Raw genomic sequence first — 57,049 nt, forward strand, 5'->3', positions numbered from 1 at the left:
ATTAGTGCCAGAATAGCAGGCATAGCAGCCAGCCAGCCCATTCCTGTCATCAATATGAGCATCGCTACACCTATAAATGCACCCGTCATGAAAATTTCACCATGAGCAAAGTTGATAAGCTCCAATATTCCATAAACCATCGTGTATCCAAGCGCGATAACTGCATAAATTGCACCAAGAGCTAAACCATCGACAAGAACTTGAGGCAAGGATTGTAAAATTTCAGCTAACATAAATATTCCTCTCTTTCACAACTAGGGAGTTTATGTAAAAAAGAAGAGGGATATGGCCTATAGGGTCATTCCCTCTCATGTAAACGTTGGTTTACTTACTGATTTCGCCTTCTTGAACTCCAGGATATTTAGCTTCACTGAATTTATAGATATATACTTTAGCGAACTTGTTATCACCTTTGTCATCGAATCCGACTTTTGTTACTACACCTTGGAAATCTTGAATTTTACGGATTGCTTCTGCAACTTTCTCACGGGAAGGAAGATCTCCATCATTGCCTTCAATTGCAGCTTCAAGTCCTTTTAGTAAAACACTCATAGAATCATAGCCATATGCAGAATAAGATTCTACGTTCTTGTTAAATTTCTCTTTGTATTTTGAAGAGAAATTTTTGCCTTCATCAGTTTTGCTCGCATCAGCCGCAACAGATGTGTAGTATACGTTTTCTACAGCATCGCCTGCGATCTCAACAAGTGTAGAAGAGTCCATTCCGTCTCCGCCCATGAAAGGAATCTTGATCCCTTTGTCACGTGCCTGACGGATCAGCTGGCCGCCTTCTGTATAAAGTCCGCCGAAGAATACTAAGTCAGGTTTCTTTGAAAGAACCTGTGTAAGTACACCATTGAAATCTTTCTCTCCAACAGTAATTCCTTCATATCCAAGAATTTCAGCCCCAGCGTCTTCAGCTGCTTTTTTGAACGCGTCAGCAAGACCTGTTCCGTAAGCTGTTTTATCTTGGATAACGAAAATCTTTTTAGCTCCTAATTTATTTATCGCAAAGTCTGCGCCCGCAGGACCTTGGAAATCGTCACGTGCAACGATACGGTTTACTGTCTTAAGTCCGCGATCTGTTACTTCCGTAGCTGTATTAGCTGGAGATACCATCGGAACTTTGTATTTTTCATAGACTTCAGATGACGGGATAGAAACACCTGAGTTCAAGTGGCCGACTACCCCTAGGATGGATTTATCAGAACCAATAAGCTGGGCATTAGCTACACCTTTTTTAGGGTCAGCTTGATCATCATATGGCTGAAGTTGAAGCTTGTACCCTAAGTCTTCGAACTTCTTCTTGTTTTCTTCAAGAGCAAGCTGTGCACCAAGTTTAATAGATTCTCCAAGTGTTGCACTTCCTCCTGATAATGGAGTCTGTGTTGCTATTTTAATAACCTTTCCGCTTCCTCCACCACTGCCTCCTGATCCTCCTGAAGCATTACAGCCTGCTAAAAGTCCTAAAGACAATGCAGAAGCTGCTAATACTTTTAACCCTTTTTTAATCCCCACCTAAAATCCCCCTCGTAAAATATTTTGATAATTGCAACTATTTAAAAAAATAGTACATGAATCTGCGGCAGTAGACAACTAAAATTTTGAAAAAATAGATATTTTATTTTAAATTTAAAAGTTTTCCCTAATGTTCAACAAAATCCCTTACATTCCGCAGCTAGAACTTTAGTAGGAAAATAGAAAAAATCCGCTGACATGTACTCAGCGGATTTCATGAATTAATTTTGATTTGTTATTATTTTCACGTGATACTTTCTTGTCCTCGGTCCATCGAATTCACAAAAATAAACGCCTTGCCATGTTCCAAGCAGCAATTCACCATTTTGGATTAGTACGACCTGTGAAGATCCAACCGTGCTGGCTTTTAAATGAGAAGCTGAATTGCCCTCAGCATGCCGATACTTCGGATGTTCCCACGGATACACTTCATCAAGCCTCATTAACATGTCTTTCACAACATCAGGATCTGCGTTTTCATTAATCGTAATGCCAGCAGTGGTATGCGGACAGTACACATACATTACCCCGTCTTTTACTCGCTGTTCCTCCAGATAAGCTTGCAGTGAACTCGTAATCTCATACATTTCGTCGCGCTGGTGTGTTTGAATCGTAAACGTTTGAGCCACTTCCTATCCCTCCTCTACACTACTTAATTTGATGATTCCCTATAAAAAACCTTTTTATATCGGAAATTGTATAGAGCAATGATTAAAACAGCTGTTTTATTTATGATAGCTTGTGAACTTTCGGTATCGCTCGTAAAGTTCAAGAACCGCTCGTAAATCTCAAAAAAACACTCACAAAAATAAGAAATCCCCAAAAGGACATTTCCTTTTAGGGATGATTGGAATATGTTATTTTCTATGAACTCTCGTACGGTCACCCGCAAGCTTTTTCCAGCGTGCTTTTTCTGCAAGAGCCAGTTTTTGATCTTCTTTTCTGGCAAAATAAGCGAGTTCACGCTGAAGCTTTAAAAAGCTGTTATAACGTTCTTCATCCAATTCACCGGTTTCAATAGCAGTCTGGACGCCGCATCCCGGTTCATTATTATGTGTACAGTCACGGAACCGGCATCCTTCTGCAAATGCCTCAATATCCTGGAAACTTTGGCTCAAACTGTTGTCACCTTCCCAAAGCTGCAGCTCGCGCATTCCTGGTGTGTCGATCAGTATTCCTCCGTTTTCAAGTACGAGCAGCTCCCGATGAGTCGTCGTATGCTTTCCTTTTCCATCTTCTTCACGAATATCGTTCGTCTTCAATACTTCCTGCCCAAAAAGCTTATTGGCTAGCGTTGACTTTCCAACCCCAGAGGATCCTAATAGCGCGACTGTTTCTCCTTCTTTTATAAATGAAGATAGTGCATCAAGACCCGTTCCATTTTCCGCACTGACTGCGAAAGTGGGTACTCCAAAGGCAATTGTCTCCACTTCATCTATATACTTTTGTACATCCTCGCAAAGATCCGCTTTACTTAAAACGATAACTGGAGTTGCACCGCTCTCCCATGCCATCAATAAATAGCGCTCTAATCTGCGCAGATTAAAATCCTGATTTAATGCATTCACTAAAAACACAGTGTCTACGTTAGTCGCTACAATTTGCTCTTCTGTCGTTAGACCTGCTGCTTTCCTTGAAAACTTGCTCTTTCGAGGCAAGATCCCGTGAATATAAGCTTTTCCTTCTTGAGGAACAGCTGAAACAGCAACCCAATCACCTACTGCAGGATAATCGTGTCTTCCCGCAGCGTTGTATCGGATTTTCCCCGTAATTTCGCCAAGCAGTTCACCGTGTTCAGTAAGCACGTCATAAAGACCTTTATGCTCAACGCTGATCCTGCCTGGGACAAGTGATTGATTTTCATATGCTTTAAAAGCTTCTTCAAATGTTTGATTCCAACCTAGTGATTTTAAATTTAAATTCAATGTAATACCCTCCGAATAAATATTGTCTAATTTTTTTTGCAATAAAAAAGAACCGCAGAATACGGTTCTTTAAAGAAAGAGAGGTGCACAAACAACCTCTTTTTCATATAAAAAACCATGAACTGAATGCACAGCCCATGGTTAAAATGACAAATTTAATCGCAGAAATTACAAATCAAATAAACGTTATCTGCTATCCTTCATTGTCCCAATAGGCTGTACAAGAAACAATACACTCTCTGAAGTCAATCCTTTAAGTTGTCTCATCATACATCCCTCCTTGGGTTTTGTTAGAATAATTTACTTCTCCACTATACCAGTATATGCATATTTTGTAAATAGATGCATTCAGATTATTTTGTTATTGAAGAACTATCATGATAGCCTTTAATAATTCTTTTGATCATCTCTTCATCCATTTGAAGTGGTTTTTTATCTAATGTTTGGAGCAGCTCTTGCGTATTTGAGTCATCAAACACTATGTTTCGGTTCAAATAATTCTTATACACATCAACAACATTGTTCAACAGCTGTTCTTCTTCATTAAGATTTGGCTCATAATCATAAGGAGCAAGTTTGAACAAATCCAGGTCAGCCTTGTCTCTCATGATTTGAAATACATCAGCACTTAACGGCGGTTTGCTGTTAGTAATGTGATATATGTTATCTTCTCTGTCTTTTTGCAGTACATCTGATAAGACATCTGCTACATAATCTACAGGAACGAGATTCTGCGTGCTTCCTTCCTCACACAATAAATGAAAAACGCGGTCACCCAACCCTTTACGCTGAAATCTCCTTTTGAAAACTTCCAGACTTCTCATTAATCCATAAAGAGTAAACTTTGAATCAGCTTCCCCTGTTTTCGAATCGCCGATAATGATGGCAGGTCTCAGGATGGTAACGTTGAAAAATTCCTTATAATCCATACAGAGGTGTTCAGCTTTACACTTGCTTTCCTCATAAGGATTATTAAACGAACGGTCTAGTGAATGAAGCTCTTCTTTTGCAAATTCATCTTTTCCTAATGTGTAAGCCGTACTCACATAATAAAAATGCGACACACCCATTTTTTCTGCTGCCTCTAAAGCATATTTAGTACCCGAAAAATTTATTTGGAAAAGTTCTTCTTTAAGATCAAGATCAAACTTCACAAGAGCGGCCATATGATAAAAAACATCAATCTTATTTGCAAGATCCTGTTGAATCTCTTTGTTCATACCCAGATCAGGAACTGTAATATCTCCTTGAATAATATGAATGTTGCCTTTAAGATCTGCTGTCTTTAAAAGAAGCTGCTCCGCTTTTTTTATATTACGCGCTAATACAAATAATGTATGTCCTTCACGCGCTAAATTTTGAATTAAGCGTCCACCTAAAAAACCGGTAGCTCCGGTAAGAAATATATTCATTAAGCCGGTTCCTTCCTATTCCTATATCAGCATATTTTCTCTTCTATAGTAACACATCATCTTAAAGATGGCGCCGTATTCATGGTGGTTTGTACAAGCTGCCTCAAAAAAATAAAGCCGCATATGCAGCTTTATTTTTCATCATCAGGTTTCGCAATATTTATCGCTGGCATCTCATTGTTCATATAGTCAGTAGGATGACCATCATCTTCACGATTTTCATCATAAAAAAATTCATTAATTTCCTTTTCAGCATGTGCTGTCGGATCTTCATGTTGATTTTTGGATTTGTGTTCCTTGTCCATTGCTATTCTTCCTTTCCACAGTTTTCACAAGCTTTAAATACTTCCTCATATTGAAGCCTTTCGTTAGCATCAAACTTATGATTGCAATAGCGAATGATCCCGTCTTGGTCGATCACAAAACAAGAACGAATTGCGGTACCATTTTCTTCGTTTAATACGCCAAAAGCTTTTGTCACTTTTTTATGCCAATCGGCTAAAAGCGGATAAGGAAGCGTTCCAAGGCTAGCAGAGAAAACATTATGGGAATAAATATGATCCACACTTATCGCAAGCACTTCTGTATTCGCATCTTTAAAACGCTGATAATCCTCTTTCCAAGAGGTGATTTCCTTTATTCAGCCAGGTGTGAAGTCCAGTGGATAGAACGCTACAAGTACATTCTTATTGCCTCTGAAATCTGCTAAAGAAATATCTTTTTGAAGCGTGGATGGCAACGTAAAATCTGGTGCTCGATCGCCCGTATTTAACAACTAACCCACCTCCTTAGTTCTCTTGAATATAGTTCCCTGTTCCTTTAAAAGAAAACGTTGGAATATATAGTTATTCTTTAACATATGTGGTAGTGGATGAGCTTGTCTCCATAAGTGCTGAGATTTACAAATAAAAGTGGCGGATATGAAGTGTGTGTGGATGCTGTATGTATGGATAAAGATGGAGATACCGAGTGGATGTTGAAGAAAACAGGTGAAAAAACATCAATTCAGAGTGGATCCACATCGAAATCGAACATATTAGGTAGCTTGGCGGACGCCAAGCACCAGATTACAATTCCAAAGGGTATAAGAGAAAGCGAAACGAAGGCTAGTTAACTGTAATTCCACAAAAAACACCCATGAATCAACAAGATTCGGTTGTGAATCCAAAACTTTTGGTGTTGAATCCAAAAGTTTTGGCCATTTATCCACGAGTCTACAATCCTCGACAAACTTCACCTTCTCTTGCCGCTCAAAAACAAGAACAACAATAAAAAAGCCAGGGGAAAATACCCCTGGCATTCAAAAATATTATTGTACTTCTACTACAGTTGTTTCTTCTGTAGTTTCTTCTTCAGCTGGTACTTCAACAACTTCAGGAGCATTTTCTTCTAATACATCTTCAACTGCTAAAATTGCTGCATTGATAGCCGCATAAAGCTTTGCATTTTCACTAGCATGCTCTGCTGCTAAAGAATGGATTTTGTTTAAAAGAGCAGTAACTTCTTCAGTTGCTTCTTCTTCCGTTGTAGTTTCTTCTGTTGCTGGTGCTTCTTCAGTCACTTCTACTTCAGTTGTTGTTTCCTCAGTTGCTGGTGCTTCCTCAGTCACTTCTTCTTCAGTTGTAGTTTCTTCTGTTGCTGGTGCTTCCTCAGTCACTTCTTCTTCAGTCGTAGTTTCTTCTGTTGCTGGTGCTTCTTCAGTTACTTCTTCTTCAGTTGTAGTTTCCTCAGTTGCTGGCACTTCTTCAGCATCTACAGCGTGAACTGCAGCGTTTGGTGCAGCATGTTCCTTCGCGTTTTCACTTGAACGCTCATATGCATTAGAGTTGATTTTGTTTTGAAGAGATTTGTTTTCTTTTGCTTCTTCATCTTCTTCAGTTGTTTCTTCTTCTGTTGTTTCTTCGTCAGTTGTAGTTTCCTCAGTTGCCGGAGCTTCCTCAGTCACTTCTTCTTCAGTCGTAGTTTCTTCAGTTGCTGGTGTTTCTTCAGTTACTTCTTCTTCAGTCGTAGTTTCCTCAGTCGCCGGAGCTTCTTCAGTCACTTCTTCTTCTGCTGGTACTTCTTCAGCATCTACTGCGTGAACAGCAGCGTTTGGTGCAGCATGATCTTTCGCGTTTTCACTTGAACGCTCATATGCATTAGAGTTGATTTTATTTTGAAGAGCTTTGTTTTCTTTAACTTCTTCTGTATCTTCAGATTCTTCTTTGTCAGAATCATCTTCTTTTACATCATCAGCATCTTCAGAATCATCTTCGTCTTCTTTCACTGCATCTTCGTCAGCGATTACATCTGTGCCTTCTTCTTCTTTTACCGGATTATCTTCATTTTCCTCTTGGATCTCTTCAGAGTCAGAGTCATCATCATCTTCTTTCACAGCTTCTTCATCAGAGTCTACATCAGTATCTTCTTCGTTGCGAGTTGCATCCTCTTCTTCAGTTACAGTTTCATCCGTTTTACCTTCATCACTGTCTGCTTCAGGGATTTCGATTTCGATTACTTCAGTTTCCTCTTCCTCAACTGGAACTGTAACCTCAGTTGGTTCCTCTGTTACAGGCTCAGTTATTACTGGCTCTTCTTTTTCAGTAGGTACGGCATAAATAGCTGAGTTAGTAGCAGCATGCCCCTTTGCATTATCACTCGCATGCTCTGCACCTTGAGAGTGACTCTTATCTTTAACAGGCTTTTCAGCTTTTGCAGGTTTTGCTGCTTTTTCAGCCTTAACCGGCTTTTCAGCTTTAACTGGTTTTTGAACTTTTACAGTAACTTTAGATGGCTTTGCATACTTCTCATCCTTAGCTTGTACTTGCCCTTGAGATGCTTTTGAGCTTTGAGCTTTAATCGCATGCTCTGTTTTATGACCAGCCGCTTCAGCAGCACCTGTTCCTACAACTGCCGCAAGAGTTAATGTTCCAGCAAATACTAAAGATTTTACAAATGTACGGTTGACTTTTTTCATTATAATTCGCTCCTTAATTTTCAAATGGTTGATTTAAATACATCACAATATCTCCATGAAAAATTAAAGAGCACTTTCCGGTGGCATTGATGGCGGTGCGTTCACCCATTGACTTCTCAAGAGGTCCATTCTGCTAAAATACACAGAAACTTTTTCACTATCAGCAAAGATCAGCGGCAGGACAAAATTAGCCTTAACATTGGCTAATGGCGCTCCCCCATTTCCAGTGTCCTTAGAGGATGATGAATGAGAAGAGCTTTGTCCTGCAGTTAATGGTATTGCCTTAGAATCCGGCTGTTGAGGAAGTTCATTAGAAGGAAACTTAATCGGAAGCTTTGATACAGCTTTTTCCCGCTTCTGTTCGTTAATCTTCCTTTTTGATAAAAAGAGCTTCTTCTTTTGCCCATCCTCTGCCATTACTTCAGGCAGCACTGATTGATTTTTAGGTGTTTCTGTATGTACGTACTTTGATGTTTCAATCCTTTTCTTCTCAGGCTGATTTATTGGAACATTCTTTTTGAGTTGTCCTTGAGGAACTGATTTTTTTAGTCCATTCGAGTATTTTGTTTGCTGAGAAGATTTACTTTTTTCAGCAGCAGCATTCTTTTCTCTGGCTTCATACCTTTTCTCCGAACCATTAGAGTTAGATGTATCCCCTTTCATTTTCTTCGGCGTTCCTTCAGAAACTTCGGGTTTTGACACATTTTCCTTTTGAGATTCGCGTTCAGGAATATCAGCTTTTGCATTTTCCTGTTTGAGGTCTGATTGATTCTGAGTTTTTTGTTCAGCTGCTGAATTTTGTTTCTCTTCATTATTTTTCTCGGCAAATACTTCACCAGGAATAAAAAGGATGGCACCTGCGATCAAACCTTGCATAATGATGCTTGGAATTCGCACAAATTCACCTCCCTTCTTTCATCTATATAATACATCCATTTTATGTGTTATTTGTCGGTCTTTGTCCAAAATAGTCATAACTTCCTAAAAAACCATAATTCCAAAAAATATCAAGAGGACTTGTGTCTTAAATTGGAGAGAAGTAAGTGGCTTAAACATGAAACTTTACAATTGAAAAATCGTATAGTTATATGGAGGAAAGGTAAGGAGGTAGTTTTATGAGAAGTGCTAACCCTGCTTTAAAGAGTACAACCTTTAATAAATTTGGTGGAACATCTTTCAGTAAACAGATGACATTATCTGGAACAGTTTATAAAACATTTATTTTACTAGTCATTTTAATGGCTTCTTCCTTTTATACTTGGCATCAATATAATTTAGGGGAACCTGTAGGACATTTAATTATGATTGGTGTGATCGGGGGACTCATTTCAGCATTAATCATTGCCTTTGTTCCTAGAACTGCCCCGTTGCTTGCGCCGGTCTATGCAGCTCTTGAAGGTTTAGCAGTAGGCGGAATATCAGCAAACTTTGAATCTCAGTTTAATGGAATCACAATGCAGGCCGCGGCATTAACGTTCGGTACGCTATTTGCTCTGCTGCTTGCTTATATGCTCCGAATTATTAAAGTTACACATAACTTCAGATTGATTGTCTTCTCGGCAACAGCTGGAATTATGCTTGTTTATCTTACAAGTTTCATATTAGGTTTCTTCGGGATCGATATTCCCTACCTTCATAGTTCAGGACCAATAGGTATTGGTATCAGTCTATTTATTGTAGTCATAGCAGCACTTAATTTGGTTCTTGATTTTGACTTTATCGAATATGGAGCAAGCCAGCGTGTTCCCAAATACATGGAATGGTATGGCGCATTTGGCTTGATGGTAACATTAGTCTGGTTATACTTTGAGATTCTTCATCTATTGGCAAAAATCAGACGAAATTAATAAAGAGAAGCCCGCGGGCTTCTCTTTTCTTATGAAAAAATCATTATCCACCTGTTAATCGTCCACCATCCTATGCCGATGTTAACGGCAAATAAACCAATTCTCATAACTTTACTCTCATGAGTTATAAGCTGAACAGTATATAAAATCCCCCATAGAACAAGGATGAGAACCGACCAGACCACTCCGCTTATATCACCTTGCATAAATGCTCCATAGCTATAGATCAATGTATAGGGCATCAACAGGATAGCAGTCAGATAATACATCCCATGAACAATATGTCTGCTTACTGGATTAGAGAGCGGGGCTGATTTAACAGCTAAACTATATAATAGAGCTATTCCAATTCCAGACCCAAGGAAAAATAAAGCCTGGAAGATTTCATAAAAAAATACCGGCAAAACTTGAAGAGCATCAATCCAAAGAATTCTGCTATAAAACAGCAGCCATAGCATAGAAATTACTCCAGCGGTCGAAAAAAGTGTTTTGATCCCTTTCCAAACCGTTGAACCTAACAAAATTACACCAAAGATAAAAAACAGAGAACCTAGCAGTTTGCTTGCGAATAGTAAAAGAAAACTATATAAACAGAGAAGAACGGCAAACGCAATATGAAGAATATAATCATATTTTGAATGCTCAGCTTGTTTAAATGTATTGTATATTGGAATCATGATGCACCTGCCAAGTCTAGTCGTGTTTATACATTTATCGACATGTATCTTTAATTACTTAAATTATTCTTTTGGCACTTTAACAACACCGCGAATGTGCCACATGTTTATAAGCTCGATTCTTTTGCGGTATTGCTTTGCCTGCAGCCTTCCTTTTTTGTACCTTCTTTTTAAAAGCTGCAAGTAATCTTCAATCTTAAGATGATAATCATTCATGCTTTATACCCACCCTCGCCATTTTTCTCACTGTCATATTCCCGAAAATAGTCGATTTGTAACATAAAAAGCTCTTTTTCTAAAAGATTGCTACTTTTGAACAGTTGAGTAGGCTTCTTTGACTAGTTGATTGGAGAGCAAGGTGCGTGCCTACCACATGAGAAGCTTCTCGCGAGGCATGCGACGAGGAAGCTTACGTCGGTAGCAATTACTTGGAGACGCAGGAGCAAGAATACTTCCCTGAAGCGGTCAGGTGAGACTCCTAAGGGCGCAAAGCGGCAGGAGGCTCACCGCACGCCCCGCGGAAAGCGAGCATCCTGGAACGGAAATCAACATCTACAAAAGCAACATTGCTTAAGAAAAACAGGAATAGTTAGGAAAAAACAGCTACAAGATTGCAGCTGTTTTAAAATTATTCGCCGAGTTTTTTAATTTGTGATAACAGATCATTGTAAACAGCGATGTCATCCAACAAACCGCTTTGTTGGAGCAGATCAGCATTCAGTTTCCCATCTTTTATAACTGTTAAATAGTTATCAATTCCCTCTTGAAGCTTATTATTGTGTTCAATCACCTGATTGTGAACATCTTCAAACACAGAAGGCGGTGTTAAATCGCCAAACTCACTAATGTCTGATTTCATATCTCCCAGCAACTGTTCAAGTTCTTCTCTCGCCTTTGGGTCGTTTACTGCCGTTTCTGCAATTGCAGAAATCTCTTTTGAAAATTGTTGTACATCATTAATATATTCCGTAGCTTCAGGCACATAGTTCAGACCATTTGTTACTTCATTCACTGCAGAACAACCCGTTAATACGGTTATTGATAATAAAGCGGAAATTAAAGTCTTTTTCATTTTTTTCTCCTTTTCCCTTTATATTTGGAATGGATTTGAGATTTGAATTAAAAAAACGCCCATTTTCTTTGAGCGTCTTACATTTCTGCTTATTGTTTTATACGGCTTGTGATGTTTTAAGTTTCATTACTTTCTTAATGAGTAAAAAAGGTCAGTAAACTTATCAATGACATTCTCAAGTTTTAAATTTTCTTTCTCACCATATACCTTTGATTTTAATCGTTCAGGATTAATAGAGCACAGTTCTTTCATGTAAGCCTCAATCTTTTTAAGAACGGCATTAAAACGTTCCAATGAAATTTCTTTTTTATAGATTTTAGAATCTTTAATACGGTCTTCAAAAAGCTTCTGAAGCGTTTCATTAGAAAATTTAATATCTACTGCTTTTCTCGTCCCATATCCGTCCACAATATGAAACATGGTAGTTCCTTCTGACTTTTTGCTGGGATCGGCAAACTTTATTTCTGAAGTCAGGCTTCCGACTCTTACCTCCATTTTAAACGAGCCTGAAGAAAACACCTGGTTTGGCGGAAGTGTTACAACAGGATGGTTCCCTGAAGGGTTGATTGCTGGAGGATGAACTGGCGGGTTTATTTCCTCTACTGGCAGTTCTATTTCATCGCTAGAGTCACTTTCCCCGTTTTGATTTCCTGGTTTCCCAGGTACATGCTCCTTAACAATCTCTTCAATTTGGTTCCATAATAATTCCCGTACCGTCTCTAATAACCCATCAGCAGATTTTAAATGTTTCTTTACTTGACCTTGTGGTGATTCTGCAAGCACTGTTTCCAGGTCATTCTTTAAACCGAGCAAAAACTTTTCAAGTGACTCAGAAACTGCTTCTTTAAAGGTCTCTAAATCAGTTTCAGGAGTTTCTTTCAGCTCACCTTTAATAGAATGGATAAAGTCAGCGGAGTTATCCGCTAATTCTTGCTGCCAGTTGCTATAGATCCGTTCCGCTTCTTTTGCTCCTTGATGATGTTTCTCTATATCTTTTCTGGTATACGTTTTAAAAGGTTTATTTTCATGAACACTCTTTTCAAAATAGTCTTCTCTTTTATTTTCTTTATGAGGTTTCTCGGGAGGAACGGCTTCAAGATGCAGCTTTTTTACATAATTCTTTTTCAAATGCCCATAAGCAAAATGGTTTCCCCGATTATATGAAAATGCCTGTGCAGCGTGATTTACCATTTTGAAAACCTCCTTTTCCCGTTGATTTTTGTTTTTCTTCCTGACTTTTAGGACAAAATAAAAAAGCCCACAACAGAAGAAACGATCTTCCTAATGCCGGCCGGTTGCATCACTAGCTCCACATACTTAAAGATGCCCAAATAAAAAGTATGCTTCAACGCTTCCATTAATTTCAATTATAATAACAAAAATCTAAGACAACAATATATTTTTTCTGCTTAAGAAATAAACTTCATTGACTAGTTGATTGGAGCGCAAGGTGCGAGACTCCTGCGGGATTAGCGGGACAGGTGAGACCAATCAATGTCGCAAAGCGACGAGTGGGCTCACCGCAGGCCCCGCGGAAAGCGAGCACCTGGAGCGGAAATCAACCACTTCCAATAGCATCAAAGTTTACAGAACAACCTTTAATAAGAAAGGATGAAGAAAATGAGTAATAAGGATAAAGCTTATGAAGGAAAAGACGAACTGTACTTGGATATTGATAGGATGATTAACGAAGGAATGGCTGGCGGTACTGTTGCAGACACTGAAGACCTTCGACAGATCGGATATGATACTGATATTACCTCACAAGAAGAACCGCCAACTATTGCTGGTGAAAGAGAAAAAAGAGATAAATAAAGAAACAAAAGGATGCCCTAATTACAGGACATCCTTTTTATGTTTTACAAAGGCTTAGAAATCTCAGTAAGTGCATCTCCTGCTTTATCATTGTTTTCATGTTTAACAGCAAGGTCACCTAATGAAACAATACCAACCACATTTCCATTATGCAAAACAGGAAGTCTGCGAACTTGATGTTCAGACATTAGCTTCTTAGCCTCATCGATCGTCATATCCGGTGTTCCTGTAACAGGATCTAATGTCATAACATCACTTACTGTCCCTTCAATATTCCCGTCAGCTACACAACGAATGACGATATCCCGGTCAGAAACAATCCCTTTTAGTTCCCCATTTTCCGAAACAGGAATAGAGCCTACTCCTAAACTTTTCATCAAACCGGCAACTTTAGTGATTTTTGTACTTGGTTCACACGTCTCAATATTTGAAGTCATAATATTTCTTAATTCCATTTTTATCGCCTCCTAATAGGTAATACGGTTATTGTGTACCTGTTTAAGAGGAAAGCTAAACCTTTCAACTGCTCTATAGTCTTAATATTATTGAGCTTTTATAAGTCGGATTTCCTTTAATACTTTTTGATACCTTTGATCAAGTCTTCTTTTCTCTTCTTCATTCAAACTTAACGAAAGCTGCCCGATTAAATCTGTCATTTCAAGTTCAAGTTTCAGTAAATGATCTTTGAGGTCTGTAGTTTTCGAACCAGATTTTTTATCACCATAATTATTTTCAAGATATTCTTCATAGCTTCCCTCAAACCAAGAAGCTCCTGGAGGCTGAAGATCCAAAACATGTGTTGCTGCTTTTTCCATTAATCTTCTATCATGTGTTGCAAGGATGAATGTACCCGGATATGCAATCAAGACTTCTTCTAATGCTTCCCTCGTAAATAAATCCAGATAATTCGTCGGCTCATCAAGCAAAAGTAAATTATAATCATTTAAGAAAAGCTTCGCTAAAGCAGTTTTCATCTTTTCTCCGCCGCTTAGCACCTCAACTTTTTTAAATACATCTTCACGTTTAAATAATAGCCTCGCTAATATAGTTCTTACCCAGGTTTCATCATATAAGCTGTTTTCCATGACATTTTCTAAAATACTTTTTGACTCATCAAGGATATTTAGATGCTGATGAAAATAGCCGATCTTGAGCTGCTTCGATTTTTCGATCTGTTCATTTCCTTTATTTATTGTTTCTAATAGTGTGGATTTTCCGGTTCCGTTTTTACCTGTTAAAACAATCTTCATACCAGGCTTTACAGTAAAAGACAGGTCCGTAAACAACTGCCGCGCGTCAAATCCAACAGAAAGCTGTTTAACAGCCAGCGCTTGTTTGCCGTGAATTACTGAAAACTGCTGAATATCAAAATCGATTTTAGGCTGTTCTTTTGGTTTTTCTTTCTTATCCATCATTTCGATTCTTTTTTCAATAACTTTAGAAGCTTTCTCCAAAGACCTTTTTGCGCTTTTGACCTTCATCTTCCCCAATTTCGCTTCACTATGTGACATGCGAGCCGGTTTATCTTTCATGCCCTTCGCTTTTGATGATTTCTCTTTTGCGGCATTCTCCAGCCTCGTTTTTTCTTTTGTGTATTGCTCATATTCAAACTGCTGCCGCTCTTGCTTTTGTTCTTTTTGAATAAGGTATTCCGTGTAATTTCCGTGATACAACGTAAATGTTTGCTGATCAAGCTCTATGATTTTTGTGCAAACCGTATCAAGAAAAGTTCTGTCATGGGACACGAGCAAAACAGCGCCTTTATAATGATTAAGAACCTTTGCCAGCTGGTCCATCCCGTCAACATCCAAATGGCTCGTCGGCTCATCTAAAATAAGCATGTCTGGCTGCTGCTCAAGAGCTGCTGCTATTTGAGTACGCGTTTTTTCACCGCCGCTCATTGTTTCATAGCTTTTCCCTTTAAGGTTCCACTGACCTTCACTTCTTGCTGTAATCGCTTGTGCACCTTCTTCAAACTGGCTGACAACAGCGAACGTGCCATAGTGCTGAACAAAACCTGAATCCGCTTCTTCCATCAAAGAAAGCAGCTTTAAGAATGTTGATTTCCCTGTTCCGTTGAGTCCTACTAGCCCGATACGATCTTTGTTAAAGAGCTGAAATGGCTCTGTTTGTTTTAAAATTAATTTTCCTTTGTATGACTTTTCAAGTCCGATTGATTCTAATAAAAGCATAAAAAAACCTCCTAGTTTTACTAGAGAGGTCTGCCCACGCCGAATATCACCATACATACCGCGCTAAGAATACGGTTTTTGGCAACAAAAAAACAGGCATGCAGTTGAGTCCTAAAAATGGGCAGAGAAATCCTATCTAGCGTTCTACTTAATTATTCAAGTAAATGGCTAAAAATAAGATTAATTGCTCATTGGACGTCTACACCTGTTCCTTCCGTTATTTTTCTAAATTGTAAGCGATAACCTAAACAACCGTCAAGCGTCATTTTTACTCCTGTACCCAGTGCAGATTTACTTTTCTTTGATTGGAACCAGGTCTTGTATCTTTCAGCATCCGGATAAAAAGCAGACCTTTCCGGTAATGCGCTTGAACAGGATCTTGGTGTACCCGGACAGGAAGTGTAATCTCCCGCCTAAATTCACCAAGCTGAAATTCTTCGGTATTCAAGCGATAGGAATCAAGAGAAATTGATAATTTTCCTTGCACCGTCAATTTGAATGGATCTACAAGTACTTCAACGTCATCGGTCCGGTTCAATCCAGGCATCGCAAGTACACAGCAGATTTCCTGAGGTGTTTCATATATGTTGCAAAGCGGATTTTCGTTCCTTATCTCAGAACTCGGTGCCTGATTCGGTGCAAAGAATTGGTCACCAAAGTATTCTTCCGCCATCCTTTTCCAGTCCATCATTTGTTTCCAAGTGTCCATTCCTATTCACCTCTTATGAAGGCGGCCCTAAAGGAACTGAAGGAACTGAAGGAAGATCAGGATCAGGAATTTGAGGAGCCGGACCTATATGACCGCCTGTGTTAAATAATTGTGAGACCGGTTGGATAACGCCAGCGCTGCCGATCTGGAGTACTGAGGAATTTTGAATGCCTTCCACTTTTAATTGCTGAATTACTATCGTCTGACTGACAAACAGATTCATGATTCCTCCTCCTCAATTTCTGGATAAGGATTTTTAAGAAAGTTACGGATATGCTTTACGCGGGATTGCAGGGTCATCTCATTAACTGAACCTATATGAAGAAGAGCTGAGCTTGATACACCGAGAATATCAATTCTGCCCACTCTTATAAAAGGGCATGCGTGAAATGTTTTCTTAATCTGAACTGCCGGACAAACAGGAACAGTGACAGGCTGCGAAAAAATGTCATACTTGTTTAATGGGATATCGAACCTGCCAAAATCTGTACGCTCTCGCTGAATAGCAAGAGCAGCAGAAAAACATTGAATTTTTTCCGTATCCCCTGTCTGGAGTATGGAAGATGAGGCAAGTGAATTTAAGATCACTTCATCAACTGCAGATGTTCTATACATTTTCTCACCTCTATAGCGGAACGAGTGATGTTCCCAAAACAAGCGACTCAGGCGGAGTGTCAAACGCTGATCCTAGATTGATGCAATCTACATCTCCTACTAAAACAACAGAGGAAAGACCCACTCCGATGATGTTGATCTCACCAACAAACAGCTCATGGTTGGTTACGCAAAATTTCACTCTCTCCACCTCCGTCTGTCTTTGAATCTTTTAAGTGAACGATGAATGTTTCAATTCCCCGGTAGATATCTTCTTTCGTTTTTTGAAGAATATCTTTGCGGCCCCGCTCATCTTTTGGTTCATATTTTGTAAGATAATGCTTAATTCTTCCCGGCACCTGACGCTGAACATCCTCCAAAATAAAAACACGGTATGATTCATCAAGCGGAACATTTATTTTATTTTCAAGAGATTGCAGATACACAGGAGCTTCTTTTATAAAAAATTCATCCATCGCTTTTATCATTTCACGGTAATTAGGATTTTCTATCACACTGCGCTCCATCTTTCCAGGCATTTGAACTGTATTCTGACCGATATTGAATTGCTCGATTAAATCTTTGCTTTCTGCGGAATGGCCAATGCCGATATGAAGGGTTCCCTCAAGTTTTTCTACTTTTAATTGATCAAACTTGTACTCTACCGTTTTAGGTTCATCAGCGAGTACAGTAACCTGCTGTTTAAGCTTTTTTATCTGAAGTTCCAAAGCTTTAATTCTGTCATTCTGGTCTTCGAGCATCTGTTTCAACTTGACTAAATAATAGTTGTTCTCCTCGTTCATACAATCATCAGCTCCTTAGTAAGATGTATGCCTTCTTGCTAAGGAATTTGCATGTCGCTTAAAAATTTGTAGTGTTAGTGTTGTCATTAACATCCGGGTCTTGTGTATACGTCACGTTGTAGCCATTATGCAAACGAAGATTATCACCTGTATTAAATGAACCAGCACCTGCATACGTTTTTGCATAACTAACCGGGCAGATCGTCTGGACGTCACCTACATGAAATACGGAACCGCTAGATACAGAGTTTACAGAAATCTTTCCTACGATAGCCGGCATACACGTTCAGTCCTTTGTAAGGTTCTCCTCATATGCTATGCATACGCCCATCTTCCTGTGATAAAAAACATCCATTCACCTTTAGGCTCCTACCTACATAAGCTATCTCAAAGGGACGACGTCACACTCGTAAAACCTTTTTTTATAAGAAGGAGGTGTTAAAGTGCCCTGTTTGATTGTTGCACCTATCAACATCAATGCGGCAGAAGGGGTTGTGAACTTCGGCGACACGCTAGTGATCAACCCTAAAACTACAGGGAAAGGGTACAATGGCGCTGGCGGCGGAAATACAGGGAACTTTATACAGACGATCTCTGTTGTCAGTGCTACAAATACGTTAGATCCTGATGTTTTTGATTCGAATAATGCCGGAAATGCGTAGGGGGAATAGCGGATGTTTGGAAGAGGTCCTTTAAATCCTTTCTCTAATAACCGATCTATGGATGACTGGCTTAAATCGTTTGAACAGTTCGTCAACAAAGGGTTAACTCAGTTTGAGCGTTACGCTGACCAGATATCATTTGATGTAGATACCGAAGAGACAGCTCAAGATTATAAAATCTATGCCAATCTTAAAGCTTATAATCCTGAAGATATCCAAATTGAAGTTTTGAACCAGGGTCTTCAGATAAAAGCACAAAGAGAAGAAATTAAATCGATGAAAAATAAGCGTACAGGACATTTTCAAGAGAGAAAGTACTTGAAACGAACAGAACGATTTGTACAATTGCCTTTTATGTTTAGAAACGAGGATATAAAAGCTCAGTACAATAACGGCATCTTAATGATTACCGTAAATAAGGGGAATGGAGAACCCGCTAACCCGACTGTTCCGATTGAGGTTGCAAATGAGAATAATGATAGTGAATTTGAAGAGTAAAATGTGAAGGCCCCTCTTTATCAATAGAGGAGCCTTTTCTCAATTTATCTGCCTAATGTAGGGGCCAGCCATACTTCACCTGTTCCTTCAAATACATGTAAATAGCCTTCCCCGCTCGTTGCAGATCCAACGATGGAAGAAGATGCACGCTTGACTGAAAAATCGATGTCTCCTTTTCTAAGAAGAGCGAACGTACCGTCTACTTGAAGTTTTTCATCATTCAACTGTACTTTCATAATCTGGTCTAGCGGTACAGGACTCTGCAGCACACAAAAGCCCGATCCCTTTAATTTTGTCTGAAACAGCCCATCATCACCTTTGATAGAAGACGTTAGCTTTTGTCTGGAGACACCAAGCTGTACGGTAGGCTCAGCGGCATAAAACATTCCTTTATCTGCAACTACTTCCTCTTCGTTAAGGTTCATTAAAAGGTAATGTCCATATGAAGGCTCTAAATAGATCTCACCCGTACCCTCGTAGAGTGGCTTGAACAAGGATTCATCCGTCAGGATATTTGAAGCCATCTTTTTCATAAAACCGCCAACACCGCCTGCGTTGCTTTTCAGCTGCAGATCACCCTTCATAAACTGCAGAGCACCTGCTTCAGCCTGAACAGCTCCTTGGCGAAGGGTAACCCGGACTTGTTTCAGCTTAACTCCCGTTTCCTTTGCATAATAAGAAGAACTGGACCCGGCACTCGTTACAGGCAATTTTTTATATTCAAGGACTTCAAACGTGGCACGGCGCCCTTCTTGTTTTTCAATTACGGTGAATAGAGAATCATTCATGTTATCGTCCCTCCTTCTAACTAGGATACCAAAGAGTCTCTTAACCTAGTCAAAGCATGGTATAATTCACATAAAATTATCAAAAAAAGAGAGGCGTGATTTTTTTATGCAAAATAAAATCATTCTAGTCACTACAGATTCTTTTGGTACTGGCTATGATCCTGCCCTTGGCGAAAATGTGATGGAAACGTATTTTACTGTTTTAAAACAGCAGACGGATCTCCCGGCGGCTATCTTTTTTATGAATCGCGGTGTTTACTGCCTGACAGAACAATCATTGTGCTCCCTTCACCTGAAAGAAATTGAAGAAAAAGGAGTAAAAGTGTTTGGCTGTAAAACTTGCGTCGACCACTACAATGTCGAAAATGAACTAGCAACTGGAGAAATCTCAGGAATGGCACATTTTGTAGAGCTTTCAGCAAAATACGAAGTTATCACGATTGCTTAATACATAATTTAATTGATTGGGGTTGTCCCAAAAGTAAGGTAAACTTACTTTTGGCAGCCCCTAATTTTTTATTTTTTTCAAAATAAAAAATAGATAAAATCGCCAAATTTTAGTTATCTAATCGAGTTTATTAGATAACCTGCTATTTTATAACGATGTACTATCCAAATAGGTTTAAATAAAATAAGGAATGACTAAAAAGTTTTTATACTTTTAGTCATCCTCTTTCTTTTTCCTTTTTAGAAATACATGTGATTCATTAACCGAACAAAAAATGAAATCAAGTTAAATGTTGTACACGCGAGACGGACACGAACGTAAAAACGCACAACCCCAACGTCGGGAGTGTGCGTTTTTACATTTATCTGCGTTTCTCTTCAATGATTCTCTTCTCATGCGATGTTGGTTCTTCTCTGATTACAGTCTCTCGGTGCACGGGGTCTTTTCTGACTGTGAAAAGTCGTTTAAGCAGCATGCCCACCACTCCATAGACAATAATCGCTATGATGGTCGACAGCTCTACAACAAAACCATTTGCAAGTTCGATGTTCGGGAATATGGCTTTGAAAGGCAGCAGCAGCGGCTCACTTAATCCGTATATTAGCTGAGCAAAGGCGGCTCCTTCATTTGCATTGAATAACTGAAAAATGAAACGTAAAACTAAAATTAATTGAATTATGCCTACAATAAATGAAATAATCGTTGCAGGTACGGAACGTCTCATAACAATTCCCTCTTTTCAGTGGATTTGCTCATAAGATACCCGTAAATTCTACAAATTAAGCATTCGTTGCAGGCTTTAATGTCTTTTCGTAGTTTGCAAGCCATCGTTCTGTAAAATTCACTAGTTCCACTTGCGGAATCAGACGGCATTCTGCTAATCCTGCTTTCCCTTTTTTTACTGTGTGACCTGCTTCCTCATATGCATTGCCGATCTCTTCAAAAAGTTCCTCACGATAAGAAACTTGAGTAAAAGTCTTCCAAACGCGCTGGCCATCCAGATAATATGGTCCTGCGTTCTCTTCTGTTTTTGGGTTAGGAACACGGTGTTCTGCCAGATGCATCGTCGTATTAGAGTCATAACCCACGCCGATTAAAAGAACGTGGCCACCTAGTTCATACATTTTCCCAAGCGGTGAATCCTCTCCTAAAGCAAAATCCAGAGTTTGACCGTTTATGATTATTTCTTTATTTTTCCCCCACGCTGCAAAAGATTCAGTAGGGTGATTGCTTCTTATCACGCCAGGAAACGTCCGAAAAGCTTCAACAACCGCTCCCATAAAAAAGGTTGGCGTAACTTCCGGATCAAAGGCAGGCATTTCATCTCGGATGACCGGCCACCATTCTTCAGGTACAGGAGGATTCAGCCAGCCTGCCGGATCTGAGTAATGAGCGGTATGTGCAGGCATCACAAGTGTCCCTTCTTCTGTAAGTACGTCCATTAAAGCTTGTACAACTGCAACTGGTCCGCCAACTACCCAGCCTAGCGATTTTAGTGAGGAGTGCACGATTACCGTCATGCCCTTTTTCAAACCAAGATTGCGGAAATCCTTTGCTAAAGAAGACCTCGTTTTAGGAAAATCTGTTTTTAATTCCATTCCGTTCACTCTTTTCTTTGGGATCTTTTTTTTAATGATTGTTGTTTTAAATATCTTTTTTCCAAAATCTTCATTGAAATAAGTTGATTGGAGCATAAGGTGCGAGACTCCTGCGGGATCAGCGGACAGGTGAGACTCCTAAAGGCGCAAAGCGCGAGGAGGCTCACCGCCCGCCCCGTGGAAAGCGAGCAACCTGTAGCGGAAATCAACTGCTTTCAAGCAACACAATGTTTATGAAAACAGCCCTTTAATATTTTTTTTATTATAACAAGCAATTGGATGAATTTGGTGATGATTATTATTGATTGATTTTGGTTGAATTTGAATGTTTTTGATTGAAAAATGTAAGGGCTTACGTTAAACTGAGGTCAATGAATGAAGATTGTTGGAGGTTTATAAAATGTTAACTCCTGAAAGGCACCGTAAAATTATTGAACGATTAGGCGAAAAGCAAGTCGTTACTATACAAGAACTAGTCGAAGCAACATCCTCTTCCGAATCCACAATCCGAAGAGATTTGAGCCAGCTTCAAAAAGAGAAGAAGCTTAAACGAGTTCACGGCGGCGCTTCTCTTCTGCACCAAAAAAGTGAAGAGCTAAGCATAGTAGAAAAGTCAGCAAGAAATTCTTTGGAAAAAGAGAGGATCGCAAACTTTGCCGCAATGATCGTGAATGATGGCGACTGTATCTACATCGATGCAGGAACGACAACTCACCTCATGATCCCACATTTAAAGGATAAGGCGGTCACAGTGGTAACAAACGGCATTTCTCATCTTGAGGCTTTGACTGAACATCAAATTACGACGTATTTAGTCGGCGGTCTCGTTAAACCAAAAACAAAAGCACTTGTCGGCAGCGGAGCACTTAACAGCTTAAGCTCCTACAGGTTCGATAAATGTTTCTTAGGGATAAACGGCATCCACCTTGAGGCAGGATTCACTACCCCTGACCCTGAGGAAGCATCAGTAAAACGGATGGCACTTTCTCTTTCGCAAGAAGCTTTTATTCTGGCGGATCACAGCAAGTTTAACGAAGCATCGTTCTCGAAAGTTGCTGATTTACATGAAGCTGTCATTTTAACAAACGAAATGGACGAAGACGCTGCTTATGATTTTGAAGATAAAACAGAAATAAGGGTTGTGACACCATGATATATACTTGCACACTCAATCCATCCATTGATTACATCGCAAGAGTAAAAGACTTTAAAGAAGGCGATTTGAACCGGACAGAAACAGCCCAAATGTACCCTGGCGGAAAAGGAATTAATGTTTCGAGAGTTCTTAAGCGTCTGGGAATTGAAAGTACTGCTCTAGGATATACCGGTGGATTTACGGGAGAATTCATAAAAGATTTTCTCACAAATGAAACGATTACCCATGATTTCATAACAGTTTCGGATCTTACGAGAATCAACGTAAAACTCAAATCCGAAAAAGAAACAGAGATTAATGGACTTGGACCAAGTATCTCTTCTTCCAATCAGGAAGAACTGCTTGAAAAGATAAACAGTATGAATGAAGGTGACTTTCTCGTTTTAGCGGGCAGTATCCCTCCATCTATCACAGAAGATTTTTACGGAGAGATTGCAGAAAAATGCTTTGAAAAAGGTGTAAAAGCAGTTATTGATACAGCAGGAACCGCACTTTTAAAGACTTTTCATCATAGCCCCTTTTTAATAAAACCTAATCATCACGAGCTGGGCGATCTTTTTCAAACTAAGATTGAAAGTATTGAAGATGCGGTTTTTTATGGGAAGAAATTGCTGAATGAAGGTGTGGAGAATGTCATCGTTTCCATGGCTGGCGAGGGAGCAATCTTCCTTAATAAACAGCACGCTCTTCTTGCTAATGTACCAGCAGCTGGAACTGTAAAAAATTCTGTTGGCGCAGGAGATTCAGTAGTAGCTGGTTTTCTATCACAGATTATCCTGCATAACGATGTTCAAACCGCATTTAAGTACGGAGTCGCTTCAGGAAGTGCTACTGCATTTTCTGAGGATCTTTGTACAAAAGACTTAGTTGAAAAATTAAAAAATGAAATCTCTATTAAAGAGATATAAAGCTTTACCTTTTGGGGAGGTAGTTACTATGAAAATCACAGATTTACTTACGAAAGATACTATTATCTTAAACCTGGACGCCCGTTCGAAAGAGTCAGTGATAAACGAACTTATCGAACAGATGCATGCTGCGGGCAAGTTAAATAATAAAGAAGAGTATAAGAAAGCGATTTTAGCGCGTGAAAACCAGAGCACAACAGGTATTGGCGAAGGCATCGCAATCCCGCATGCTAAAACAAATGCCGTCAGCCAGCCTGCAATAGTATTCGGCCGTTCTCAAGATGGTATTGATTATGATTCATTGGATGGTCAGAACGCTCATTTGTTCTTCATGATCGCAGCTTATGAAGGCGCAAACAATGATCACTTAGCCACCCTTTCAAGACTATCAAGTTTTTTGATGGACACAGAATTCAGAAAAAAACTCGAAACCGCTGCAACGAAAGAAGAAATTCTGCAGGCTATTGACGCAAAAGAGAAAGTGATGCAAACAGAAGAAGACCCTATCGTTTCAGCATCACGTCAAAAGATCTTAGCGGTTACCGCTTGCCCGACAGGCATCGCCCACACATATATGGCGGCCGATTCCCTCAAAGCAAAAGCAAAAGAAATGGACGTAAATTTAAAAGTTGAAACAAACGGTTCGAGCGGAATCAAGAATGGCCTGACAAAAAAAGATATTGAGGAAGCCGACGCGATTATAGTAGCAGCAGATAAGCAGGTAGAAATGGACCGTTTTGACGGAAAGCATGTTATTCAGGTTCCCGTTGCTCAAGCGATCAGAAAACCAAAGGAGCTAATTCAGCAGGCACTTGATCAAGATGCACCTGTTTATAAAAGCACAGGAACCTCTCGATTAGATGAAAAAAATAACACATCGAAAAGCGGAAGATCAGGATTTTACAAGCATTTAATGAGCGGTGTATCAAACATGCTTCCTTTTGTTGTCGGCGGAGGGATCTTGATTGCCATCTCATTCATTTTTGGAATAAAAGCCTTTGATCCTAACGATCCTTCCTACCATCCGATCGCTGAAGCGTTGAATACGATTGGCGGCGGGAATGCTTTTGCATTAATGATTCCTGTACTTGCCGGATTTATCGCGATGAGTATAGCGGACAGACCTGGATTTGCTCCTGGTATGGTCGGCGGTTTCATGGCTGCAACAGGCGGAGCTGGATTTTTAGGGGGATTGATTGCTGGTTTCTTAGCTGGTTATCTGGTTCTTGGTCTAAAGAAAGCCTTCAGTACATTACCAGGTTCACTAGAAGGCATCAAACCTGTTCTTCTATATCCGTTGTTCGGTATACTGCTTACTGGCCTTATTATGATGTACATTGTAATCGAGCCTGTAAAAGCACTGAATGATGCACTAACAGTATGGCTGAAAGGAATGGGGACTGGAAACCTCGTATTGCTTGGGTTGATCTTAGGTGGAATGATGGCAATTGATATGGGTGGTCCGATCAATAAAGCTGCCTTTACTTTTGGAATCGCAATGATTGATGCTGGCAACTTTGCGCCTCATGCTGCGATCATGGCTGGTGGAATGGTACCGCCGCTTGGACTTGCCTTATCAACCACATTATTCAAAAAGAAGTATACGAAAGCTGAAAGAGAAGCCGGTAAGACAAACTACATCATGGGTGCTTCCTTTATAACTGAAGGAGCTATTCCCTTTGCAGCTGCCGATCCGGGACGTGTCATACCTGCAGCAATCGCAGGTTCAGCTGTCGCTGGGGCACTTTCCATGATGTTTGGCATCGGGTTGCCTGCACCGCATGGCGGAGCATTCGTCATTCCGATCGTAAACGGCAATCCTCTTCTGTACGTATTGGCTATTGTAATTGGTGCAGCGGTTACCGCGTTTATCGCTGGACTTCTAAAGAAAGAAGTTAAAGAATAAAGAACAAAAGAGGGTGACTCCGTATCCGGAAACCCTCTTTTTCTTATGTGGAGTATTTTTTGGTGGAAATTTTACGGTACTTGTTCTTTTCTTTATTACACGTTCGCCCAATAGCGATGGAGTTTCACCCTAACTTAAGCACGTTTCGTCCCAAGTAGTCATGGTTTCGCCCCATCTGCTTTAAGTTTCACCCCATGAAGCTTCATCTTCACCCCAAGCATTATTTCTCGCCTAAAAATCCGTGGGAATGGCGAAGAAAAAGACTCAAAAGGCTTCTTTCAAAACCAGTTGAGTCTTAATAATCTTACTTTATGCAGCTGCATGTTCATCTTTATCTGCTTGTGATTTCTTCTGGCCGATGCTCCAGCCTGTGTACGCGAGCAGCAATGTAAACATTGGTGATAACCATAGGAACAATGCGTATGGGATGTAGTCAATGACTGAGACTCCAAGTGTTGACGCGAAGAAAGCCCCACTCACACTCCAAGGTACGAGCGGATTCACGAGTGTCCCCCCATCTTCCACTGTTCGTGACAAGTTCTTTAATGGTACACCTGATTTTACGTATGCATCTTTTAACGCCTGCCCCGGCAACAGAATCGATAAGTACATCTCGCCTGCAAGCAAGTTTATTCCTACTGAAGAAGCTAATGTTGTTGCAATAAGCTTCCCTGCTTTTTGCGCTGTATTTTTCACAGCACCAAACAATAGATCAAACAGTCCAAGTGCTTGAATCACTCCGCCTAACCCTAATGCGATGAGCACGAGTGAAATCGACCACATCATCGACAATAAGCCGCCTTTGTTAACGATGCTGTCTACTGTTCCATTTCCTGTTTCCGTCTGTAAACCGTTCTGCATCACGTTCATCACTTTTTGCACAGTCAGATCGGGTATTAAGAAAAATGAAACCGCAATAGAAACGACCACACCTGCTAATAGAATCGGAATGATCGGCAATTTTCTAAATGCTAAAACCAGGACAACGATCGGCGAGATCAGAGTTACTGCATGAATCGGAAATTCATTAGAAAGTACGGATTGAATCTGCTGGATTTCCTCAAAATTAGCGGCTCCCGTTCCTTTTCCACCAAGCACAAAAAATGTTATTGCCGTTAGTATGAATGCGGGCACAGTTGTCCACATCATATGGCGAATGTGTTCGAACATGTTCACACCGACAACACCTGGTGCAAAGTTAGTGGAATCTGATAATGGCGACATCTTATCTCCAAAGCATGCTCCGGAAACAACTGCCCCTGCTGCCAATGCTGGATTCACACCTAACACGTGTCCGATTCCCATTAGAGCGACACCAACCGTACCAACCGTTGTAAAAGAACTTCCCGTAAACGATGAAACGATCACTGTAATTAGGAGTGCGCTGACAGCGAACCATTCGGGCTGAATGATATCCATACCGTAAAACAGCAGCGTAGGAACTGTTCCGCTCAGCATCCAGCTAGCAATGACCAGACCAACCGTTAAAAGAATCATGATCGGCTGAAGACCTGCGATAATTCCGTTAAACATACCCTTTTCGAGGGTTTTCCAGCTGGCTCCAAATGCCGCACCAACTGCGGACAGTAAGACTAAACAAGCAAGCAATGGAATGTGTGGTTCAACTTTTATAAAAACAAGACTCGTAAACATAACAGCAAAAATCGCTGCAAATAATACGAGTGCTATCGGTAATGAGATTTGTTTTTTCATAATGATGATCTCTCCGTTCGTATGAATCATAAGTTCACTTACACGCTTAAACGCTTTTATGCGTTGAAGTGAATGAGTAACTGTTTTACATACTAACGGACTTTACATATGCTGTCAACACTTTAAGAGTGGTAAATTAAAGTAAAGACTAGTATTGGAGGGTGTTCAATTGTATAAAATTCGAAGTTCTGTGAAGGCGTTAATCATACATAATCATCACCTACTCACGATTGAAAAACAAAACGGTGATAATAAAAAATACATAATGCCCGGCGGCGGACAGGATTTTAATGAAACACTATCAGACGCTGTTGCCCGTGAATGTATGGAGGAACTTGGCGTGAAGGTTGAAGCTGGCAGGCTTCTGTGGGTGCGAGAGTTTATTAGTAAAAATCACATTTCTGATCAGCTTATGGACAATCAAGGACACATTGTAGAGCATATTTTTGAAGCTTTTTTGAAGGAGATTCCAGAGAAATTTGAACCGAAGCAGCCTGATTTTACTCAAACAGCAGTTGTTTGGCTGCCGATTGACCAGCTTTCGGATGTTAACTACTATCCTAAGGAGATGATCCCGATGATTCAAGGGATAAATAGCGGTAATGGTGCACTTAAGGTGTATGTGGGAGATATAAATTAGTGGCATAAGATGATGAATCCGAAAGTTTTGCAGCTGAATCCGAAAGTTTTAGGTGTGAATCCAAAAATTTTGCTCTTCAATCCAGAAATTTCAGGGGTTTATCCACGAGTTTACATTTGCCGACAATATCCGACACACTCTCACACGCAATAAAACTAACAAAAAAGAGCGAGGCATTTATCCCCTCGCTCCTTAATACTTCTATCTTCCCCGCCTCGCAAAATCCACAAACCGAAATTTATCTAATCTGTGACGGGACTCCGTATATTGAAATAGGCTCGCATCGTCTAAATACACAAAGTTTTTTACAACAACAATGTGCTGAAATCCATCTAGGTCCAGCAAACGTTTATCCTCTTCTGTACATTCAACGACTACGATTTCTTTTTTCGCAAAGCTGATCGTTAATCCCAGCTCTTTTTCTAAATACGCGTAAATTGATTTTTCACCGATTTCTTTCGACAGCTTCGGAATGTATTTTTTCAAAAAGAAATCCTTGTCCAAAATGATGGTTTCCCCATCAATTTGTCTCGAACGAATCACTTTCCAAACAAGTTCATTCGAATCAGCCTGAAGCTGCTGCTGCAAAAAGCTGTCTGGCTCAATCAATCCAAATTCATGAACGGTAGTAACACTGCTTTTGCCCATCGTTTCAGACAGCTCTTGAAAGCTGACTAACCCCGAAACAGGAAAACTGAACTTGTTCGTCTCAAGGACGATCGAACCTTTCCCCCGGATTTTTTGAATAAACCCGTTTTGTGATAAAAGGTTCAGCGCCTTTCTAACCGTCTCTCTTGATGTTTCATAGCGATCTGCAAGTTCGTGTTCAGATGGAAGCTGGGTGTTAGCCGTAATAATACCTTCTGCAATTTGTGAAGAAAGTTCTTGATAGATTTCTTGAAATTTATTTTTTCGCATCACTATTCACCATGCTTATTGTAGCATTATTTTTTTAAGTGAAAAACGACTGATTCATACGGTCTCATCGTGAATGAAGAAAAATCTTCTGGCGCAGAATCATAATTGCTTATCAATACATCTGCTTTATAGCCTGCAACATTTTCTTCAAGCAAAGTGAACGTAGTCTCCTTGCCATAAAAATTATTAACAACAAGCAGTTTTTCGCCATTATCACCATTACGGAAATAAGCAAAAATTTCAGGGTGATCCTCTAAAATAAGCTCATAATCGCCATATGTCATAATGTCCAGATCTTTTCTGAGCTTATTCAGTTTTTGATAATGATAAAAGACGGATTTCTCATCCTTAACAGCCGCTTCTGCATTGATTTCTTTATAGTTCTTCGCAACCGGAATCCAAGGCTCACCTGATGTAAAACCAGCATTCTTGTCGTCATTCCACTGAACTGGCGTACGCGAATTATCACGCGATTTATGCTTCAGAATTTCTAAAATCTCATCTTCATTTCTTCCTTGATCTTTTAAGAGCTGGAACATGTTCAAGGACTCCACATCGCGATACTGCCCGATCGAATCGAACTTCGGATTTGTCATGCCGAACTCTTCACCTTGATAGATGTAAGGCGTACCTTGCATCATGTGAATTGTAGTTGCAAGCATTTTTGCTGATTCTACACGATACTTTCCATCATCCCCATAACGGGATACGATTCTTGGCTGATCATGGTTGCACCAAAAGAGTGCATTCCAGCCTCCGCCTTTATGCATCTCGACCTGCCATGTGGACAAGATCTCTTTAAGCTTTAAGAAATCAAAATCAGCAATACTCCATTTTTCACCGTTCGGATAATCCACTTTTAGATGATGAAAGTTGAAAGTCATGCTTAACTCTTTACGTTCTGGATTCGTGTACTTTACACAATTGTCGATCGTTGTAGATGACATTTCTCCTACGGTCAACACATCATACTTCGAGAATACCTTTCTGTTCATCTCCTGCATATATTCGTGAACGCGCGGTCCGTCTGTGTAAAATTTACGGCCATCACCAGGTGCCACTGATCCATCATCATCAGGAAACTCTTGATTTTTTGAGATTAGATTAATAACATCCAGACGGAAGCCATCAACACCCTTCTCAAACCAAAAGTTCATCATCTCATAAACCTTCTGGCGGACCTCTTCGTTCTCCCAGTTGAGATCAGCCTGCGTAACGTCGAAGAGATGAAGATAATATTGTCCTGTCTTCTCATCTAATTTCCATGCAGAACCTCCAAATTTAGAAACCCAATTCGTCGGTTCACCTCCATCAACAGGGTCCTTCCAAATGTAAAAATCTCGATACGGGTTGTTTTTAGAAGAACGGGACTGCTCAAACCATTCATGTTCAGTGCTCGTGTGGTTTACGACAATATCCATGATGATTTTCAGATTACGTTTGTGCGCTTCCTCAAGCAAACGGTCAAAGTCTTCCATCGTTCCATATTCATCAAAAATTTTATAATAATCACGAATGTCATATCCGTTATCACGCTGCGGAGAATCATAGATCGGGGTCAGCCATACTACATCAACCCCTAAGTTCTGCAGATAATCCAGTTTATCAATAATCCCTTGAATATCTCCAGTTCCGTTTCCAGTTGTATCGTTAAAGCTTTTCGGATAGATCTGATAGACAACCGATCGTTTCCACCATGGTTCGTTCTTCATTTTTTCACCGCCATGTTTTTTTTCAATTATTAATGAAAACAACCGGAAATCAAAGTTCATCCGGTTGTTTGATTTTAATTGTTTTTCGTTTACTTCTTATCTTTTTTCAATTTCGCATAGAAATAAGTCAGTACAAATGGCACGACGATTACGATTCCCATTCCGATAAAGAATGATCCCCAGCTGCCAGGCAGGATGGATAGGAATCCAGGAATTCCGCCTACACCAATGGAAGATGCTTTTACGCCGGCAATCGTAATCACGATACCTGCGATTGCAGAACCTATCATCGCAAAGATAAATGGATATCTAAAACGTAAATTTACCCCGAACATTGCAGGTTCTGTGATTCCAAGATAAGCAGATATAGCTGATGTTCCAGCAAGACCTTTAAGCTTTTCATCACGCGCAGCAACGAACATGGCAAGTGCAGCTGACCCTTGTGCGATGTTTGATAAAGCAAGCATCGGCCATAAGAATGTACCGCCAGTATTTGAGATAAGCTGCAAGTCGACAGCTAAGAACGTATGATGCATTCCTGTTACAACGAGAAGTGCGTAGAATCCTCCATAAATCAATCCGCCTAACCAAGCAAAGTTATCAAAAATAGATACGAAGAAGTCTGTCACGGCATTTCCAATCGAGAACGTAATCGGACCGATAACGATAAATGCTAAGAATCCTGTTACTAATAATGTGATTGGTGCAACTAATAACAGCTGCAATGAATCAGGAATACGCTTTTTCAAAAAGAGTTCGATTTTAGCCAGCACATAAGATGCAATTAGAACTGGTAATACTTGACCTTGATAGCCGACTTTTTCAATCGGCAGACCAAACAGATTCCATGTCGGAATATCTTTTGTTTTTCCGTAGTCCCAAGCATTTAATAGATCTGGATGGACAAGCATAAGTCCAAGTACGATACCAAGCAAAGGACTTCCGCCAAATTTCTTTACCGCTGACCACCCGATTAAAGCTGGCAGGAACACGAAAGCAGTATTCGCGATCAGGTTTATAATTCCAGCAAGATCTGCCCAGTTTTTATGAACATCAATAAATGATTTCTCGTCATAAAAAATACCTGGTCCAGTCAGAATGTTGTTGATACCCATCAATAGACCTGCTGTAACGATGGCCGGAAGGATTGGGATAAAGATGTCAGCTAATGCTTTGATCGCTCGTTGAAGCGGATTCAGTTTTTTGCTTGCTTCGTCTTTAATGTCTTCTTTTGTAGCCCGTCCTGTACCAGTAATGTCGATAAATTCGTTGTATACTTTATCAACGGTTCCTTGTCCGATAACTACTTGATACTGACCGTTTGCTGAGAACGATCCTTTCACTAGATCAATATCTTCGAGTGCTTTCTCATCTACTTTTCCTTCATCCTTTAATGCGAGGCGAAGACGTGTGACACAGTGTGTAGCTGCAGATATATTATCTTTACCGCCGAGAGCATCGACAATTTGGTCAGCTGTTTCGCGGATTTTGCTCATTAATGTTCCCTCCTAGAAACCGTTTCCATTTCTGCTGATAAAAAAGGACTTTATCGTTCCTATACCCTTAATTATCATGTGATGAAAACTTGTACTTTAATCAAACTGCTGTTTGAAGCGTTTCCAATAAATCAGAAACTTGTATATACATATTACAGAAATAATTTAACCTGTATATACAAATAAGTCAACTCATTCGATTAAATGGTGTTATTTACTAGCAATCGCAACTTTTCCTTTTCCTATTTTCTTTTGATATAATCTGTTACAGAAGCAGAAAAGAACTGAAAAGGAGATCATAGAATGTCACCTAAAAAAGCACTTACTATCGCAGGCTCTGATACTAGCGGCGGAGCAGGTATTCAAGCAGATTTAAAAACATTCCAGGAGCTAGGCGTTTACGGCATGACAGCACTTAACGTTGTAGTCGCTCAAGATCCGCATCGCGACTGGTTCCACGAAGTATTTTTACTTCCGGCTGATATGTTTAAAAAACAACTGGAAACGGTTGTAGCAGGAATCGGAGTTGACGCATTAAAAACTGGTATGCTCGCATCTGTAGAAGCTATTCAAATTACAGCTGATCTTATTGAAAAACATAATCTTCAAAACGTTGTAATTGATCCGGTAATGGTATGTAAAGGAGCAGAACCACTGCACCCTGAACTGGCAAGCACACTGCAGAACATCCTTGTACCGAAAGCAACAGTTGTTACTCCTAACCTTTTTGAAGCAGCTCAACTCGCTGGCATGGAACCAATTACGACTGTCGAACAGATGATGGAAGCAGCTCATAAGATTCAAGCAAACGGCGCAAAATACGTTATCGTAAAAGGCGGCGGCAAGCTGGATCACGAAAGTGCTGTAGATGTTTTATATGATGGAAACGAGTTCGAAGTTTTAGAATCAGAAAGAATTGAAACAACGTGGACTCATGGAGCGGGTTGCACGTTCTCAGCTGCAATCACAGCTGAACTTGCAAAAGGAAAGTCTGCCCGTGAAGCGATTCTTACGGCAAAAGATTTTATTACAGAAGCGATCGCATCTGGTTTTGAATTGAATCAATACGTAGGACCAACGTGGCACGGTGCATACCGCGATAAATTGAATAAGTAATATTCATCATAAAATGGCTGTCCAAGAAGTAGTGTTAACCTACTTTGGGCAGCTTTTGTTTTTTATTAAAAGATTGTTGCTACTGAGAGATTTTGACGAAGTTCTTCATTGGATGGTTAATCGGAGCGTAAGGGCGAGACTCCAGCAGGATGAGTGGGACAGGTGAGACCACTCAATGTCGCGAGGCGACGAGGGGGCTCACCGCACACCCTGCGGAAAGCGAGTCCTGTAGCGGAGGTTAACCTCTTTCAAAAGCAACATTGTTTACATAAACAACCTCTTTTTTTATCCCAGGCATATCATACACGATTTCTGCTGTTTTGAATTATAATAAGTACATCTATCATAAGCAGGAGTGTGAAGTATGCAGCCTATTCAAGCTAATGACGTCCAGAACGCACTGGATCAACTTATCGGTAAAGAACTTTATTTGCATTTGGAAACGACTAATGGCGCTTATGCCAATCACAATAATGAATCAGTACTTACTGTTAATGCATATATCCGAAACGGAAAAGTCACACCTTTGTCCGGAAAGATCATGGGAATCGGTCCTTTTCGTGTCGGGTTAAAAATCGAACTTGGCTGGATCTATGCAGAAGGGTTAACACATTGGGAAATCGACTCAGAAGGCAGACTGCTACTCGCCGGTCATGATCAGGAAGGCCGTCTTGCTGTTGCTCTTCAACTCAGCACTTCCCCATTTGATGTATAAAGGAGGTAATCATTCATGAACGATCACTTATTAGTCATCTTTCCACATCCTGATGATGAAGCTTTCGGAGTTTCAGGGACAATTGCCAAACACACGAAAAAAGGTTCACCCGTTACTTATGTTTGCCTTACTTTAGGTCAAATGGGAAGAAATATGGGAAACCCGCCTTTCGCAACTCGTGAATCCCTTCCACTCATCCGTCAAAAAGAACTGGAGAATGCTTGTGCAGCAGTCGGTATTGAAGATTTGCGGCAATTTGGTCTTCGCGATAAGACAATTGAGTTTGAAGATGAACAGCTTCTCGCTGATCAATTTTTATCTGTAATTGATGAAGTAAAGCCAGCAACGATTATTACTTTTTATCCGGGATACAGCGTGCACCCCGATCATGAAGCAACGGGAAGAGCCGTAGTTCGAGCGGTTAAAAGCATGGCTGAGTCGGAACAGCCAGAGCTTTTGTGTGTAGCTTTTGCCAGGAATTCTGAGGAGGACCTTGGTGCACCTCACATCGTTACAGATGTTTCCGATGTTTTTGAAGATAAAATGAACTGCATCAAAGCGCATCGCTCTCAGACACAATGGCTTGTTAATAGCGTAGAAAAAGATCCTGCGATGCTGGAATGGGTTCAAAAAGAAAGATTTTGGCGCTATCCGTTATAATTTTTAAGCTTTAGAATCCGTTGCCATGCTGGGCTTCCGGATTCTTTTTTTATGCTTAATAACTTGAATTTTCAAAAAAATGTACAAATCCATGTGGCATTTTTCTCCTATTGTGGTATACTAAATGTAACAAATCGTTCACATTTTAGACGCTAATTTGTCAAAATTGTAAGCGTGTACACTACTTCAAGGGGTTGATATGTAATGGATGTATTCATGGTTTATTTGTTTGTAGCAACTGCGACACCGCTGTTTTTGTGGAATGATAGTCGTAAGCTTGCACTGGCACAGATACCGTTTATCGCCCTGTTATGGACTTACGTAGGATTATTTATGGCATATGACAGCTTAAGCCTGTTTGTTCATAGTTTCTTTATAACGGTATTTATTGCAAACGTCGTTTTTGCTCACTATGCAGCTTACGTTGTTTGGGGCCGTCCATACTTGGCAAAACGCAAAATGGAAAAAGAATATTAAGAAAAGACATTAATCCCCTCTATTAATTAGAGGGGTTTTTGCATTTATTGGTAAATTAAACATAAAAAATTTCACTGTATATCGCTGCTCATCAGTCCCTCATCTCCCCTCACCCCCTATAGCGTATATATCCCCTTTTTCTTCTATTTTCTTCACTTTTTGCCCGTTTTCTACACTATCTCACCAAACACTGTTGTCATAAAATCAGACCATGTTATACTCAGTAACGTTGAATTTTTGACCGGAAAAGTAAATAAAAAAAACTAAAAACTAACAAACAAAACAGGAGTGATTAACACCAGATATGGCTTTTAATGAATCAAAGAATAAACGTATTGTAATAAAGATTGGTTCCAGCTCATTAACGAGCGGACTTGGTGATATCAGCAGACGTAAATTAGAACGCCTTGTAGATGAGGTCGTTAAATTAAAAGATGAAGGACATGAAGTATTGCTGGTTTCATCCGGCGCAGTTGCAGCAGGATACAGAAGACTGGGATGCTTAAATCGCCCAACTACTCTATCCGAAAAACAAGCAGCTGCTTCAATCGGACAAGGTCTTCTAATGGAAGCTTATTCTGAAAGATTTGTGTCACACGGCTACACAGCTTCACAGATCTTGATCACTAGAAGTGACTTCTCAGACCGCAATCGTTATCACAACGCGCGAAATACAATAAATGTTCTATTAGACCGCGGCATCATTCCAATCGTGAATGAAAATGATACGGTAACAGTCGAACGATTAAAGTTTGGAGATAACGATACACTTTCTGCTAAAGTGGCAGGACTTGTAGATGCAGATCAGCTCATCATCCTTTCTGATATTGACGGTCTATATACAGAAGACCCAAGAAAAAATCCAGAAGCTCAACTTTTAACGAAAGTAAGCGAAATTACATCAAAAATCGAGGATTCGGCTGGCGAACCCGGCAGTGCTGTCGGCACAGGCGGAATGCGTTCAAAAATCGATGCAGTCAAGATTGCAATGGCATCAGGCATATCCTCATTCCTTGGTAATGCAACAGCAAATGACATTATTCATAAAGCAGTAACAGGAGAGGCACGAGGAACTTACTTCGTACCTAAAAAGAACGAGTTCAATCTAGATACAAAATTGCAATGGATTGCATTCCATTCAGGACCTGAAGGCGAAATCGTCGTAACCAACAAAGCAAAAGAAGGAATTGATGACCTGAAGAGCCTATACCCAACTGGAATCCACTATGTAAGTGGACACTTTAAAAAAGGTTCTGTCGTCCGCATTAAAGACTTAGACGGCAATGAAGTTGGATTAGGTGTTTCTAACTATTCATCAAAACAGCTTATTAAAATCAAAGGCTTCTCGACAGACGAATTGGAAGACGTTGGTCCAGAAGAAGCGATCAACAATGATGATTTAGTGTGCCACACACGTTTAGCTGTACCGATTCACTAAGATTTTTTGATGGGATTTAAACAAACGTTTAAAAATAACAAGGAGGCGTTGGATGAGTACTTTTAAAAGTACAACCAAACCATTGATTGTAGAAGACCAGGCAAAGCTGGCACAAAAAGCTTCAAAAAAGCTTGCTTTACTAAGTGAGAAAGAGAAGAACGAAGCTTTATTAGTAATCGCAGATGTTTTAGAAAAAGAGTCAGATTTCATTTTACAAGAGAATAAAAAAGATTTAGAGAACGGTGAAGAAAAAGGCTTTTCAGACGCTCTAATGGACCGTCTGCGCCTGACTTCTGACCGTGTAAAAGAATTTGCTGACGGTCTTCGCGAAGTTGTTGAACTTCAGGATCCTGTTGGTGAAATCTTGTCAGGATGGAAGTTAGATAATGGCTTAAAAGTTGAACAAGTACGTGTCCCATTAGGTGTAATCGGCATGATCTATGAAGCACGTCCTAACGTAACTGTCGATGCTACTGGCTTAGCACTGAAATCAGGCAATGCTATTGTTCTTAAAGGCGGATCGAATGCGATTCATTCAAACTCAGCAATCGTATCTGTCATTCAAAAAGCATTAGCTGACACAAAGATTCCTGAGGACGCTGTACAGTTCATCGCTTCAACAGACCGTGAAGCTGCCGGACAGTTGTTTACGATGAAAGAGTACATTGATGTGCTGATTCCTCGCGGCGGAGGAAAGCTGATTCAGACAGTGGTTGAGAATGCGACAGTCCCTGTTCTTGAAACAGGTGTCGGTAACTGCCACATCTATGTCGATCAGTTTGCAGACGTTGAAAAAGCACTGGCTATTTTAGAAAATGCAAAAACTGACCGACCTGCAGTGTGTAATGCAGCCGAGACGTTCATCTTCCATGAAGCATGGTTAGAGCAAAATAAAGATCGTGTCGCTGCATTATTTGATAAACACGGGATCGAAGTTCATGGTGACGAAAAGGCTGCTGAGATACTGCCTGACGTTATCCCAGCTACTGAAAAAGACTGGGCTGAGGAATACTTAAGCCTGGCTGTAGCTGTAAAAGTCGTTGGATCCGTTGAAGAAGCTGTGGCTCACATTGAGCGCTATGGCACGAAGCACTCTGAAGCTGTGGTGACAGAAGACGCTGAGACGGCGGTAAGTTTCTTGAATGCCGTTGACGCAGCTGCTGTATACCAAAATGCTTCAACACGTTTCACAGACGGCTCAGCGCTTGGATTTGGAGCTGAGATCGGAATCTCGACACAGAAGCTCCATGCTCGCGGGCCGATGGGTCTGCCAGCATTAACGACGATTAAATATCGTATGATTGGTGATGGGCAGGTTAGATAAAAAAATATTATGCTTGGCGGTCGCCAAGTTTGAAAGCAGTCTCGCTTTGGCGGGGCTGCTTTTTTGTTGTTTTTTAGGCAGGTAAAACTTCTGTTAAGGAGAATAGTTAGGTAGCAAAGGAGGTCGTCAATGCTAGTTAAAGATCGTTCAAAGTCGATTAGAATCAAAAAGTTAGAGGTTTTTCAGCGGCGTTTAATTCAAAACCACCCGAAGCTTTTAACCATTGCTGATGAATTAGGCGGAAGACTCGCAGGACATCATGGTGAACAATCTTAATGATTATTTAGCGCACGTACATATTCTTAAGCGCGTATAAACCTCCCTGAGCGCGCATAAGTCTCCCTGAGCGCGCATAAGTCTTCCTGAGCGCGCATAAATCTCCCTGAGCGCGCATAAATCTTCCTGAACGCGCATAAATCTCCCTGAGCGCGCATAAGTCTCCCTGAGCGCGCATAAATCTTCCTGAACGCGCATAAATCTCCCTGAGCGCCCATAAATCTCCCTGAACGAGCATAAATCTCCCTGAACGCGCAAAATCCCTCAGTCAAAGTATAAAAGGATAGCCCTGGGCTTCAATTCTTTACAAATATCGAAGGCTCTCGCCAAACGAGAGTCCACATCATCAAAATTCCACACAAAAAAAGCCTCCTGCAACCAAGCAAGAGGCTTTCTCATTCATATTAATGACTTCCATGCTCCTCAGACTTCTCTTCTCCACCATGCTCACCATGGTTTTCGGTCTTCGGTTCGTCATGTTTGTCGTGTTTTGCGTGTCCTGCTGTCATTACCCAGACAGAGCCGACAACGATTACGATCGCTACGAAAGCTGCAAATAGGATGTTACCTACCTGTACGCGGCCCGTAAGCTTAGTGCTCGTTGAATTCTCTGTTAAGTGCATGAACATCAGGAGCTGCAGTGCTGCCTGCAAGAACGCAAATCCGAAAATAATAATTAAAATCCAAGTCAGTGATAAATCAGTTTCCAATGCGACCCATAGTGCGACTAGCGTCAACACGATGGAAAGCAAGAATCCAATCAAGTGTTTCCAAGGGAATCCGCCATGTCCATTAGCTGCTGTTTTGTTAGCCATGATGCATCACCATCCCCATCAGATAAACGGCAGTGAAGATGAAAATCCACACAACGTCTAAGAAGTGCCAGTATAGACTGGTGATGAAAACTTTTGCAGAAGTGGCTGGCGTCAAACCGCGCTTAGCCACTTGGATCAATACCATCGTTACCCAGAAGATACCGAACGTTACGTGGGCACCGTGCGTACCTACAAGAACAAAGAATCCTGACCATGCTGCACTTGTACCAATGTTTGCACCCTCATGAATGAAGTGCAAGAACTCCTGAATCTCGAAGTAAAGGAATCCGAGACCCAACCCAAGAGTTATAATCATCCAAAGCATCAAGCCTTTTACATTATGACGGCGCATTTCGTGAACAGCCAGTCCGCAAGTGAAACTACTTGTTAGAAGCAAGAATGTTTGGATCAGCAAACTCTTTACTTCAAACAGTTCACCAAGAGCTGGACCGTCTGCAATACGATGCGTTAAAACCATATACGTTGCAAATAGCGTTGCGAATAACGCAACCTCTGCCCCTAGGAAGATCCAGAAACCGAGAATGTTAAGGCGCCCGGTCTCCGAACGATACTCTAAAGGCGTGTTGGGGTCGTGTGTTTCTGCATGTGCCATTTTTTCACGCCTCCTTATTTAGAAATCTTTTCTGTTTCGAGTACTTCTTCAACACTTACATAATACCCGTCATCATATTCAAATGAACGATAAATCAATGTTCCGATAACACCGATTCCACCGAGAAACGCCATCCAGATCCAGTCAAATACAAAACCGAATCCGAGAACGAAGAAGAACGATCCCATAATGAACGGTACACCAGAGTTGCTAGGCATATGAATCTTTTTAATATCTTTAGCAGTAAGCTTCTCAACTTTGCCTGCTTGCTTCTGTCTCCAGAAATGGTCAAGACCAGTAACCTCTGGAATTTTAGCAAAGTTATAAAATGGCGGCATTGCTGAAGGAGTAGACCATTCAAGCGTACGGCCACCCCATGCGTCACCAGTTGTTTCACGCTTCGCGAAACGGAAGCTGTAGTACATGTTGTAAACAAGAACTAAGAACGCGATACCCATCATGAATCCGCCGAGTGTAGAAACCATGTTCAATGGGCCCCAGCCAGACTCTTCGCTGTATGTGTACACACGTCTAGGCATACCATCAAGACCTAGGAAGTATTGAGGCATGAAACATACGTTAAATCCGATTGTGAACAGCCAGAATACCCATTTACCGATACGTTCGTTCAGCTTGTAGCCAAACATCTTAGGGTACCAGTAGATTAGACCTGCAAAACAGCCAAACACTGTACCTGCGATCAGCACATAGTGGAAGTGAGATACCAGGAAGTATGTGTTGTGGTACTGATAGTCAGCAGCTGCCATTGCAAGCATGACACCTGTAACCCCGCCGACTACGAAGTTCACAATAAAGCCTAGTGACCAGAGCATCGGTGTTGTAAACTGAATCTTACCTCTGTACATCGTGAACAGCCAGTTAAAGATCTTAACCCCCGTCGGAATACCGATCGCCATTGTTGTAATGGAGAATACTGAGTTAACGGCTGCTCCTGAGCCCATCGTAAAGAAGTGGTGGACCCATACCAAGAAACTGTATCCAGCGATAAGAAGCATAGACCAGATCATGGCCTTATAACCAAACAACGTTTTTTTAGAGAACGTAGAAATAATTTCTGAGAAAATACCGAATGCCGGCAAGATTACGATATATACCTCTGGGTGACCCCATAACCAGAAGAGGTTTGCCCAAAGCATATCCATCCCTTCCCCTTGAAGAGTAAAGAAATGACTTCCGAATAAACGGTCAAATGACATAAGTGCTAGTGCTACTGTTAAAATTGGGAAAGCAAAAATGATAATAACCATTGTTACAAGCGATGACCAAGTGAACATCGGCATACGGAATAATGTCATTCCCGGTGCACGCATCTTAAGAATCGTAACAAGGAAGTTAATACCGGTTAATAATGTACCGATACCCGCAATCTGCAGACCCCATAAGTAGTAGTTCTGCCCTGGTCCCGGACTGAGTTCGTTACTTGCAAGCGGCATGTAACTCGTCCAGCCTGCTGATGGTGATCCACCGATAACAAATGAAATGTTAAACAGCATAGCACCGATAAAGAACGTCCAGAAACTTACGGCGTTTAAATATGGATAAGCTACATCACGAGCTCCAATCTGCAACGGTACAACTACGTTTATAATACCTATTAAGAACGGCATCGCCATGAAGATGATCATGATTGTACCGTGAGTTGTAAAAATTTCGTTATAGTGCTGCGAATCGAGGAACTTCGCCTCAGGAACAGCGAGCTGAGTACGCATTAAGAGCGCATCGACACCACCGCGGAAAAGCATTAGAACGGCAGAAACAATATACATGATACCGAGTTTTTTATGGTCAACGGTTGTTAGCCATTCTGTCCATAGCCATTTCCACTTTTTATATCTAGTCAAGTAAAACAGGATCCCCACCATTGTTAAGACAATGGAAACGTCAGCCCCATAGATCATCGGGTCGCCTGTTACGAAAAATTCATCCCATTTCATATTAAGTTGCCTCCTCTGTTAATGGGCATGTGAATCCCCATGAGACTCTGATTCTTCTTGTTCTTCTTGTTTCTTTTTCTTTTCTTCTTCACGTTTTTCTTTTGCTGCTTTAGAGTGAGGAATTAACGGCTCATAGCCTAATCGCTCACGAGCTTTAATTGCATAATCAGCTTCATCAACATGGTTAACAAAACCTAAGTGAGTAGAAGAAAACGTCATTTCTTTAACGTGGCCAGGAAGCATCAGCTTGTCGTATTGCTCCTTTGTCAGTTCAGGAGCTTCAGCATTCGTTTCGCTCGCCCACTTTTCAAACTCTTCATCAGACATAGCCATTACATCAAACGTATGATCTGTAAAACCTTCTCCTGTAAAGTTGGAGTTGCGCCCTTCATACGTTCCTTGCTCATCAGCTTGCAAGTAAAGCTCAGTCTCCATGCCAGCCATCGCATATTTTTGGCCGCCTAGTTGAGGAACCCAAAATGATGCCATAGAATCGGCTGAAGTCAATTTAAATAGAATAGGCCGATCTTCAGGGATATGAAGATAGTTTACTGTTTCAATGTCTTGCTCAGGGTATGTGAAAACCCATTTCCAATCCACAGATGTTGCATGAATAACCAATGGTTTTTGATCTTTCGTCTCTTCAGGAGGTCCTTCTAGAGAGTAGATCGTTTTAACCGTTGGAACAGCCAATGCAATGGTAATAATAATAGGAATGATCCACCAAATCGTTTCAAGCAAATGACTTCCTTCATTATCAGGATCATAGCCCTTATGATTTTTGCGGTCACGATATTTATAAACAATAAAAGCTGTAAGTGCATATACAACCAGCAGGATAAATAACATAAACCAGATCGAATACATAATAAGATCCTTCTGCTGTTCACCAACAGGTCCTTTAGGATCTAAAACTACCATATCGCTGCAGCCGCTTAGCATAAACACGGCCATCAATAACCCGAATGTTAAAAACGGCTTTAACCGTTGCATCACCAGGTCCACCTTCCTTTCTCTATTTAAAAGCATTCATTTTGCCTTATATACATCGAACCACAAGTGATTATAGTACATTGTGAAAAAAATCACAATGGATATCAAAGGCAAAACCAAATGACAAAAAACCTTTGCCTTCATAGTATCAGAATCCCTTGAAATGTGGCTTATCCGTAATTAAATGTCACGAGAACTTCAAATAAAGCTCACAACTTTATCACACTTTTGACATACAATGTTCACGAATTTGGAAGAGCCTTCATCTGCTGGTAATGGGATGTCCCTCTTTTAGAAAGTTCAGTTTTTAATTTTTACCCTAATTGGAAAGGCTTCACACCTTTTTAGCGAATATTTACAAACAAAATAAAGCGCAGGATCTTGTTATCCTGCGCTTTATTTATTGTATTTTATCTGATGATCCTATTCAAATTTGTCTGCAGCCCATTCACAGGCAGCTGGTTCCCTAATCTTACAGAGGTAATTGAACAAATGGGAATTAGAATGGGTATAGCGAGCTGCAGAATAATCGTTCCGCAATTAACTTTTATGATTCTTCCGATTTCGATAAAATTACCGTCTGTAGTAATGGTAACTTCCTTCCCTATACAGCCTTTCAACTCATCTCTAAGTGCTTCAGTGCAAATATCATTTACACATTCACAGTGACAATCTAATTTACAATCCCCTGTTTGGTTCGTCATACTGCAAAGAGTATTGGAGTTATTAAACTGAATCACACTCGAAATTGCGCATAAAGAAAAGATAAACGGAGTTCCTGTTAGACTGTCTCTTAAAACAATAAAACCGCAGCTTACCTTCAATAATGTCCCATTAAAAGGGCCATCTGGAGTTGTGATCCCAATTTCCTTTCCAATACAATCTTGCAGTGCTTTTCTTAGTTCTATTATACACTCATTCTCTGTGCACTTGCACTTGCAAATCAAGCATGTTTCATCCTGCTTTCTCACGAATTCACACGCAGTTGATTGAGAAGAATTAAATGCATCGTCGCATGCGAAGCTAATAATATCGCATATTTTTATTAATAACGGACCTGTAATCTGCTGAGTTTCACTCTCAACAATAATTGTTCCGCAATCCACTTTAACTAATCTTCCTACAATAAAGCGCACATTTGGGATACTGGCTCTAGAAAGTAATGTAATTCTTCTTCCCGCAATCTTTCTTAATTGCTCTCTCAGCTCCCTCGTACAGATACTTTCGCCGCACTGGCATTTATCACATTTTAATTTATTTTGGTTTAGCCTTAGATGTCCACAACTCAACATGAGTTCCTCCACTCAAATTTTAAACTTTATGTATTCTATGCAAGTACTAGGACAACCGTTCAGGCTAACAAAAAACGACCCTGCCCGAAGGCAAGGTCATCTCACTTAATTTCTTATGCACTTACTTCAACTTGATTTTCACTGTCATTGTAAGCATCCGTATCTAATTGTTTCTGAACTTTACTTGTTAATAGTCCCGAAGTCATCGCGCCACTGACATTCACCGCTGTACGGCCCATGTCGATCAATGGTTCTACAGAAATTAATAGGCCTGCAAGAGCAATCGGAAGATCCATCGCAGACAATACGAGAATCGCTGCAAATGTCGCTCCGCCACCTACACCTGCTACACCAAAAGAGCTAAGCGCTACAACTACAACGAGCGTCAACAAGAACGATGGTGAAAGAGGATCAATTCCAACAGTCGGAGCGATCATAACAGCAAGCATCGCTGGATAGATTCCGGCACATCCATTCTGGCCGATCGAAAGTCCGAAAGAACCCGAAAAGTTCGCAATTCCATCAGGTACACCCATGCTCTTTTGTGTACGGATGTTTAATGGAAGCGCACCAGCACTCGTGCGTGATGTAAAGGCAAAAGATAGTACCGGGAATGATTTTTTCATATATGTGATTGGGTTCAGCCCAGCAAACGTCAGCAGCAATAGGTGAATTCCAAACATGATCAAAAGTGCTACATAAGAAGCAATGACGAACTTACCAAGCTTCGCAATCGCACCCATATCACTAAGTGCGACAGTCTTTGTCATTAAAGCAAGTACTCCGTATGGTGTTAAACGAAGAATTAATGTAACAACACGCATGATAACCGAGTAAAAAGCATCCACAATCTTCGCAAACAGCTCAGCATGTTCTTCTTGCTTGCGCTTCACACCCAGATAAGCAATCCCAAGGAAGGCTGCAAAAATAACAACTGCAATCGTTGAAGTTGGTCTAGCACCTGTAAAATCTAAAAACGGATTAGCTGGCAGCAATGATAGAATCTGCTGCGGCAATGTTAAGTCTTTCACTTCTGCAAAAGTACCTTCCATCTGCTCACCGCGCGCAGTTTCTGCGTCACCCTGTTCGATTTGAACAGCTTCAAGATCGAAAGCAACAGACGTTCCAATCCCAACAACTGCTGCTATTGCAGTTGTTCCTACTAAAATCCCGATAATTAATCCGCTTAATTTCCCGATGTTTCCTTTAAGGTTTAATCGAGTAAACGCGGAAAGAATAGAAATGAACACAAGCGGCATAACGATCATTTTTAAGAATGTTACATAACCGCCGCCAACTAGATTGAACCAATCCGTGGATTTTGCTGCAACTTCAGAATCAGCACCATAGCCGTACTGAAGAACAAGACCGAAGAGTATCCCTAATCCAAGACCTGTGAATACACGTTTAGAAAAAGAAACGTGCTTCTTTTGCATATAAAACAAAACACCTAAAAGTATAAGCATAATAGCAATATTCGATAAAACTAAGTAAGTAGTCACCTACAAGTCCCCCCTTTAGTTAACTAAAATAAATTAATACAATAAAACCTATCTGTCAAGTAGGGATTACTGAGGGAATGATTTTAGCAGCCACCTCCATTTTTACACAACATAAAAAGACAAGCCTTTCCCAATAGAAAGAACGTGCCTTTAGTGTGATTGTGTCTTCGTTATTTTGGGAGTTTATTTAGTTGTGTTTTCAGATATATTCTTTTGTGAAATAAATTATGCTTGTTTTTGTAGTAAATTCATATGAGCAGGTGCTAAAATTTGGATATAGAAAAGGGGGGCAAGATATGAAAAAAGTATTACTGTTTGTATATGATTCTTTCGCTGAATTTGAAATTTCAATTTTAATCACGTGTTTAAATGGTTCTGATTATGAATTAGTTACATGTTCGCCGTATTCCTCCGGCAGAACAGTCACATCAGCCGGCAAATTGAAGGTCATGCCTGATATCACTGCTAATGAAGTTGATCCGGATGATTACTTTGCACTTATCATTCCGGGCGGAAATCCTTTGATAGAGGACACTGGTGTAACAAACATGATTCGCACATTTTTCGATAAACATAAACTGATTGGAGCGATATGCGGAGGACCAGCATTGCTTGGAGCTGCCGGTATTCTGAACCACGTTAAATATACCGCTTCCCTCACTCAAAATGACACACAGTACCTGCCCGTTATGAACTGGGACAACAAAGAAGAACAACATCTTGTTGCAGATCAAAACGTCGTTACAGCAACAGGTTCAAACTACATTATTTTCGCTGAAGAAGTATTGCGGCAGCTGAAAATTGTACCTGCAGATGAAAAAAATCCTTTGCAATACTTTAAAGAACCTTCTATGTCATAATTATTTGTTAGAGATCAACTCTTTAATTTCTTTTAAAACGGGCATGGTTTCCATGTCCTCTTCACTTACCTCTTCCCAGACAATCCCTGTCGGTTTTGGATAAGGCGCTTTTGTTTCGATCAATCCTTTTTCAGTAGCAATCCAATCCACCGTTAAGTCAAACACATCAACAGGGATATTATCATTAACCAGCTGAGCACTTTGAATGGAGGTAATCACAGGTACTTCTTTATTTCCAAGCTCGCGAATAATCGCATATTCCCTGTCTGCATAACCTTCGCCTTTTCCAAGTCTTCTGCCGTCACGGTGAATGGCCACCGATCCCACTACAATCAAGTCGATTGAAGGCATCAGTGATAAAGGGAGCACTTTCCCATAGTTCATAATGCTTGAAAGGCTTGCCGCTTTTCTTTCCTCACCTTTTGGAACACACTCCGGCTTTACTTGAATAAAACCATCCTTAAGCCTTGGCGTCGGCACGAGCAGCACTTTTCCATCTTTTAAAATTTGAGTTCTAAGCGGCAGCTGAGGCGAATCAGGATTCACTTTGATTACTTTAGCCTCTTTGTACTCCGGCATTTCAATTATGTATTTTGCAGCAGCCTCTGCTCCTTTAAAATTCGGAATCCGATTTGTTAAAGGAAAAGGAAATCTCCCCAGCTTTTCTTCAGTAAGCTTGTTCCAAACTTTATGTCTAATTTCATCCTTTTGGTTCATCATTGCATCTCCTTTCTTTCTTTTAGGATAAAAGTCACCAATGAAAAAGAGGACTATTATCCTGTTTAGCGTAATAAATTGGGTGGGGGAAAGAAATTAATGTAGAAATGGGGGAATTTTTTATATGACGCTATACGGAACACTTGTCTTGATTCATATTATTGCAGCTATTGTAGGTCTAGGCGCAAGCTTTGCGATGCCAGTCGTTACGAAATTTGCAAAAACGGCCAGCCAGGCACGGTTTGCACTTGAGCTGAACACAAAGATAGAAACTTTGCCGAAGATTGGAAGCTTAACACTTCTTGCAACAGGACTTTTATTAGGTTATTTAAATTCTGCACTTTTTAGTGAAGTTTGGTACATCTCATCGCTGGTTATTTATGTTCTGGCTCAGATTCTTGTTATCGGTATCATTCCTAAGAAACAAAAACAAATGAGCGAAATTCTTGCGTCACATGAAGGAGATGAACTGCCCGATACTTATCGGACCGTTGATAAACAGCTTGACCCTTATGTATATCTTTTACACGCTTTAGCTGTAGTACTAATCATATTAATGGTCGTAAAACCTTTTTAGGTGTTCATAAACTCTCCCTCTCTTGGACACAATACGGTGTAAAGAGACGAGGAGTGAAAAAACACATGGCACGCGGAAAAGAATTCGAACATAAGAAAAAGGGCCACCCAGGTCGCTTTCCAGATAACACACTGCAAAACAGACTCGTTCAAAAAAGTGACGAGACTGATTCAGCAAACTTGGCTACAAAAGAAGCTTTTAAAAATCGTACTGGAGAACAAGAATAATAAATGATCAGCACTCATGGAATTTTTCTCCTTGGGTGCTTTTTCATTGTCACGATTCGTCATACACCTATTGAGTTCCTTCCCCATTCAATACTATAATCAAGAGGGTACAAATTACTGACAGAAAAGGTGTTATATAGATGAGTATTTTAACAGTACAAGGATTGAGCCATGGTTTCGGCGACCGTGCCATTTTTAACGATGTTTCTTTCCGTCTTCTAAAAGGAGAACACATCGGTCTAATCGGTGCAAATGGTGAAGGTAAATCTACCTTTATGAATATTATCACTGGCAAATTAAAGCCAGATGAAGGAAAAGTGGAATGGGCGAAAAAAGTACGCGTTGGTTATCTGGATCAGCATACTGTCCTTCAAAAAGGAATGACGATTCGCGACGTGCTGAAGAGTGCGTTTCAATATCTGCTCGACATGGAAACAGAAATGAATAGCATGTACGAAAAAATGGGTGAGGCTACACCTGAAGAACTGGAGAAATTACTTGAAGATGTAGGTGTAATCCAGGATACGCTAACGAATAATGACTTTTATGTAATCGATGCAAAAGTCGAAGAAATTGCACGAGGTCTTGGACTTGATGATATCGGTCTTGACCGTGATGTTCATGACTTGAGCGGCGGACAGCGTACTAAAGTATTGCTGGCAAAACTTTTACTAGAAAAGCCAGAAATTCTATTGCTGGATGAGCCGACAAACTACCTGGACGAACAGCATATCGAGTGGCTGAAGCGCTACTTACAGGAGTACGAAAACGCCTTTATCCTGATTTCGCATGACATCCCATTCTTAAACAGTGTTATCAACTTGATTTATCACATGGAAAATCAAGAACTGAACCGCTATGTCGGGGACTACGATCACTTCAAATCGGTTCATGAGATGAAAAAATCCCAGCTGGAGGCAGCATTTAAACGCCAGCAGCAGGAGATTGCCGGTCTAAAAGATTTCGTTGCCCGCAACAAAGCGCGTGTTTCTACTCGAAACATGGCGATGTCCCGTCAAAAGAAACTAGATAAGATGGATGTCATTGAGCTGGCGAAAGAAAAACCAAAGCCAGAGTTTAACTTTAAAGAAGCACGCACACCGAGCAAGCTGATCTTTGAAACGAAAGATCTCGTGATCGGATATGATGAGCCATTATCAAGACCGCTGAACCTGCGTATGGAACGCGGACAAAAAATTGCATTAGTCGGTGCAAATGGTATCGGTAAAACAACCTTGCTCCGCAGTATTTTAGGTGAAATCAAGCCTGTTTCTGGCTCGGTTGAACGCGGTGAAAATCTTGAAATAGGCTACTTCGAACAAGAAGTAAAATCTGCAAACTACAACACATGTATCGAAGAGATCTGGAACGAGTTCCCTGGCTTTTCTCACCATGAAGTTCGTGCAGCTTTGGCGAAATGCGGATTAACAACAAAACATATCGAGAGTAAAGTGGAAGTTCTTAGCGGGGGCGAAAAAGCAAAAGTTCGCTTATGTAAACTGATCAACCATGAAAATAACGTATTAGTACTCGATGAGCCTACAAACCACTTGGATGTTGAGGCAAAAGACGAGTTGATGCGTGCGCTGAGAGCCTTTAAAGGAAGCGTCCTCTTGATCTCCCATGAACCAGAATTTTATAAAGAAGTAGCAAATGAAGTCTGGAATTGCGAAAGCTGGACGACGAAGGTGTTTTAACTTGTATGCCCTCACTTTTAAAGTGAGGGCTTTTATTTAGGAAGAAAATATAATTAAGTCTAAATTTCAATAATAAAGTCTAAATAAGAGTTAATTAGGTCTAAATTATGAAAATTAAGTCTTTTCTAAGGTCAATTAAGTCTATTTTTAAAAATATAGGTCTCTCGACAAAAATTGACATAATGCTTCTTTCACTTCTCAACAAAAAACACCTCCTGCCAGCCGCAAGAGGTGTTTCTCAATTAATTCTCCAGTTCTTCCACAAGCAGCGATAGCTCTTCCCAGCGTTCCATCGTCGCTTCGAGCTCTGTCTCTACTTTTTTCTGTTCCGCATACAGCTCGCTGATTCGTCCAAAATCGCTGCCAGCTGCAACGATTTCAGCTTCGATCTGCTCTTTCTTCTCTTCAAGCCCCATAATGCGGTCTTCGATCGTGTCCCATTCTTGCTGCTCTTTATAAGATAGCTTTTTCCGCTTTTCTTTTCGCGGCTGGCTGCCGCCATCAGCCGCCTCCGCCGCGACAGCCTCAGCTTTCTTCTTAACAGAAGCCGTAAGCTCATCACGCTCTTTTTTCTCCTCCATATAATCGGAGTAACTGCCCTGGAACCTGATGACCCTGCCCTCACCTTCAAATGCAAGCAGATGATCCACTACACGATCTAAGAAATAACGATCATGTGAAACCGTTAATACGACACCTGGGAAGTTTTCCAGATACTCTTCTAAAATACCGAGAGTTTGAATATCCAGGTCATTCGTCGGCTCATCCAAAAACAGAACATTCGGCTCTTCCATGAGCACCTTCAGCATATAAAGTCTGCGCTTCTCCCCGCCTGAAAGTTTGCGAATATACGTATATTGCATATAACGCGGAAAGAGGAATCGTTCCAGCATCTGTTCAGCTGTAATCGTCTGACCATCAACTGTAGTGATCACTTGTGCCGTATCTTTTATATAATCGACCAAACGAAGGTTGCCATCGAGCTCATCATGATCCTGTGTATAATAGCCGATTTTAACGGTTTCACCAACTTCGACAGAACCAGAGTCAGGCTCCATTCGGCCTGCTAACATGTTCAATAAAGTTGTTTTTCCGCTGCCGTTTGGCCCGATAATTCCAAGACGTTCACCAGGAACGATCAAATAATCCAATCCATCAACCAGCTTCTTGCCATCAAGACTTTTCGACAGACTTTCTACCTCAATTACTTTTTTGCCAAGACGCTGTGATCCGATTGCAAATTCAACAGAACCTTTTGCAGCAGGACCTGTTTCCTCCTGCAGACTCTCTACCCTCTGAATACGGGCTTTTTGCTTCGTCGTACGGGCCTTTGCACCACGGCGCAGCCATGCCAATTCGCGTCTTAGCGTGTTTTGACGCTTATCTTCATTCTGCAGTGCGAGCTCTTCACGCTCTGCCTTTTTCTCTAAATACGTTTCGTAATTTCCTTCATAAACATAGAGTTTTCCGTTATCTAGTTCAAAAATATGATTGGTCACACGGTTTAGGAAATATCGGTCATGGGTAACCATTAAAAGTGAGCCTTTGTACCCAGCGAGAAATGTTTCTAGCCATTCAACCGTTTCATTATCAAGATGGTTTGTCGGCTCATCCAGAATCAGAAGGTCAGCTGGCTGAATTAAAGCTTTAGCAATTGCTACACGCTTTTTCTGTCCGCCGCTTAAGAATTTCACTTGTCTTGAAAAATCGCGCAGACCGAGCTTTGTAAGAACTGTCTTTGCGACAGTGTTCGCTTCCCAAGCTTCTTGCTCATCCATTTTTTGCTGACAATTCATTAACCGCTGAAGCTTTTTCTCATTTGCAGGATCTGCTTCAAGATCCAGCAGAGCTTGCTCATAGTCACGCATCGTACGCATGATGGTGGAATCGCCATAATAGATCTGCTCCAAAACGGAAAGTTCTTCGTCCAGTTCAGGCTCTTGGGCTACGTATTCAATCTGAAACTGGTTTGCGTGAGTGATGCTGCCCTGTTCAGCGGGGTCCAATCCTGATATAGCTTTTAACAAAGAAGACTTTCCCGTGCCGTTTGGACCGATCAACCCGATTCTTTGTTTTTCGCTGATTGAAAAAGAGATTTTATCAAAGAGAGTTTTCTCTCCATAAGTTTTATATAAATTTTCTACTAGTAAAATACTCAAAATGAAATCATTCCTTAAGCTGAAATTCTTAATTTCTATTGTAGCTTAAAGGCGCTAGAATAGCATCTTTCGGTTATCATTTGGGTTTTTTCTCAATCTTTGTTATAGTGATAAACATGTTCTGAAAAGGAGTGGGCACGTTTTTTGCTCAAAACGGATGCCGCTATTTTCGATTTTTTTCGGCTTGGCTTTTATCTTGTTGTTGATGCCGGGTAACATTTTTTCCGGCAATGTTTGTTATGCGTTTTTCTACCGCGCTTTTGACTTCAAGTTTTTTTGTCACTCCTCGCAAACTCTTTTTGCAAATAAAAAGCTCTAGTTTTATACAACCTGTCAATTTTTTCATAAACTTGTTATCCGTTGAGCAAACTAACGTGACCCATTTCATGAAAAAAGAAAAGGAGAGATTTTTTTACATGCAAATTGAAGTAATTATTTCTTTAATTATTTACATGATTGGTATGCTGTACATTGGTTACTGGGCATACAAGAAAACATCCGATCTATCTGACTACATGCTTGGTGGACGCGGACTCGGTCCTGGAGTAACAGCATTATCTGCTGGTGCATCCGATATGAGCGGATGGATGCTCATGGGACTTCCTGGTGCTATGTTCGCAGATGGGTTAAGCAGTATTTGGATTGCAGTCGGTTTAACGATCGGTGCTTATCTGAACTATATTCTTGTAGCACCGCGTTTACGTACCTACACAGAAGTAGCTGATGATTCGATTACGATTCCGGATTATCTTGAAAACCGTTTTAATGACACACAGAAAATTTTACGTATTGTATCAGGTATTGTTATTATCATCTTCTTTACTCTTTATGCTTCTGCAGGTTTAGTATCTGGAGGAAAGCTGTTTGAGAGTGCATTCGGTCTTGATTATATGACTGGTATGCTGTTAACTGTCGGAGTTGTTGTAGCTTACACATTGTTTGGCGGATTCCTCGCCGTAAGCTGGACTGACTTTGTACAAGGATGTATCATGTTTATCGCTCTTGTATTGGTGCCAATCGTTGCCTTTACTGAAGTTGGCGACACTCAAACACTGGTTGATACAGTACGTGGAGTAGATCCGCAGCTGCTCAATGTTACAAAAGGTCTTTCATTTATTGGTCTATTGTCAATGTTAGCTTGGGGATTAGGTTATTTCGGACAGCCACACATCATTGTCCGTTTTATGGCCATCACTTCTATTAAAGAAATTAAAGCAGCACGCCGAATAGGTATGGGATGGATGATCGTCTCGATTATCGGTGCATTGCTTACAGGATTTATTGGTATCGCTTGGTTCGAACAGCAAAACCGAAACCTTGCAGATCCAGAAACAGTATTTATTCAATTCGCGAATTTATTATTCCACCCGTTCATTACAGGGTTCTTATTAGCCGCTATTCTAGCAGCTATCATGAGTACAATCTCATCACAGCTGCTCGTAACATCATCAGCTGTAACAGAAGACTTTTACAAACAGTTCTTAAAGAAGAATGCTTCTGATAAAGAGCTTGTATTAATCGGAAGACTTGCTGTATTAACGGTTGCTGTTATCGCAGTATTGTTATCACTTAATCCGAGTGAAACGATTCTAAGCCTTGTAGGTTATGCTTGGGCAGGTTTCGGTTCAGCATTTGGTCCATTAATCTTGTTAAGTCTTTTCTGGAAACGCATGACAAAATGGGGTGCATTAGCAGGTATCATTGTTGGTGCAATTACCGTTTTAGTATGGGTCCAATTCCCAGACTTAAAAGCTGAAGTTTATGAAATGATTCCTGGTTTCTTCTTAAGTATGCTAGCTGTAATTCTAGTCAGCTTGGTAACGAAAGATCCATCTTCAAAAGTTCAGAACCAATTCGAAGACATGGAAGAAACATTAGAAAACAAAACCACTTAATATTAATGTAAAAAAAAGCGTTCCTGGTTTTCAGGAGCGCTTTTTCTTATGGCTTTTATCAGTTTTTAAGCAATCGTTTCGTTAATTTAAGTTCTTCTATCTTTGCAGCACCAATTCCAAACATGGCAGCTCTAAGTTCAAATTCAATTCGGTCCATTTGTAAAATCAAAGCCTCAGCATCCTTCTCAACCGCCGACTGCAGCAGACTGCGGCCAAATCCAGCAAGATCAGCACCTAAGGCTAATGATTTCGCTGCATCAACACCATGTTTAAGGCCACCGCTCGCGATAACTGGTATCTTTTTGGATACTTCCCTGACACTTGCTATACTCTCAGAAGTCGGAAGACCCCAATCCAGGAATGCTTCAGCAGCTTTTTTCCGTGCATCATCCTCTGAACGATAGCTTTCTACCTGAACCCAAGATGTTCCGCCAGCTCCAGCTACATCAATAAAATGAACGCCAGCTGCAATCAGCCTTTCAGCTGTTGCTTTATCAATACCCATGCCTACTTCTTTTACACCAACTGGAACAGACAATCCCGCAATAAGCGTTTCAATTTTACATAATAAATGTGAAAAATCCGTATCACCTTCTGGCTGGAACACTTCCTGCAGCGTATTTAAGTGAAGAACGAGAGCATCTGCTTCAGCAATTTCAACCGCTCGTTTACACTCCTCCAGTCCAAACCCATAATTCAGCTGTACAGCACCGATGTTTGCAATTACAGGGATGTCAGGAGCCGATTTTCTTATTTGAAAAGTGTAAGCTAGCTCTTCCTTCTCCACTGCCGCTCTCATGGATCCCAGGCCAATCGCCCAGCCTCTCTCCTGTGCCGCAAGAGCCAAGTTCTGATTTATTTTAAGCGCCGTTTCCGTACCGCCAGTCATCGAACTGATCAAAAAGGGAGTCTTCATCGATCTTCCTAAGAAAGAAGCAGAAAGTGACACATCCTCAAAAGATATCTCGGGCAAAGCATTCGGTATAAATCGATAGTTCTCTAATCCAGTTGTAATGTTCTTCCCCTCAACGTCTTCATGAAGACTGATCCTAATATGCTCCGTTTTCCGTTTCTCTGTGAGATCTTTAGGTTGATCCATGTTTATTGCCTCCCTTCTTGCTGTTATTTCTATCTTCCCGCAAAAACCATACCATTACACTTTACATCTTCTAGAGAGCTCACGCTAGGGGGACTGACCCCCAACAATTTATTTCCCGCTCCAAAAACGAGCAAACACCCGTTAAGAATGCTCAATTTCAGACAATAAACTAATGCATATCATTTTCAGCTTTCAAAAAACACAATTTAAATAACATCCTCTATATATTTTGTGTTAAACTACCAATTAAAACAATTATTGGGGGTTATTTGTATGGAGATTCGCCTGCTCACACCAGATGATGCTGAAGCCTACTGGGAAATGCGCCTTGAGGCATTAAAAAATCATCCTGAAGCTTTTGCAACAAGCTATGAGGAAGCACTAGAGCGTAAAAATCCAATTGAACAGGTAGCCAGCAGGCTTAAAGGAGACGGTGATTTTACTTTCGGAGCATTTGATGAGAATTCCCTGATTGGTGCCGTAACTTTAGTCCAAGACAAAATCACAAAAATGAAGCACCGAGCTCACATTGTCGCCATGTACGTAAAACCCGAACACCGCCGGTCAGGAGCCGGGAAAGCTCTCGTAACAGCAGCGATCAGCCACGCAAAAGAAATCCCGGATATTATTAAAATAAATCTCACTGTTGTATCCAGCAATGAAAAAGCAAAAGGACTTTACAGCTCACTAGGCTTTACGACATATGGAAAAGAAGAAAAAGCACTTCGGGTCGATGAAACTTATTATGATGAAGAACTAATGGTCCTCTTCCTTAAATAATCTTATACGCACCAAAAAAGCCTGCAATCGATATGCAGGCTTTCTTTACTTTTTATTATCATTTGAATGATCATTATTATGTTCGAGATAGTCTTCTTCTTGATTTTTTGGCTTTTTCTTTCTAGTCTGACGCACGATTAGTATAACAATAATGATTACTAATAATAAGCTGACGTTTAAGAAGCCGCCTAAAAAACGAAAAATCTCTGCCATAAAGTTATCCATGCTGCTTCACCTCTTTTCAGCATTTTCCCCTTTATAACAATTTTTAAACCGTCTCTTCATCAAACGAGCTGATTAAAGGAAGCGAGACACTAACCTTCGTACCTTTTCCAATCTTGCTCGTATACTCCACCTTGCCGCCCATGGATTCTATGATCCTAATCGATACCATCGTTCCCAATCCAGTTCCTTGCTGCTTCGTTGAAAAAAACAGAGAGCCAATGCGGGACAGCTGTTCTTTAGTCATCCCTTTTCCTGTATCTCTCACGATAATCTTAACCTGTTCCCCGTCAGAAATAAGCTTAATGGACACACGTCCCTCTTTCGGAGTTGCCTCAACAGCATTCTTTAAGATATTGATCAGCGCCTGTTTTAGCTGGTTTCGATCTGTCGTAATCTTCTCATCCGATTCAATCAAATGCGAAAGCGAAATACCGTCTTTTAAAGCATACGGATTTAGTAAAATACTTAGTTCCGTTACTAATTCAGCTATTGAAAAAGTTTCGATCTTTTTAAACTCCGGTTTAGCGAAGTTCAGGTAATCGCTTATAATGCTTTCTGCTCTGCTTAATTCACTTAAAATCAGTGGATAGTAATGCTTATGCCGTTCATCTTCACCTTCCATCAGCTGAAGAAAACCTTTTACTACAGTCAATGGATTCCGGACTTCATGAGCAATAGAAGCCGCCAGTTCCCCAAGCGTGTGCTGTTTCTCAGAACGCCGGATCTCATCTTTCATTAAGTTTCTCTCTATTACTGCTTCATTTAAGATAGAGCCAAAAACGACGGCTAATATTTGAATAATACCAAAAACAGCTATGTATAAAAAGATATCTTGGTCTGCCTGCAAAGCTTCACCATTCATGTATAGGTAGCTTAGAAGTATTAATAACTGGACAATAGCAGGCCATAATCCGGCTACGATGGACATGTAAATTCTTTTTCGCGGAGGAAATCTCCAGAAATATTTATAAAGAATAAAAGGAACAGTACAAGCTACCGCTGCACTTATGTAACCAAGGTATAGCGTGTCTCCCCCTATCGCCGTTCTTGTCGCTAAGATGGCAGTAAGAGTAATAATCCCTGAAACAGGACCTCCATAAAAAATAGAAAGCACTAAAGGAACATACCGCAGATCCCAAATTAACCCCGAATTAAAGTAGGCAAAATACATACAAAGTGAAGCAGATGCACCATATAGAATACCTAAAAAATAAGGGGATTTTCCTATCTTTCTGCTTTCGAACAAAAAGCTATAGCTAAGTACTGGTGCAATAACAATCAATACATGCAAAAGCAGCTTTTCAATGATCATTTTCTACTCCCTGGTCAAAATGGCTTGTGTACTATAATTACGACAAAAAAAGGGAGATTCCTGCAAGAATCGCCCTGATATATGACAAAAGCATAGGTTCACTAAGACAAAAGTTGTAATTTCGATAGTACTAAGCTTCTTGTTTCAACTAACTGTTATATAAAGAATAGTAAAAACCTTTATGGTTTAACAGTTCCCCATGAGTTCCTTTTTCCAAGATGCCGCCATCATGAAGAACTAAGATCTGATCAGCTTGCTGAATCGTGTTTAATCGATGTGCGATTACAAAGCTAGTTCTGCCTTTCATCAATCTCTGCAAAGCCTCTTGAATCTTCATCTCTGTTATCGTGTCAATACTGCTT

Annotated in this window: 64 protein-coding genes and 1 riboswitch (2 of these 65 only partly in view); of the genes, 23 read left to right on the top strand and 41 right to left on the bottom strand. The window is 40.5% G+C overall.

The features are described from left to right. The 7 genes from UN64_RS16515 to UN64_RS16540 all read right to left on the bottom strand — a co-directional run. On the bottom strand, positions 1-233 hold the start of the coding sequence (locus UN64_RS16515) for a branched-chain amino acid ABC transporter permease (protein ID WP_077364791.1). The gene continues 754 nt to the left of window position 1, outside the view; the window shows 233 of its 987 coding nt (coding positions 1-233); it begins with the start codon at positions 231-233; the stop codon falls past the left edge of the window. A gap of 91 nt (positions 234-324) precedes the next feature. Then, positions 325-1,518, bottom strand: coding sequence for a branched-chain amino acid ABC transporter substrate-binding protein (locus tag UN64_RS16520; RefSeq protein WP_077364793.1), 1,194 nt, complete (start codon positions 1,516-1,518; stop codon positions 325-327). A 221-nt stretch (positions 1,519-1,739) separates the two neighbouring features. Then, positions 1,740-2,147 carry a secondary thiamine-phosphate synthase enzyme YjbQ gene (locus UN64_RS16525; protein ID WP_077364795.1) on the bottom strand — a complete coding sequence of 136 codons (408 nt, stop codon included), beginning with the start codon at positions 2,145-2,147 and terminating at the stop codon, positions 1,740-1,742. Between the two features lie 228 nt (positions 2,148-2,375). Further along, positions 2,376-3,443: a ribosome small subunit-dependent GTPase A gene (gene rsgA, locus UN64_RS16530; protein WP_077364797.1), complete on the bottom strand. Its 1,068-nt coding sequence runs from the start codon at positions 3,441-3,443 to the stop codon at positions 2,376-2,378. Between the two features lie 353 nt (positions 3,444-3,796). Further along, positions 3,797-4,855 (bottom strand): SDR family oxidoreductase, encoded by a 1,059-nt coding sequence (locus UN64_RS16535; RefSeq protein ID WP_077364799.1) that lies wholly within the window; start codon positions 4,853-4,855, stop codon positions 3,797-3,799. A 131-nt stretch (positions 4,856-4,986) separates the two neighbouring features. Next, positions 4,987-5,160, bottom strand: coding sequence for a hypothetical protein (locus tag UN64_RS20995; RefSeq protein ID WP_171978950.1), 174 nt, complete (start codon positions 5,158-5,160; stop codon positions 4,987-4,989). 2 nt (positions 5,161-5,162) lie between these two features. Beyond that, positions 5,163-5,630 (bottom strand): redoxin domain-containing protein, encoded by a 468-nt coding sequence (locus UN64_RS16540; protein ID WP_281249468.1) that lies wholly within the window; start codon positions 5,628-5,630, stop codon positions 5,163-5,165. A gap of 114 nt (positions 5,631-5,744) precedes the next feature. Here UN64_RS16540 and UN64_RS20590 point away from each other — a divergent pair, with 114 nt between their 5' ends. Beyond that, entirely contained in the window at positions 5,745-5,969 is a 225-nt protein-coding gene (locus UN64_RS20590) for a hypothetical protein (protein WP_139343168.1), read from the top strand. Between the two features lie 195 nt (positions 5,970-6,164). Here UN64_RS20590 and UN64_RS16550 read toward each other — a convergent pair whose 3' ends face one another. Continuing rightward, positions 6,165-7,811, bottom strand: a complete 1,647-nt coding sequence (locus tag UN64_RS16550) for a hypothetical protein (protein WP_077364806.1) — start codon at positions 7,809-7,811, stop codon at positions 6,165-6,167. Positions 7,812-7,874: 63 nt separating this feature from the next. Next, positions 7,875-8,708, bottom strand: a complete 834-nt coding sequence (locus UN64_RS16555) for a hypothetical protein (RefSeq protein ID WP_077364808.1) — start codon at positions 8,706-8,708, stop codon at positions 7,875-7,877. Between the two features lie 218 nt (positions 8,709-8,926). On the opposite strand from UN64_RS16555, the gene UN64_RS16560 reads away from it, so the two are divergent. Then, complete coding sequence (locus tag UN64_RS16560) at positions 8,927-9,658, top strand: Bax inhibitor-1/YccA family protein (protein ID WP_077364810.1); 732 nt, start codon at positions 8,927-8,929, stop codon at positions 9,656-9,658. Positions 9,659-9,687: 29 nt separating this feature from the next. Here the strand turns inward: UN64_RS16560 and UN64_RS16565 are convergent, their stop codons facing one another. The 4 genes from UN64_RS16565 to UN64_RS16575 form a co-directional block, all read right to left on the bottom strand. Then, positions 9,688-10,335, bottom strand: a complete 648-nt coding sequence (locus tag UN64_RS16565) for a hypothetical protein (RefSeq protein ID WP_077364812.1) — start codon at positions 10,333-10,335, stop codon at positions 9,688-9,690. A gap of 63 nt (positions 10,336-10,398) precedes the next feature. Then, on the bottom strand, positions 10,399-10,551 hold the full coding sequence (locus UN64_RS21000; RefSeq protein ID WP_156774206.1) for a hypothetical protein: 153 nt from the start codon (positions 10,549-10,551) through the stop codon (positions 10,399-10,401). A 412-nt stretch (positions 10,552-10,963) separates the two neighbouring features. After that, positions 10,964-11,407, bottom strand: a complete 444-nt coding sequence (locus UN64_RS16570) for a DUF6376 family protein (protein WP_077364814.1) — start codon at positions 11,405-11,407, stop codon at positions 10,964-10,966. A gap of 126 nt (positions 11,408-11,533) precedes the next feature. Further along, positions 11,534-12,598 carry a hypothetical protein gene (locus UN64_RS16575; RefSeq protein ID WP_077364816.1) on the bottom strand — a complete coding sequence of 355 codons (1,065 nt, stop codon included), beginning with the start codon at positions 12,596-12,598 and terminating at the stop codon, positions 11,534-11,536. 89 nt (positions 12,599-12,687) lie between these two features. Then, a riboswitch (cyclic di-GMP riboswitch) is annotated at positions 12,688-12,769 on the bottom strand. 258 nt (positions 12,770-13,027) lie between these two features. Between UN64_RS16575 and UN64_RS16580 the strand changes: the two genes are divergently transcribed. Next, entirely contained in the window at positions 13,028-13,222 is a 195-nt protein-coding gene (locus UN64_RS16580) for a hypothetical protein (RefSeq protein ID WP_425590124.1), read from the top strand. Between the two features lie 44 nt (positions 13,223-13,266). Here the strand turns inward: UN64_RS16580 and UN64_RS16585 are convergent, their stop codons facing one another. The 8 genes from UN64_RS16585 to UN64_RS16620 form a co-directional block, all read right to left on the bottom strand. Next, the gene (locus UN64_RS16585) at positions 13,267-13,677 is read right to left on the bottom strand and encodes a CBS domain-containing protein (RefSeq protein ID WP_077364820.1); all 411 of its coding nucleotides are present in this window, start codon (positions 13,675-13,677) and stop codon (positions 13,267-13,269) included. Positions 13,678-13,764: 87 nt separating this feature from the next. Further along, positions 13,765-15,414, bottom strand: coding sequence for a ribosomal protection-like ABC-F family protein (gene abc-f / locus UN64_RS16590; RefSeq protein WP_171978951.1), 1,650 nt, complete (start codon positions 15,412-15,414; stop codon positions 13,765-13,767). 268 nt (positions 15,415-15,682) lie between these two features. Then, positions 15,683-16,123, bottom strand: a complete 441-nt coding sequence (locus UN64_RS16595; protein WP_077364824.1) for an Hsp20/alpha crystallin family protein — start codon at positions 16,121-16,123, stop codon at positions 15,683-15,685. Positions 16,124-16,136: 13 nt separating this feature from the next. Beyond that, a complete protein-coding gene (locus UN64_RS16600; protein WP_077364826.1) occupies positions 16,137-16,346 on the bottom strand; it encodes a spore germination protein GerPB in 210 nt (69 codons plus the stop codon). After that, the gene (locus UN64_RS16605; RefSeq protein WP_077364828.1) at positions 16,343-16,738 is read right to left on the bottom strand and encodes a spore germination protein GerPE; all 396 of its coding nucleotides are present in this window, start codon (positions 16,736-16,738) and stop codon (positions 16,343-16,345) included. Before UN64_RS16605 ends, UN64_RS16600 begins: the two co-directional genes overlap by 4 nt. A 10-nt stretch (positions 16,739-16,748) precedes the next feature. Continuing rightward, positions 16,749-16,919: a spore gernimation protein GerPD gene (locus UN64_RS16610; RefSeq protein WP_077364830.1), complete on the bottom strand. Its 171-nt coding sequence runs from the start codon at positions 16,917-16,919 to the stop codon at positions 16,749-16,751. Continuing rightward, entirely contained in the window at positions 16,894-17,520 is a 627-nt protein-coding gene (gerPC, locus tag UN64_RS16615) for a spore germination protein GerPC (RefSeq protein WP_077364832.1), read from the bottom strand. Before gerPC ends, UN64_RS16610 begins: the two co-directional genes overlap by 26 nt. A gap of 58 nt (positions 17,521-17,578) precedes the next feature. Next, complete coding sequence (locus UN64_RS16620; RefSeq protein WP_077364834.1) at positions 17,579-17,800, bottom strand: spore germination protein; 222 nt, start codon at positions 17,798-17,800, stop codon at positions 17,579-17,581. A 163-nt stretch (positions 17,801-17,963) separates the two neighbouring features. Between UN64_RS16620 and UN64_RS16625 the strand changes: the two genes are divergently transcribed. After that, a complete protein-coding gene (locus UN64_RS16625; protein WP_077364836.1) occupies positions 17,964-18,182 on the top strand; it encodes a spore germination protein in 219 nt (72 codons plus the stop codon). 12 nt (positions 18,183-18,194) lie between these two features. Continuing rightward, positions 18,195-18,680, top strand: coding sequence for an Hsp20/alpha crystallin family protein (locus tag UN64_RS16630; protein WP_077364838.1), 486 nt, complete (start codon positions 18,195-18,197; stop codon positions 18,678-18,680). Between the two features lie 44 nt (positions 18,681-18,724). Here UN64_RS16630 and UN64_RS16635 read toward each other — a convergent pair whose 3' ends face one another. Then, positions 18,725-19,468 carry an AIM24 family protein gene (locus tag UN64_RS16635; RefSeq protein WP_077364840.1) on the bottom strand — a complete coding sequence of 248 codons (744 nt, stop codon included), beginning with the start codon at positions 19,466-19,468 and terminating at the stop codon, positions 18,725-18,727. A 106-nt stretch (positions 19,469-19,574) separates the two neighbouring features. On the opposite strand from UN64_RS16635, the gene UN64_RS16640 reads away from it, so the two are divergent. Then, complete coding sequence (locus UN64_RS16640; RefSeq protein ID WP_077364842.1) at positions 19,575-19,916, top strand: DsrE family protein; 342 nt, start codon at positions 19,575-19,577, stop codon at positions 19,914-19,916. 361 nt (positions 19,917-20,277) lie between these two features. On the opposite strand, the gene UN64_RS16645 is transcribed toward UN64_RS16640, so the two are convergent. Both UN64_RS16645 and UN64_RS16650 read right to left on the bottom strand, forming a co-directional pair. Beyond that, positions 20,278-20,640 carry a YggT family protein gene (locus UN64_RS16645; RefSeq protein ID WP_066286073.1) on the bottom strand — a complete coding sequence of 121 codons (363 nt, stop codon included), beginning with the start codon at positions 20,638-20,640 and terminating at the stop codon, positions 20,278-20,280. A 55-nt stretch (positions 20,641-20,695) separates the two neighbouring features. Further along, positions 20,696-21,514, bottom strand: a complete 819-nt coding sequence (locus UN64_RS16650; RefSeq protein WP_077365186.1) for an AAC(3) family N-acetyltransferase — start codon at positions 21,512-21,514, stop codon at positions 20,696-20,698. 400 nt (positions 21,515-21,914) lie between these two features. On the opposite strand from UN64_RS16650, the gene UN64_RS16655 reads away from it, so the two are divergent. Genes UN64_RS16655 through UN64_RS16665 form a run of 3 tightly spaced genes read left to right on the top strand, consistent with a single transcriptional unit; the run spans position 21,915 to position 25,484 of the window. Next, positions 21,915-22,667: a DeoR/GlpR family DNA-binding transcription regulator gene (locus UN64_RS16655; RefSeq protein WP_077364844.1), complete on the top strand. Its 753-nt coding sequence runs from the start codon at positions 21,915-21,917 to the stop codon at positions 22,665-22,667. Beyond that, positions 22,664-23,578 carry a 1-phosphofructokinase gene (pfkB, locus tag UN64_RS16660; RefSeq protein ID WP_077364846.1) on the top strand — a complete coding sequence of 305 codons (915 nt, stop codon included), beginning with the start codon at positions 22,664-22,666 and terminating at the stop codon, positions 23,576-23,578. Before UN64_RS16655 ends, pfkB begins: the two co-directional genes overlap by 4 nt. A 28-nt stretch (positions 23,579-23,606) precedes the next feature. After that, positions 23,607-25,484, top strand: a complete 1,878-nt coding sequence (locus tag UN64_RS16665) for a PTS fructose transporter subunit IIABC (protein WP_077364848.1) — start codon at positions 23,607-23,609, stop codon at positions 25,482-25,484. 309 nt (positions 25,485-25,793) lie between these two features. Here the strand turns inward: UN64_RS16665 and nhaC are convergent, their stop codons facing one another. Further along, positions 25,794-27,197, bottom strand: a complete 1,404-nt coding sequence (gene nhaC, locus UN64_RS16670; protein ID WP_077365189.1) for a Na+/H+ antiporter NhaC — start codon at positions 27,195-27,197, stop codon at positions 25,794-25,796. Positions 27,198-27,366: 169 nt separating this feature from the next. Here nhaC and UN64_RS16675 point away from each other — a divergent pair, with 169 nt between their 5' ends. After that, positions 27,367-27,837 (top strand): NUDIX domain-containing protein, encoded by a 471-nt coding sequence (locus UN64_RS16675; protein WP_171978952.1) that lies wholly within the window; start codon positions 27,367-27,369, stop codon positions 27,835-27,837. 201 nt (positions 27,838-28,038) lie between these two features. On the opposite strand, the gene treR is transcribed toward UN64_RS16675, so the two are convergent. From treR to treP, 3 genes are all read right to left on the bottom strand, one after another. Further along, positions 28,039-28,755 carry a trehalose operon repressor gene (gene treR / locus UN64_RS16680; RefSeq protein ID WP_077364852.1) on the bottom strand — a complete coding sequence of 239 codons (717 nt, stop codon included), beginning with the start codon at positions 28,753-28,755 and terminating at the stop codon, positions 28,039-28,041. Positions 28,756-28,781: 26 nt separating this feature from the next. After that, entirely contained in the window at positions 28,782-30,467 is a 1,686-nt protein-coding gene (gene treC, locus UN64_RS16685; RefSeq protein ID WP_077365192.1) for an alpha,alpha-phosphotrehalase, read from the bottom strand. A gap of 89 nt (positions 30,468-30,556) precedes the next feature. Further along, on the bottom strand, positions 30,557-31,963 hold the full coding sequence (gene treP / locus UN64_RS16690) for a PTS system trehalose-specific EIIBC component (protein WP_077364854.1): 1,407 nt from the start codon (positions 31,961-31,963) through the stop codon (positions 30,557-30,559). A gap of 303 nt (positions 31,964-32,266) precedes the next feature. On the opposite strand from treP, the gene pdxK reads away from it, so the two are divergent. From pdxK to UN64_RS21005, 7 genes are all read left to right on the top strand, one after another. Then, positions 32,267-33,079 carry a pyridoxine/pyridoxal/pyridoxamine kinase gene (gene pdxK, locus UN64_RS16695; protein ID WP_077364856.1) on the top strand — a complete coding sequence of 271 codons (813 nt, stop codon included), beginning with the start codon at positions 32,267-32,269 and terminating at the stop codon, positions 33,077-33,079. Between the two features lie 364 nt (positions 33,080-33,443). Then, positions 33,444-33,794 (top strand): YojF family protein, encoded by a 351-nt coding sequence (locus tag UN64_RS16700; protein WP_077364858.1) that lies wholly within the window; start codon positions 33,444-33,446, stop codon positions 33,792-33,794. A 15-nt stretch (positions 33,795-33,809) separates the two neighbouring features. Further along, complete coding sequence (bshB2, locus tag UN64_RS16705; protein WP_077364860.1) at positions 33,810-34,454, top strand: bacillithiol biosynthesis deacetylase BshB2; 645 nt, start codon at positions 33,810-33,812, stop codon at positions 34,452-34,454. A 204-nt stretch (positions 34,455-34,658) separates the two neighbouring features. Then, entirely contained in the window at positions 34,659-34,931 is a 273-nt protein-coding gene (locus UN64_RS16710) for a spore morphogenesis/germination protein YwcE (protein WP_077364862.1), read from the top strand. Between the two features lie 304 nt (positions 34,932-35,235). Continuing rightward, positions 35,236-36,369, top strand: coding sequence for a glutamate 5-kinase (gene proB / locus UN64_RS16715; RefSeq protein ID WP_077364864.1), 1,134 nt, complete (start codon positions 35,236-35,238; stop codon positions 36,367-36,369). 52 nt (positions 36,370-36,421) lie between these two features. Next, positions 36,422-37,693, top strand: a complete 1,272-nt coding sequence (locus UN64_RS16720; RefSeq protein WP_077364866.1) for a glutamate-5-semialdehyde dehydrogenase — start codon at positions 36,422-36,424, stop codon at positions 37,691-37,693. Positions 37,694-37,822: 129 nt separating this feature from the next. After that, positions 37,823-37,969, top strand: a complete 147-nt coding sequence (locus UN64_RS21005; protein ID WP_171978953.1) for a hypothetical protein — start codon at positions 37,823-37,825, stop codon at positions 37,967-37,969. A gap of 404 nt (positions 37,970-38,373) precedes the next feature. Here UN64_RS21005 and qoxD read toward each other — a convergent pair whose 3' ends face one another. From qoxD to UN64_RS16755, 6 genes are all read right to left on the bottom strand, one after another. Further along, positions 38,374-38,784, bottom strand: coding sequence for a cytochrome aa3 quinol oxidase subunit IV (qoxD, locus tag UN64_RS16730; protein ID WP_077364870.1), 411 nt, complete (start codon positions 38,782-38,784; stop codon positions 38,374-38,376). After that, on the bottom strand, positions 38,777-39,397 hold the full coding sequence (gene qoxC / locus UN64_RS16735; RefSeq protein ID WP_077364872.1) for a cytochrome aa3 quinol oxidase subunit III: 621 nt from the start codon (positions 39,395-39,397) through the stop codon (positions 38,777-38,779). The genes qoxD and qoxC overlap by 8 nt, the downstream gene beginning before the upstream one ends. Before the next feature lie 14 nt (positions 39,398-39,411). Next, positions 39,412-41,352: a cytochrome aa3 quinol oxidase subunit I gene (qoxB, locus tag UN64_RS16740; RefSeq protein ID WP_077364874.1), complete on the bottom strand. Its 1,941-nt coding sequence runs from the start codon at positions 41,350-41,352 to the stop codon at positions 39,412-39,414. A gap of 18 nt (positions 41,353-41,370) precedes the next feature. Then, positions 41,371-42,348, bottom strand: a complete 978-nt coding sequence (gene qoxA, locus UN64_RS16745) for a cytochrome aa3 quinol oxidase subunit II (RefSeq protein WP_245802064.1) — start codon at positions 42,346-42,348, stop codon at positions 41,371-41,373. A gap of 407 nt (positions 42,349-42,755) precedes the next feature. Continuing rightward, entirely contained in the window at positions 42,756-43,634 is an 879-nt protein-coding gene (locus tag UN64_RS16750; protein ID WP_139343172.1) for a hypothetical protein, read from the bottom strand. Between the two features lie 116 nt (positions 43,635-43,750). After that, positions 43,751-45,103, bottom strand: a complete 1,353-nt coding sequence (locus UN64_RS16755; RefSeq protein ID WP_171978959.1) for an L-cystine transporter — start codon at positions 45,101-45,103, stop codon at positions 43,751-43,753. A gap of 332 nt (positions 45,104-45,435) precedes the next feature. Between UN64_RS16755 and UN64_RS16760 the strand changes: the two genes are divergently transcribed. Continuing rightward, positions 45,436-45,999: a DJ-1/PfpI family protein gene (locus tag UN64_RS16760; RefSeq protein WP_171978954.1), complete on the top strand. Its 564-nt coding sequence runs from the start codon at positions 45,436-45,438 to the stop codon at positions 45,997-45,999. Here UN64_RS16760 and UN64_RS16765 read toward each other — a convergent pair whose 3' ends face one another. Then, on the bottom strand, positions 46,000-46,719 hold the full coding sequence (locus tag UN64_RS16765) for a 5-formyltetrahydrofolate cyclo-ligase (protein ID WP_306460385.1): 720 nt from the start codon (positions 46,717-46,719) through the stop codon (positions 46,000-46,002). Between the two features lie 121 nt (positions 46,720-46,840). Here UN64_RS16765 and UN64_RS16770 point away from each other — a divergent pair, with 121 nt between their 5' ends. From UN64_RS16770 to UN64_RS16775, 3 genes are all read left to right on the top strand, one after another. Beyond that, a complete protein-coding gene (locus UN64_RS16770; RefSeq protein ID WP_077364884.1) occupies positions 46,841-47,293 on the top strand; it encodes a DUF2269 family protein in 453 nt (150 codons plus the stop codon). 65 nt (positions 47,294-47,358) lie between these two features. Then, the gene (locus UN64_RS21010; RefSeq protein ID WP_165389522.1) at positions 47,359-47,520 is read left to right on the top strand and encodes a hypothetical protein; all 162 of its coding nucleotides are present in this window, start codon (positions 47,359-47,361) and stop codon (positions 47,518-47,520) included. Positions 47,521-47,660: 140 nt separating this feature from the next. Then, positions 47,661-49,217 (top strand): ABC-F family ATP-binding cassette domain-containing protein, encoded by a 1,557-nt coding sequence (locus tag UN64_RS16775; protein WP_077364886.1) that lies wholly within the window; start codon positions 47,661-47,663, stop codon positions 49,215-49,217. Positions 49,218-49,459: 242 nt separating this feature from the next. On the opposite strand, the gene UN64_RS16780 is transcribed toward UN64_RS16775, so the two are convergent. Next, complete coding sequence (locus tag UN64_RS16780) at positions 49,460-51,376, bottom strand: ABC-F family ATP-binding cassette domain-containing protein (protein WP_077364888.1); 1,917 nt, start codon at positions 51,374-51,376, stop codon at positions 49,460-49,462. Between the two features lie 163 nt (positions 51,377-51,539). Further along, positions 51,540-51,722 (bottom strand): hypothetical protein, encoded by a 183-nt coding sequence (locus UN64_RS20595; protein ID WP_139343174.1) that lies wholly within the window; start codon positions 51,720-51,722, stop codon positions 51,540-51,542. A gap of 70 nt (positions 51,723-51,792) precedes the next feature. Here UN64_RS20595 and putP point away from each other — a divergent pair, with 70 nt between their 5' ends. After that, on the top strand, positions 51,793-53,271 hold the full coding sequence (putP, locus tag UN64_RS16785) for a sodium/proline symporter PutP (RefSeq protein WP_077364890.1): 1,479 nt from the start codon (positions 51,793-51,795) through the stop codon (positions 53,269-53,271). Positions 53,272-53,329: 58 nt separating this feature from the next. On the opposite strand, the gene fni is transcribed toward putP, so the two are convergent. Next, positions 53,330-54,370: a type 2 isopentenyl-diphosphate Delta-isomerase gene (gene fni, locus UN64_RS16790; protein ID WP_077364892.1), complete on the bottom strand. Its 1,041-nt coding sequence runs from the start codon at positions 54,368-54,370 to the stop codon at positions 53,330-53,332. Positions 54,371-54,643: 273 nt separating this feature from the next. On the opposite strand from fni, the gene UN64_RS16795 reads away from it, so the two are divergent. Then, on the top strand, positions 54,644-55,150 hold the full coding sequence (locus UN64_RS16795; RefSeq protein ID WP_077364894.1) for a GNAT family N-acetyltransferase: 507 nt from the start codon (positions 54,644-54,646) through the stop codon (positions 55,148-55,150). A gap of 45 nt (positions 55,151-55,195) precedes the next feature. Here UN64_RS16795 and UN64_RS16800 read toward each other — a convergent pair whose 3' ends face one another. The 3 genes from UN64_RS16800 to UN64_RS16810 form a co-directional block, all read right to left on the bottom strand. Continuing rightward, positions 55,196-55,375 carry a hypothetical protein gene (locus UN64_RS16800; protein WP_077364896.1) on the bottom strand — a complete coding sequence of 60 codons (180 nt, stop codon included), beginning with the start codon at positions 55,373-55,375 and terminating at the stop codon, positions 55,196-55,198. A gap of 43 nt (positions 55,376-55,418) precedes the next feature. Then, positions 55,419-56,687 carry an ATP-binding protein gene (locus tag UN64_RS16805; RefSeq protein WP_077364898.1) on the bottom strand — a complete coding sequence of 423 codons (1,269 nt, stop codon included), beginning with the start codon at positions 56,685-56,687 and terminating at the stop codon, positions 55,419-55,421. 148 nt (positions 56,688-56,835) lie between these two features. After that, on the bottom strand, positions 56,836-57,049 hold the 3' end of the coding sequence (locus UN64_RS16810) for an ABC transporter ATP-binding protein (RefSeq protein ID WP_077364900.1). 1,568 nt of this gene lie beyond the right edge of the window; 214 of the gene's 1,782 nt are visible here — the last part of the coding sequence; its start codon lies off the right edge, out of view — the gene reads right to left on this strand; it ends in the stop codon at positions 56,836-56,838.

Source organism: Fictibacillus arsenicus (assembly GCF_001999465.1).
GTDB lineage: Bacteria > Bacillota > Bacilli > Bacillales > Fictibacillaceae > Fictibacillus > Fictibacillus arsenicus.

What these genes read in the sequence shown, in the direction of transcription:
- UN64_RS16535 (WP_077364799.1), bottom strand. Translation starts at nt 4,855, where the DNA reads ATGAATATATTTCTTACCGGAGCTACCGGTTTTTTAGGTGGACGCTTA.
- UN64_RS20995 (WP_171978950.1), bottom strand. Translation starts at nt 5,160, where the DNA reads ATGGACAAGGAACACAAATCCAAAAATCAACATGAAGATCCGACAGCA.
- UN64_RS16550 (WP_077364806.1), bottom strand. Translation starts at nt 7,811, where the DNA reads ATGAAAAAAGTCAACCGTACATTTGTAAAATCTTTAGTATTTGCTGGA.
- UN64_RS16560 (WP_077364810.1), top strand. Translation starts at nt 8,927, where the DNA reads ATGAGAAGTGCTAACCCTGCTTTAAAGAGTACAACCTTTAATAAATTT.
- UN64_RS16565 (WP_077364812.1), bottom strand. Translation starts at nt 10,335, where the DNA reads ATGATTCCAATATACAATACATTTAAACAAGCTGAGCATTCAAAATAT.
- UN64_RS21000 (WP_156774206.1), bottom strand. Translation starts at nt 10,551, where the DNA reads ATGAATGATTATCATCTTAAGATTGAAGATTACTTGCAGCTTTTAAAA.
- UN64_RS16570 (WP_077364814.1), bottom strand. Translation starts at nt 11,407, where the DNA reads ATGAAAAAGACTTTAATTTCCGCTTTATTATCAATAACCGTATTAACG.
- UN64_RS16575 (WP_077364816.1), bottom strand. Translation starts at nt 12,598, where the DNA reads ATGGTAAATCACGCTGCACAGGCATTTTCATATAATCGGGGAAACCAT.
- UN64_RS16580 (WP_425590124.1), top strand. Translation starts at nt 13,028, where the DNA reads ATGAGTAATAAGGATAAAGCTTATGAAGGAAAAGACGAACTGTACTTG.
- UN64_RS16585 (WP_077364820.1), bottom strand. Translation starts at nt 13,677, where the DNA reads ATGGAATTAAGAAATATTATGACTTCAAATATTGAGACGTGTGAACCA.
- abc-f (WP_171978951.1), bottom strand. Translation starts at nt 15,414, where the DNA reads ATGCTTTTATTAGAATCAATCGGACTTGAAAAGTCATACAAAGGAAAA.
- UN64_RS16595 (WP_077364824.1), bottom strand. Translation starts at nt 16,123, where the DNA reads ATGGACACTTGGAAACAAATGATGGACTGGAAAAGGATGGCGGAAGAA.
- UN64_RS16600 (WP_077364826.1), bottom strand. Translation starts at nt 16,346, where the DNA reads ATGAATCTGTTTGTCAGTCAGACGATAGTAATTCAGCAATTAAAAGTG.
- UN64_RS16605 (WP_077364828.1), bottom strand. Translation starts at nt 16,738, where the DNA reads ATGTATAGAACATCTGCAGTTGATGAAGTGATCTTAAATTCACTTGCC.
- gerPC (WP_077364832.1), bottom strand. Translation starts at nt 17,520, where the DNA reads ATGAACGAGGAGAACAACTATTATTTAGTCAAGTTGAAACAGATGCTC.
- UN64_RS16620 (WP_077364834.1), bottom strand. Translation starts at nt 17,800, where the DNA reads ATGCCGGCTATCGTAGGAAAGATTTCTGTAAACTCTGTATCTAGCGGT.
- UN64_RS16630 (WP_077364838.1), top strand. Translation starts at nt 18,195, where the DNA reads ATGTTTGGAAGAGGTCCTTTAAATCCTTTCTCTAATAACCGATCTATG.
- UN64_RS16635 (WP_077364840.1), bottom strand. Translation starts at nt 19,468, where the DNA reads ATGAATGATTCTCTATTCACCGTAATTGAAAAACAAGAAGGGCGCCGT.
- UN64_RS16640 (WP_077364842.1), top strand. Translation starts at nt 19,575, where the DNA reads ATGCAAAATAAAATCATTCTAGTCACTACAGATTCTTTTGGTACTGGC.
- UN64_RS16645 (WP_066286073.1), bottom strand. Translation starts at nt 20,640, where the DNA reads ATGAGACGTTCCGTACCTGCAACGATTATTTCATTTATTGTAGGCATA.
- UN64_RS16650 (WP_077365186.1), bottom strand. Translation starts at nt 21,514, where the DNA reads ATGGAATTAAAAACAGATTTTCCTAAAACGAGGTCTTCTTTAGCAAAG.
- UN64_RS16655 (WP_077364844.1), top strand. Translation starts at nt 21,915, where the DNA reads ATGTTAACTCCTGAAAGGCACCGTAAAATTATTGAACGATTAGGCGAA.
- pfkB (WP_077364846.1), top strand. Translation starts at nt 22,664, where the DNA reads ATGATATATACTTGCACACTCAATCCATCCATTGATTACATCGCAAGA.
- UN64_RS16665 (WP_077364848.1), top strand. Translation starts at nt 23,607, where the DNA reads ATGAAAATCACAGATTTACTTACGAAAGATACTATTATCTTAAACCTG.
- nhaC (WP_077365189.1), bottom strand. Translation starts at nt 27,197, where the DNA reads ATGAAAAAACAAATCTCATTACCGATAGCACTCGTATTATTTGCAGCG.
- treR (WP_077364852.1), bottom strand. Translation starts at nt 28,755, where the DNA reads ATGCGAAAAAATAAATTTCAAGAAATCTATCAAGAACTTTCTTCACAA.
- treC (WP_077365192.1), bottom strand. Translation starts at nt 30,467, where the DNA reads ATGAAGAACGAACCATGGTGGAAACGATCGGTTGTCTATCAGATCTAT.
- treP (WP_077364854.1), bottom strand. Translation starts at nt 31,963, where the DNA reads ATGAGCAAAATCCGCGAAACAGCTGACCAAATTGTCGATGCTCTCGGC.
- pdxK (WP_077364856.1), top strand. Translation starts at nt 32,267, where the DNA reads ATGTCACCTAAAAAAGCACTTACTATCGCAGGCTCTGATACTAGCGGC.
- UN64_RS16700 (WP_077364858.1), top strand. Translation starts at nt 33,444, where the DNA reads ATGCAGCCTATTCAAGCTAATGACGTCCAGAACGCACTGGATCAACTT.
- bshB2 (WP_077364860.1), top strand. Translation starts at nt 33,810, where the DNA reads ATGAACGATCACTTATTAGTCATCTTTCCACATCCTGATGATGAAGCT.
- UN64_RS16710 (WP_077364862.1), top strand. Translation starts at nt 34,659, where the DNA reads ATGGATGTATTCATGGTTTATTTGTTTGTAGCAACTGCGACACCGCTG.
- proB (WP_077364864.1), top strand. Translation starts at nt 35,236, where the DNA reads ATGGCTTTTAATGAATCAAAGAATAAACGTATTGTAATAAAGATTGGT.
- UN64_RS16720 (WP_077364866.1), top strand. Translation starts at nt 36,422, where the DNA reads ATGAGTACTTTTAAAAGTACAACCAAACCATTGATTGTAGAAGACCAG.
- UN64_RS21005 (WP_171978953.1), top strand. Translation starts at nt 37,823, where the DNA reads ATGCTAGTTAAAGATCGTTCAAAGTCGATTAGAATCAAAAAGTTAGAG.
- qoxD (WP_077364870.1), bottom strand. Translation starts at nt 38,784, where the DNA reads ATGGCTAACAAAACAGCAGCTAATGGACATGGCGGATTCCCTTGGAAA.
- qoxC (WP_077364872.1), bottom strand. Translation starts at nt 39,397, where the DNA reads ATGGCACATGCAGAAACACACGACCCCAACACGCCTTTAGAGTATCGT.
- qoxB (WP_077364874.1), bottom strand. Translation starts at nt 41,352, where the DNA reads ATGAAATGGGATGAATTTTTCGTAACAGGCGACCCGATGATCTATGGG.
- UN64_RS16755 (WP_171978959.1), bottom strand. Translation starts at nt 45,103, where the DNA reads ATGCTTATACTTTTAGGTGTTTTGTTTTATATGCAAAAGAAGCACGTT.
- UN64_RS16760 (WP_171978954.1), top strand. Translation starts at nt 45,436, where the DNA reads ATGAAAAAAGTATTACTGTTTGTATATGATTCTTTCGCTGAATTTGAA.
- UN64_RS16765 (WP_306460385.1), bottom strand. Translation starts at nt 46,719, where the DNA reads ATGATGAACCAAAAGGATGAAATTAGACATAAAGTTTGGAACAAGCTT.
- UN64_RS16770 (WP_077364884.1), top strand. Translation starts at nt 46,841, where the DNA reads ATGACGCTATACGGAACACTTGTCTTGATTCATATTATTGCAGCTATT.
- UN64_RS21010 (WP_165389522.1), top strand. Translation starts at nt 47,359, where the DNA reads ATGGCACGCGGAAAAGAATTCGAACATAAGAAAAAGGGCCACCCAGGT.
- UN64_RS16775 (WP_077364886.1), top strand. Translation starts at nt 47,661, where the DNA reads ATGAGTATTTTAACAGTACAAGGATTGAGCCATGGTTTCGGCGACCGT.
- UN64_RS20595 (WP_139343174.1), bottom strand. Translation starts at nt 51,722, where the DNA reads ATGAAAAAATTGACAGGTTGTATAAAACTAGAGCTTTTTATTTGCAAA.
- putP (WP_077364890.1), top strand. Translation starts at nt 51,793, where the DNA reads ATGCAAATTGAAGTAATTATTTCTTTAATTATTTACATGATTGGTATG.
- fni (WP_077364892.1), bottom strand. Translation starts at nt 54,370, where the DNA reads ATGGATCAACCTAAAGATCTCACAGAGAAACGGAAAACGGAGCATATT.
- UN64_RS16795 (WP_077364894.1), top strand. Translation starts at nt 54,644, where the DNA reads ATGGAGATTCGCCTGCTCACACCAGATGATGCTGAAGCCTACTGGGAA.
- UN64_RS16800 (WP_077364896.1), bottom strand. Translation starts at nt 55,375, where the DNA reads ATGGATAACTTTATGGCAGAGATTTTTCGTTTTTTAGGCGGCTTCTTA.
- UN64_RS16805 (WP_077364898.1), bottom strand. Translation starts at nt 56,687, where the DNA reads ATGATCATTGAAAAGCTGCTTTTGCATGTATTGATTGTTATTGCACCA.